The sequence below is a fragment of the Neorhodopirellula pilleata genome (genome assembly GCF_007859915.1).
GTDB classification, from domain to species: Bacteria; Planctomycetota; Planctomycetia; order Pirellulales; family Pirellulaceae; genus Rhodopirellula; species Rhodopirellula pilleata.
Map to the genome: position 1 here is coordinate 206,508 of NZ_SJPM01000008.1, position 57,671 is coordinate 264,178.

Sequence of the window (57,671 nt, forward strand, 5' to 3'; positions counted from 1 at the left end):
CTCTTCACTCTTCACTCTTCACTCTTCACTCTTCACTCTTCACTCTTCACTCTTCACTCTTCACTCTTCACTCTTCACTCTTCACTCTTCACTCTTCACTCTTCACTCTTCACTCTTCACTCTTCACTCTTCACTCTTCACTCTTCACTCTTCACTCTTCACCGCCGCTTCTTCGGCGGCCATCTCGGCGAGGCCTAGTGCGGGGTCGATCATCCAACGGGTCGCTGAGTAGCTGGCTAGCGGCGCGCCGCCGTCTTCGTCGAGGGCTTCGACGCTGACTCGGATCGCGAGCATTCCGTCCATGGGGGCAGGAACGACATCGACTTGGTACTGGAATGCGGTGGTGGAGGCCGAGTCCATTGAGGCGGTCGGCGAAGGCGGAACCGCTGCGGGGGTGATGCCGGCAGCCAAAATCTCGGCGAGGTGACTTTGAGCGATCATGCGAGCCTGCGACAAATGCTCGGCTTCAGTTGCCGCATCCGTCCCCGTCAACGCAACCTGGGCCAAGATCCCCAACGATGTGCCCAATAGCGCCAAAGCCAAGATCATTTCCAACAAGGAGAACGCGTTGCGTTTATAGAATGGCACTCGTAGGCTGGGTCGCAGCGATAGCGGAGACCCGGCGGGGGAGTGGCGGTTCACTTTTCGCTTTTGGCTTTTGGCTTGAAACCTTGACGTCAATGTCAAACTGCCGGGTGTTCGTCGCAAAGCCTCCTCCACCCAGCCTACCAGACGTCGGCTGGGTCGCAGCGATAGCGGAGACCCGGCAACCCTCTGTTTACACTTAACTAACCATCGACATTCGTACTTCATCGGATCGTCACGTCTCCGGTCAGACCGCGGATTTGCACGTACTGGTCCGGTGACACCTCATCGGAGAGCGTGATGATCGCGTTGCTGGTTTGTCCGGTCGGATAGAAATAGACCACAGGCATGGTTGTCAATGCACCACCCGATGCACCTGAGCCTGATGTGGTTAGCAATGCCGCTTCGACGCTCGCCGATCCGCCCGCGGGGCTGGTTACCACCGCCTTCACCGAGACGCCGACCGGCAACTCGATCGCCCATGACTCTTCGCCGCCCACCGTCATGGCGGTCCCCAGCGCACCGACGGTTTGGTCGGCGCCGGATAACAAGGAACTTTGGCCTCCGGAAGAATCCATCGAGTTGATCGAATCCGTCGATGAGAACACCGAGGTGATCTTGAGTTGATTACCAACGGCGGGATCTTCGCTCGCCACATTCTCGAGCTTCATCACTCGGCCGTGACGCATCGCATGAACCCGCAGGCGAATCATTTCGGCACGGACTTGATCGGCCGCTCGAACGATCCGGCGATCGGTCAACAATCCACCGATCGTCGGCATCACCATCGCGGCAGCCCCGGCAAACACCGCCATCGCCAATAGCAATTCAAGCAGGGTGAAAGCCGAGCGGGGCAATAGGCTATTGGCGTCTAGCAATTGGCTCTTGGCTGTTAGCAATTGGCTTTCTCGGATAGATGGTGAATTCGCTGGAAATGGACGCGTCAAAGAGCGGCTGCAAGTTTGTGGAAACCCCTGGTCGCGTTAGCTGCATCGCGGGCTCCAAAAAGCCAACCGCCAACCGCCAACCGCAGCGGGCCCCGCCCGCTATCGACCTGAGACGACGATGTCGTCTTCGGTATTCATCTGCCCGTCCAATCCGCCGCTTTTAATTTCGAACTCATTGCCTTTGGCGCTGAAGTCAAATGGGTTGCCCCATGCGTCGACGGGAACGCTCTCGATAATCGAATCAACCCACTTGGCTTTCTTCGCCGAATCGCTGGGGCCTTCGACCAAATTATCGAGCGACTCGGGCAACGAGTTCATCTTCAGCTTGTAATAGACAACGTTGCTTTTGAGCGAATTGAGCTGGGCTTGGGTCGCGTTGATATTCGCGTCGGACTGCGCACCGGAGATATTCACGACGACGATCCCGCCAATGACCACGAGGATCGAAAGCACGAGCAGCAACTCGAGCAACGTGAAAGCGGAACGAACAGAGGCGGGACGAGGGCGACGGCGGGGGGAGTGGGTAGGCATGGGAGTGAAGAGTAAAGGGTGAAGAGTGGAGTGTGAAGGTTCCCAGCACATCGCAGTGGAGCTGGATAAACCATTGTGAGTAGGAACCCCTCAAACGCAACCAAGTTCCGCGATTGTTGGCGGTTTTGACGCTGCGCCAGCAGGGCCAGTGGTCCCCGCACCGGGACTGAATCGACCGACAGCCGCTACTCGTTCGCCGCGACGCGGTTCCGTACGGTGGACGAGTCATCATAACGCGACCGCGTGATCGCTTAGGGAGGCGAAATCCGGGCTTGAAGACCTCGCTTTCAACGCAGGCCCCAAGCCTCCCATTTAGCCCATCTTTCCGTCATTGTGAATAGTTCCGGAAAATCAAGCGTGGAAAAAATTTTTCCGTCAAAAAATCTCAGGAAAACGTGAGGAACTGAGTTCCCCCCCGATTATCGTGTGTTCCTATATGGAACGATTTTGCGGCCTATAGGTTTCTTACGGTGCCTAGTTCGCCTAAAATCCTTCCACTGATGTACGGTTGACCCGCCCAAGAAGTGAGTTACAGGCATTCATTTCACTTCAAAAGCGGCCACAATCAGGTTCAATTATCCCTACGCTGTGAGCTGAATATGTCCCGTCGCCCTGCCTTTTCGCGTTTCGATTTCTCCCGCAAGGACGCCCGCAAGCGCACCAAGTCAGTTAAGCAATCTTCACGCCGTTTGAACCACGAGACCCTCGAAAAGCGAGAATTATTGGCGGCTGAAGTGTGGCAACCTGCCGGACCTTTCCTGCCATCGGCCAATCCAGAACCGATCACCAACTACGACGTTCATCCTGGTGCTGTCGAACCGCTGGATCTGCTGCAAGAAGATATCGTGCGTTACGCCACGATTGCCGCTCAGGGTGCTCAAGCGGTTACCGAGCTCGCGCCCGCTCCGCTTGCCGCGACCTTCAATCTACACAGCAACCCCGGTGCTGATCACACGATCTACATCGACGTTGATGGAGACACGTCCGTGTCAGCTTGGAACGGCGGTGTTTCGCCGATCGTGGCTCAACCGTATGACCCTGAACGAAACGGTCCCGCGTTCTCAGCAACTGAGTTGCTTCGGATTCAAAACATTTGGCGACGGGTTGCTGCGGACTTTGCACCGTTCAATGTGAATGTGACGACTGAGGATCCGGGTGAGGCCGCGTTGGTCAACACGGGTGGCAGTGATACGAAGTGGGGCGTCCGAGCGATCATCACTGATAACACGATGGGCCTATGCAACAACTCTTGCGGCGGTGTTGCCTTCATCGACAGTTTCCGATGGGGTTATGATGGATTCCCCAACGCGACCGAGACGCCTGTATGGATCTTCAACCAAGGCGAAGTGGCGGCAGCTCAAACCGTCTCACACGAGGTCGGGCATGCGCTGGGCTTGTCACATGATGGTGATACCGGTCCAGACCCAGACTTGACTTATTACAGCGGTCACGGCGTAGGCGAAAACTTCTGGGGCCCGATCATGGGTGCTCCTTTCAGCGCGAACATCGTCCAATGGGACCAAGGCGAGTATCCGGCCACGACCAATTCCGGCCCTGGTCAGAACTTCAATAGCGGCGTCGGCGACCTTGAGAAGATTGTCAGCGGGTATGGGTTTGGTTTCCGAAGTGACAACGAAGGAAACACGATTCCGTTGGCATCGCCAGTGACGTACACCAAGGATCCCGATGCCACCGAATGGCCGGTGTTCGCCTACGGTCTGGTGAACAATCGCACGGACATGGATTTCTTTGAAATCGAAACGGGTCCGGGCGGTTTGATCGAGCTGGACATTTCACCCTACGTCAATCAGCTCTACACCTCCAATGGCTCCGGCGGATTCACCGTCAGTTACGAACAAGCCCAGCTGCGTGATGGTGCTAACCTCAACATCGAGGCCAAACTATATGACTCCAACGGCAACGTGGTCGCGACGTCGAACCCGGCCAACACGCTTGGGGCGACGATCAACACAACGCTTCCCCAAGGGTTGTATTATCTGAGCGTCGACGGCGTCGGCCATTTGACACCCGCCAGCAACGGATATTCCGACTACGCGAGCATCGGCGAGTACATCATCAGTGGCCTGGTGAGTCAGTTCGACCCGACTCGGATTATTTTACCTGATCCGACTCCAGCAGCGGCCGCCGCAGGTCCGTCCCTGATCGGCGTTGGACCGCATGATCGTTTCTTGATGGAAATGGATCTTGACGACGAACCGACCCAATTGACCGAGTCGCCCAAAGAATTGATCGTCTCATTTGACGGACGTTTCACTCTTGATGGCGCTTCGGCACTCGATCCGGAAAACATTTTCGTTCAATACAGCGAGCGAAGTGGTGAGAATCCGTTCGGTTATGAGGTCGGTATTTTTGACGATCCTGACTTCGACAATGCGGCCGGGGATCCGTCGTTAGTCGCGATTGGCAGCCGAGAAATCGCAGCAAACGGAAGTTCGGTTATTTTGCGTTTCGCAGAGACCTTGCGTGACGGCTACTACCGATTGGTGGTTCGCAATACGGTCCAAGGCGACGACTCCACCGATACCTCGTCGAGTTTCATCGCGTTCGAGCCCAATCTGCCGGGCGCGACCGAACAGTCGATCATGTTCGAAGTTGAATTGGGCGCTCGAGTCACCGCAGTGGTGCCGGCCCCAGTCACGGTCTCCGGTACGGGCGGGACGGTCAATGTGACCGAAGCCCGCAATGCGATCGACGTGTATTTCGATTCGGCCGATTTGTTTGTGGAACTCGATCTGACCAATCCAGCTGGGATTTTGAATCCGGCGTTCTATCAACTGATCGCGACCAATGGCACCATCGAGCAGAACGATGACCTGCCCCCGATGATTCCTGGTTTGGTGGAAATCGATCCGTCGTTGCTCGGACTGGACCGCGGCACGATTGACGAGGCTTCTTTGCCGATGTCCCAACGGAAAGTTCGGCTGATTTTCCCAACGGATCTGGCGGATTTAGTGGGCGGAACCGACGTCGACACGCTACGACTTCGTATCGGTGACGACCAGAATCCCCAAACCGTGAATTTGAATGTTTTGTCAATGTCCCCAGGGGACTCGCAGACGCTCAATGGTCGCGCCTCGTTCCAAATCACCGGCCAATCGATCAGTGGTGCGGGCACCGGAATTGACTCGCCCGGTGCCGCCGATGCGCCTGGACACCGCAACGTGGGAATCGAAAGCCATTTAGCGTTCGATCGCGACAACGACACGGGTATTGCGAAGTTCTACTACAGTTTCTCAAAGACGCTGCCTTACGGCGCGTCCAATGGCTCTCCGGTGCCCAACTTGAACACGGTCATGTTCCCGGAAATGGAATTGCGTTTCCGTGAAGCGATCGGCATTCTCGGTAACACATTCGGAATCGATTTCATCGAAACGCCTACGGCTGAAGTCCCCGGGGATCCGACTCGTCAAGCGTTGCGGATCGTTGTCGGTGACATGTTCCCGGTCGGTGGCACCGTTAGCAACGAAGGTGACCGCGATGTGGCCGCTTATGATCCAGCTCAAAATTTGTTGATCTTTGACGGCAGTGAGAACTGGTCGTTGGAGTACGGCAATTCGCTCACCGAGGTGTCCATCTTCGAGGCGGCCCTGGGTGAATTCATGCGGGTCCTTGGCCTAAACGATGCTTCGGATCTCGGCTACTCAAGCCTTCTCGGCTACAGCGACACTGTCACGCCCACGCTTAACCCTCCGCAGCCCGGCATTCCAATCCCTGGTGAAGAGTGGGTCTATCCCGGCGTGGTCGACGTCTTGCACGGCCAGCACTTGTATCAGACCGAAGCCAACGAAGTCGATCAGTATGACTTCCGAGTCGACAACGCAACGGGTGGCAAGTTCCGTGCGGAAGTCGTCGCCCAACGTTTGGCGGGTGCGAGCACGCTGGATGCGAAGCTGGTTCTGTTCGCCCGAGATATTGATGCGGCCGCCGACGCTCCATGGAGCATCTACGCGGTCAATGACGATTACTTCGGTGCCGATCCGTTCATGGACTTGACGCTTCCTCGCGGACAATACCGACTCGCGGTCACGTCCGAAGGCAACCAGTTTGATACCAATTCGATCGTGCCTGGTAGTGGTGGCTCAAGCGATGGCGAATACGATCTGCGGATCGATTACAACCCGATCGCGTCTCCCAACAATGTGCTGACGGACGTCGACGGCACGCTGTTTGATGGCGATCGAGATGGCGAAGCGGGGGGCAACTACAACTTCTGGATTAACGCGGCGGACACGACGCATACACTTTACGTCTACAATCGCGCCCCGGCTGCCGGTGCGGACGGTTCGGTGGCCAGACCGTTCAATCAAATCGATTCGGCGATCAGCTTCGTCGAGAATGCACGTAACATCGCTGCGGCGAACAACCTGCAAGAGCCGAAATTCGTGATCCGAGTTTTGGGACAATCCAACGCAAACGGTCTCGTCGCGCCCCAATCACAGCAACCTTATTTGATCGGTAACGCCGGCAGCGGCGATCTGGCCGACGGCGGTTCGCTAAAGATTCCGGGAAATACCACCTTGATGATCGACGCGGGGGCGGTGATTAAACTCGCGGGGACGAGCATTGAAATCGGATCCGACAACAGCGAAGAGCGACTCGGCGCAGCATTGCAAGTACTGGGTCAACCAGACAATCCGGTGTACTTTACGTCCTACAGCGATCGCACCATTGGCGGAAATAGCAACCCGAATACCACGAGTTTCGCCGCACCGGGTCAATGGGGTGGATTGGTGTTCCGCGCCGACGTCGACCGCCAAGCCGGTCGAAGCGATGCTGAACGCGAAGGCATCTTCGTCAATTACGTCAACCATGCCGACATTCGTTTCGGCGGTGGTGGTGCCAGCCCCATCGATCTTTCAGCTCAACGACCTGAAATTTCGTTCAACACGATTCGCGACAATGCCTCGGCTGCGGTGACCGCCGACCTGGAATCGTTCGAGTACACCACATTCACTGAATCTCGCTATCAGAAATACGGATTCTTCGTTCCGGACTACGACCGCATCGGTCCATCGATCACCGGTAACGAGCTGAGTAACAACTCACGTAACGGGATCTTCATTTCGATTCCGACCGACCTGGGAAGTCCTCTCGAGAAGTTGACCGTTCCGGCGCGTTTCGATGACGCGGACATTGTTCACTTCTTGTCGGAAAGCTTGATTATCCAAGGTGCACCCGGTGGTGCCAAATTCGAGCATGACCCGCTCGGAGCCTTACGTGGTTCCCGTCCGTCGTCCAACGGCCTGACATTCGCAACGACAGTCACACCTGGCCAGCTTGCCGCAGGGGATTACGAGTATGTCTACACGTTTGTCGATGCGTTCGGAAACGAATCCTTGCCGAGCGCCCCGCGAATGTTCACAGTGGCGGCTGCCAATTCGACGGTAGCGCTGGGTGGTTTCGACGGTATCTCTAATAATTCGCCGCGAAGTTTGACTGCCGATTTTGTCGGACGTCGAGTGTACCGCGCAACTCCGACGGGCAATTATCGATTCATCGGAGAGATGGCCGGAACCGCATCAACGTTTGTCGATAACGGACGAACGGGCGTGGACGACAGTCGCATCATTCCGCGCAGCAACCCGATCTTGGTTCCCAATCCAGGGGCCGCGATCGGTGATCAGCTTAACGAGAAATTCGCTGACCTTGCGATCAATCGCCGAATCGATGACCAGTTCTCGCGCCGAACCGGAGATCGTCCGACCTCCCGTCCGACCGCCAACGACGCCTTCACGCTCGGCTCACTGCCCGGAGGAACCTACGAGTACCTCTACACATTCGTCGATGGTCAAGGGAACGAATCGTTACCGAGCGAAGTTTCTTTGAGCGTGAACATCGCGGCGGCTGGAACGATTAGTGTCGCCAACTTTGCCAGCCAACCGGCTGGGTACTCCGCCAAGCGAATCTACCGCCGTGATCCGGGTTCGAACTCCTATGTGTTCGTCGCCGAGCACTCTGCCAACAGCGCGTTCACCGATGACGGTACGATTGTGACGGACCCGAGCGATTCGATTCCGGTCGGCAACCCGTTGTTCGCCGATGGTGCCGCGTACCGTCGTGGCCTTCGCGATGCGGGTCTGGTGATTGATCCGGGTATGGTCATCAAGGCGAATGACGCACGCATCGAGATAACGATGGGTGCTTCGCTGATTGCCGAAGGTCAACCGGGCCAGGACATCATCTTCACGTCGATCAACGACGACCGATTTGGTGCGGGCGGCACGTTCGATACCAACAACAACAGCATCACCAATTCCAACGCGGATCGTGACGGGGAAGCGGGAGATTGGTCAGGTATCTATGCGGCACATTCGTCGCGTCTGTCGATCGATCACGCGTTGATCGCCAACGCCGGCGGAACGTCGTCGCTGGAACTCAACACGGCTGCGTTCAATGCGATCGAAATTCACCAAGCCGAGGCGCGGATCGCCAACACCCATTTTGAACATAACCTCGACGGACAAGACGGATCGATCTCTTCGTCGGGTCCGCGTTTGGGACGTGGCCCCAACGATCGAGCGATCATTTATGTCGTTGGAAGTCAGCCGATTCTTGTCGGGAACACTTTCGATGGTGCCGACGATGGTGACTCATTCCCGTCACGAAATACTTCCACCGGTCTGACCGCGATCAGCATCAATGCCGATGCCCTCAGCAACGATTTTGTCGCCGATACCGGTCGCCAATCCGGCCCGGCCAATATCGTCAGCGGAACGATCGGGAACCAAGGCCCGTTGATCCGTGACAACCGTATGCAAGACGTGGCGATCAACGGCTTGTCGATCCGCGAGCAAACGCTTTCGGGTGAATCGGTTTGGGACGATACCGATATTGTTCACGTCGTGACTGGCGAGATTCGTGTACCAAACTTCCACACCGAAGGCGGGTTGCGTCTGGCCAGTAAGGTCGACGAATCATTGGTCATCAAGCTTGACGGAACGAACGCCGGATTCACCGCCGACGGATTGCCGCTGGACATCAACGATCGCGTCGGCGGACGGATTCATGTCTTGGGCACGCCGGGACATCCCGTCGTCATGACTTCGATCGATGACTGCACCGTGGGTGCCGGATTCGATCTAAGCGGCAACCCGATGCGAGATACGACCAATACGGGCGCTTGTGTCGTTACGGTTTCCAGTGCGGCACCTTTTGCCGACGTGATCGTGCTGATGGATGAGAGCGGGTCGATGTTCAACGCGCAGCAATTCTCGCCCGACTTGATCGACGAGCTTAACCGCGAACTGTTGGCCAACGGGATCGGTGTCAACGGTGGCAATCGCTTCGGTGCGGTTGGTTTCGGTGGCTCGGTAGGAACCGAAGGACGATCGATTCTGGTCGGGGGCGGACTCTTTGGTACGGCTGCTCAATATCGAAACGCCGCAACGAACTTCGTCATCTCCGGAGCCCTCGAAGACGGTTTTGCAGCGATGGATTTCGCACTCAATAACTACACGCCGCGCGCCGCAGCGGCAAAGTTCATGGTCCTGGTGACCGACGAAGGCCGAACGATCGTCAACCCGTCACTGGATCAAGCCAGCTTGATCTCGCGTTTGCAGGGTGCCAACTACGCCGTGCAAGGCATCCTAGGGGTGGACATCACCGACCCGGCCGGTAATGAGGCCATCGCGATCGATGAAACATCCGTTTACACCTACAATGGTTCCGGCGGCTACACCACCTCGACCGGTGGAACGATTATCGAATCGGGCATCGGATTCGGCACCCTGCTGGATTACCTGCCGATCGTTAATGCGACCGATGGCATCACCGCAGCAATCGATGTCATCAACGTCGCTTTCGCCGTGAACGATACCGCTCAGCTGAACGCCGTCAGCCAAGTGATCGCGGATTCGATCTCGGGTCAGGCCACCCGAAGCGTGGTAGCGCCGTTGGCTCCGGGAGCATGGCGTAGTATCCAGCTCAACGAATACTCGCATGACCGTAATGTCGAAACGTTGGTGGAACTGGAGAGCAATACCGATCTGAATTCAACGACGCAGACGGCTCAGTACATGGGTCTGTTGGCGACGGGCGAAAAGACCAGCGACGAAAACTCAAGGCTCGGCTTCACCATCCACGCGGCGATCGCCACGCCTTCGGATGCCGACATGTATCGCTTCGATGCCAAACCGGGAACCGACGTATGGATCGATATCGACCACACGCAATACGGTTTGGACACGGTTATCGAAGTCTTTGAGACGGTCAACAACCAACCTCGATTGATCGCGATCAGCGACGATTCGCGAACCGAGAACGGCGGAACTCTGCCGGATGTCAACGGCCCCGCTGCCGGCAACCCGACCTTGGGTCTGCCACTGCAACTCAGCTCCCAGGCTCGCACCAATTCGGACGGAAGCTACCTCGACGAAGGATCTCAAAATCCGTATGACGCCGGTCTGCGATTGTCGCTCCCAGGAACGGGTACGGCGGACAAGCAATACTTCATTCGCGTTCGCAGCAACTCGTCGACCGACATGGCCAACAAGTCCGCGGGTTTATGGGATGACGACACCCCAGCCGAATACACCGCCGGTCGCACCGCAGGCAAATACGAACTGCAAGTTCGATTGCGGGAAGCAGACGAGTTCGGTGGCTCGACGGTACGATTCGCCGACATCCGTTACGCGACCACCGGTGTGGACATTATCGGCTTGCCCGCCCACTCGCCACTGGCCGGAACGGCAACCGGAACGGACACGATGAGCTTAGGTGACTTGAACCAAAGCGATCGCGCGATGCTGACCGGTGCCGGCAATGTCAACGATTCCATCGATACCGTCAACTTTACCGTGTCACGCCGTGAGGTCATCGTCGCGGACAGTACCGAGAGTCTGACCAGTGAAGTTTCAATCGCGAATGCGACCGTGCCCGATTACGTATCGACCGTCATTGACATCGACTACCCGCAAAACGACATCGACTTAACGGCGTACCTGTATCAGAACAACCAGCTGATCGCGATCGGTACCAACAGCAACATCTTGGACGACCGTGCGTTAACTAACGAAGGTGAAAAGGACCTGGCACGAGGCAGCATTCAAACGACCGATCCATTCATCGGCCCGATTTCGCTGCCGACGCTCCCTCCGGACCAAAGCTATTCCGTTCGGGTTGCTCCGAACAATCAGATCTCCTCGGTACTCGACCAGTACACCAACGAAAACAGCACCAATACGGGCGTCCGATTGGAACCGATCGAGGGGCAACCGCGTTTCGTGGAAGAACGGTTCACCGATAACATTTTCCCGAACCAGATCACCACCGGTTCGCAAACGACCGACAGCTTCGGTAGCCGTGGTACCGATCAATTTGCCACGGAAACGACGACATTGGTGCCGGCGTTCAGTCCCAACAATGCGGTTCACAGGTACACGCTCGGCGATGTGCCGCTGATCGCGATGATTGATGGTCCTAACAGTACTATTGACAGCCAAATTCGTGTCTACAATGCATTCACTGGAAATTGGGATTCAATCATCAACGAGGACGCGAATGGAAACGTGTCTGACCCAGCTAGCCGCTACTCCAATGCGGCGATCCTGACCGCCGACCCCGAAGGAGTCATGCGGATGATCCAGGGCGGACGCTCAAATAACCGTCAGTTCACCGTCGTTGAACCGCATGGGACTGTCCGTACCAGCGGTTCAATCGGCACAAACACTTACGAGTATTTCCGAACCACGGGGACCAACGCCGATGATACCTCTCGTGTCATTCCCGGTGCCGGTAATGGCCTGCAGTTCAGCGCGGCCGACATTTGGTCCGATCCAACCACGAGCGAGACAGATCCGGTGCGATTAATGTACGTCGTAGCCGATCGCTCCAATTTGAGTGGCGTCTCGGTCTTACGCGGTGATGATCCTGATACAACACCAGTCGCCACTGTGACGTATATCGACGGATTTGCCGCCATCCCGCCAGAGCGGGCCCGCAACATGATTTTCTTGGCCAATCCGAACGACGGCAGCCTGATCAGCCGCGGAGTGAACACGAACACGACCAACACGCGGACAACGATTCCGCCTGCATTCGCTGCGGCGGCGCCTGAGAACTACTTTGCTCAAGATGGTGATGGAAATACGTCCGGCGGTTTGCCAGGGTACCTTCCGTGGTCGGGTACTGAAGAGGTTGGCCAGGTTTACGTCGATACCCCAGGAACGGTAACCAGTATCGTGACGCGGGGTGGCTTCCTATACGCCTTCGTCGACACTGGCGACGTATTCCGCTACAGCATTGATACGGGCAACAATCAAGGAGCCAATGCAGCCAACGACATCAATATGGGTACGCTGGCTCCTAACGGCGGCTTCAATCCCAATTTGGGGGCGACTCTCGGTCAGATGCAGGGCCGCGTCGTGATGATGGACGGTGTGACCGAGTTGGTCTTCCAAAACGTCACGCGGGCGCCGATCGGAATGACGCTTGACGGCACCGAAAGCTTGATGATCGGTCAGACAGCGACCGGGCAATTGTTTGCTTTCCAACCCCTGGAGCTACTCAACGGCAACGCGGTTGCCAGGCCAATCTTCCAGTACGGGGGCGAGACACAAACGAACTCGCTTCCGGCGAACGTCAAAGGCATGTTCTTCAGTCCACAGTCCAGCAGCCCGTGGCACGTCAGTTCGTCACAGGGCAATGCTGGCGCACGCGGTGAAAGTGTGTTGCCAAGCGGAACCAATCCTGGAAACGCCCGCAACCAATCGGTCGGCGGAACGACGCTGATGTTCGGTTTTGAAAACCCACAAAATTTGCTCGACGGCAGCGGCACCAATGCGCAAAACGGATTGGTCCCTCGCGATATTGCCGGTATCAACGTCCCCGGTGGCGCCCACGGCACCGTCGAGAGTGCGGCGATCGACCTGTCCCAAGCCACTGCCGCCGATCAGCCGAAGTTGTATTTCAATTACCTGTTGGCCAGCAACGACATTACCGATGCGAATAACAACGCGGACGTCCGTGACGCCCTCCGCGTGTACGTCACCGGCGACGACAACCAGTGGAGTTTGGTCGCAACGAGCAACTTGGGGTCGACCAACCAAGGCGTTAACAATGCAGGCGAAGAGTTTGATGGTCGAAGCAACTACTTCGATCCTGTTTCCAAGATCTCGGTCCAAGAGCTTTTCACGACCGGCGAATTCCGCCAGGCTCGCATTGATTTGTCGCCTTTCGCCGGCAGCGAAAACGTACGGATTCGCTTCGAGTACAGCACCGCAGGAGAGATGCGCAGCGAGTACAGCGAATTGCATGGGGTGCCGGCGCACACCATTCCTGACGGCCATCAATTCACGATCACTCCGGTGGGTGGTGTCCCTGCGACCTTCGAATTTGATCGCGGTCTGATCCTGAAAATGCTCTCGGGTGCGGAACTCGCCGCCTTGCCAGGCTCGGCTTCGTTCTCTTTTCCGACCACTGCGGGCACTTCGACGGTCGAGTTCGTTCAAACCGCCAACACCGGTTTGCCGGGCGCAATTGAAGTGATCTACGACCCGACTTGGACGGCCGAACAAGTCGCCGACGCGGTGTCGACAACCCTCGCGTTGCAACCGAATGTCACCGTGCTTGATGCGATCGACCGCCCGAACTGGGTGCGTTTCAATGACGCTACCGATGCGGCGAATTTTGCGGGCAGTTCGCTGCCGGCAACGATTGTTGAATCACAGGCCAGCGTGACTCCGGGCACGGTAGCGGTGCAGGTCAACATCACCGACAGTGCCACCGTTGTTCGGGACGCGATGCGTACCGTCATTGCGGCGACGATGGGTCAGGCCAACCCGCTGGATGATCCCGCCATTACGGCGGCCAACGAGTCGGCATTCCCGACGCTCGGTACGACAGGGATTCGTCTGTACGATGGAATTTCTCAGACGGCCGATCCAAGCCGCGATGTATTGCGATTGATTAATCGCGGCACGTTGCCGGGCGGTTCGGACTTCGGGCTCTACAACAACTACAACAACGCCACGACGGCGGACGCCCGAAACGGCTTGGGATCTTCGAACAATACCGGCACGTTTGCCCATATCGACGACATCATCATTGGTTTAGCCGAGCGTGGCGAGCGGGTCACCGGTGCAGGAAATAATACCAACTTCATCGACAATCCTGAAGGAAACCCGAACGCCTCAACAGGCAATAGCAATCGACGTGACTCGATCTCGGGAATCGGCGAGTCCGTAGGAATCATCACCGAGGGCGATTATCAGATCGAAATTCGTACTGCGGATCGAATTTACGATTACGGCGATTTCAACACCGAGTTGACCTCCACAATCAGCCAGCCGGCGATTCAGCCAACCTCGTATTCGCACGTCAACGAGCGGCTCGCCAGCGACGCGGTCAACCTTTACGTCGCTCACGGCGGTTCGGGTATCTCCGATGGCGACACCTTCACACTCTCGAACGGTTTCGACCTCGTCACGTTCGAGTTTGATCACATCGGCACGCCCGGCGGCAACTCGGTCTCGGGTGCCAACATTGCGGTACCGTACCTGACCGAATTCACTCCCGAAGAAGTTGCCGCGTCGATCATCAATGCGATTAACTTTGCCGGTAATCAGAACACCACCGGGATTCACGCCACCTCAATCGGCGGCAGCACGACCAATCCTCAAGGACGGGTCATCGCATTGCACGGCACTGCGGCGGCGAACCTTCACGGCGATACGGGCTTGTTCGATTTCAGCGCCGAGGGACACGTGGTCCCTTGGGTCAACGGTGAGACGAATATTGAAACCATCTCTGTTAACTTTGGAACTCAGCGTTTGCTGGACAACAGGTTCACTGCGGTGGATGCACCGACCACCTTGAATGCTGACCTCGCCAGCGGCATTTCAAGTTTTGAAGTGGCCAATGCAACGCTTCTGAATCTGGTTGAAAATGACCCGACTTTGGCTGATTTTGTTTCCAATAACTTAAACTTTTTCAATACCAACCCGACCTTCGTCCGCGTGGGAGACGAGGTCATGCGAGTCTTCCGGGTCACCAACTCCATTACCACACCCGGTAGTCATGTCTTGTCCGTGGCTCGGGCTCAATATGGAACGCCAGCTTCCTCGCATCTCGCAAATGCCGTCGTTGAGCGTGTTGAGAATCCTGTCTTCAGCATCACGAATGACGCCGGCCCGGATGCCCCAAGGACCGTGTTCTTCGAGTTCACATCTGATGGCCTCGTGGGATCAACCAACGGCGTCCGCAACACGCCAATTTTCTTTAGCGCTTCCGCAACGGGATTGACAGACAATTTAATTTCAACAATTAATTCGGTTCGCGATCAACTGGGTTTCCGAGCTTCTCGTGATCTCCACACCCAGCGATTTACGAGCGACCTACGGTTCAACCTTAGCCCATTGACTATGCTCGATGAAATCTATGGGTTGAGCTTGACGTTTGCGGATGTCAATAACAGTTTCATTGCCGACAGTACGATTGAATCACTCGGTCAGAAAAAGATCGTCATCGAAGGTTCCGACCGCAATCGCTTTGTCGATCAAGGTCAGATCATCGTCCAACAGACTTCGATTTATCGAAGTGCTGGCAACGCGATTTCCTCCACCGCGACGACCAGTCTTTCGGGCAATGCCATGCCCGGTCCGGTCCGCAATCTGCTAGAGCGAAATACGCCGGAGCAGGTACCCGGCGTGGTGCTGCGAAATAACGTGCTGGTTCAAAATGGCGACGGCATTTTGATTGACGGTGGTGCCAATGACGCAGGCCACTCGTCGCCTTTCGCCCGTGTGATCAATAACACGATCGTTGGCGGTGATTTTGGGGTTCGGATTGCCAACGGTGCCGCGCCGACGTTGCTCAATAACGTCTTTGTTGACATCAACACCCCGATTGAGTTCGGCAACATCCCAGTCGCGTCCGCGACGCCAGGTGTTTCCGACCGATCTCAAGTGATCGTTCGTGGCACCCTGTTGCAGAACTCCGGCACTACGTTGCCGGCGGGGATTTTCGACAGCACACTAATCGCGACAACGACGGATCAGTTCCGCGATCACGTCAGTAACGCGGCTCCGTATGATTTCAACTACTATCCGCAAGTATTCGCGGCAAGTTTGTTGATCGACAGCGGAATCGAATCGACTCAAGAACGGGCCGACCTCGGCCAAGTCAAGCAGTCCGTCGGCATTGGTTTGTCGCCGGTGAAGGCACCGCTTACCGACTTCGCTGGGCTACGACGAGCGGACAATCAACTGGTCAACCCGAGTATCGGTGGCCAAGCTGGAAACATCTTCTACGATCGCGGCGCGTTCGATAGCGTGGACGTCGCCGGACCGACCGCGACGCTGTTGACTCCGTTGGATAACGACACAATGGGTCTTGATTCCGAGGGTCTACCGACGACGGTATTTTTAGGGAATCAACTCGGCGGTTCCGGATTTGACCCCAACAACGCATTGCTACCGTTCTTTGAGATTCGTGTGGCAGACTTGATGGGCGTCGGAGTCGACTTCCGCTTGTCCTCCGTCAACGAAGACAACGTGGTCGTGACGCAAGACGGTCGACTCTTGCGACCTGGAAGTGACTACATCTTCGGTCATTCGCGTAGTAGCAATAAGATCCGTTTGACGCCCACCGCGGGCTTATGGGATCCCGATGCATCCTACGAAATTCGCTTCCTCAACGCGGGCCACAAGGCGCTCGAACTGGGAAGCGATTTGGATCGTGACGTCAATGGTTCGGACATCGCCGACGGCGATCAGATTCGCATGACCGTGGCGACCGTGCCGTTCCAAGAAGCAACTTACGAGTTTGACGCTGGTTACGTGTTGCAACTCGGCCAACCGCTCGGATACGAACTCACACAAGGATTCGGTTTCGCGGGTGTACGATACGGAGACACGTTCACGATCGCCGCTGCGGGCGTGAACAATAACCTTCCAAAGGTGTTCCAAATTGTTGCACCGGGCAATAACCCGGCCATTGCCGGAGCCATCGCGGTTCCGGTTGCGAACAACGCTTCGATCGAAGAGATTCTCGATGCCCTGGCGTCGGCAATGCTGGATCCGTCCAACTTGGTGTCGGTCACAGGTGGCGGTAACTTGCCATTGGCCGAGGCCTACAATATCAACCCAGTCGTTGTCCGCGCCAAACCGCTTGCAATCGGTGGAACCCAGCGTGCTTACTTGCGATTGAACGCCTACGACGGCCAGGTCGCTGGTTTCACCAGTTCCAATTCGGTCGTCAACGTGATCGGCAGTGTCAACGCGGTCAGCACGGGTCAAACGTTGTCGTATCAATCCGGTACGGGCACGGACGGTCTGAACGCTCGGTTCATCATTGACATGCTCGACGACGTGGCAACCGCTTCGACGTCATTGATCGACCCGGTCTATTTCGATGGTCAGCTCAACAACGAACCCTTCTCGATGAGCGTTGCCGATCCATCGGCGTTTGAAGAAGGTCAGTTCATTCGGGTCGATAACGAAATCTTCTTGGTCACCGGCCCGACCGGCAATCCAAACGAAATCGGCGTTGTCCGTGCCCAACTTGGTACCGCTCCCGAAACTCACTTGGCGAGTTTCAGCGCGGACGAGACGGGCGATTTCACGACGCTTCTGCAGACTCTCTTCGCACCGACTTTTGCGGCACCTTCGGACAGTTTGCGAGTCGCGGGCGACGATCTTTCACCGCTTAACCTCGGTGGAACTTCGTTGGCTTACTTCGCCGCCAACCCCACTTACGTCCGTGTCGGCGACGAGTTGATGCGTGTCCGCGAAGTCGTTCAGGATTTGATCACGCCCACAATTTTCTACTTAAACGTTCAGCGTGGAGCCTTGGGTACCAACGCCGTTACCCATGGTTCGGGACTGCGGGTCGAGCGAATGGACGTTGACTTGGTGCAGGACGTTGTCTTGGTCAATCCTGGACAACGATCCGCCACGACGAGCGCGCTGGGCGTCAATCCCGCCGGCGCGGACTTCGGTTCGGTCAGCATCTATAACGTTCATGCATTGAAGATTAACACCACCGACGATGTGCTCGATTACATCCGCATCGATGACGAGATCATGTTGGTGACCGGAGTCAACCCGGCGGTTGCTAACCCTGTCCCTGGAGATTCCTTAGTCGGAACGATCGACGTAGTTCGCGGTCAATTGGGAACTGCGATTCAGGCGCACACCAACCGCAGTATTATCGAGGTGATCGGAACAAATCGATCTGCCGAAATTGCTCCGATTCAGACGGTGGATTTGGGAAGTCAGTTGCCACCGACGTCGGCTCAATTGATTGGGGCACTCAATCCGGTTTTGGTGGGCACGTCGCAAACGATCGTTGTGGATAACGCCGATACACTGCTGCCCGAAATCACGAACTTCTTGGTTGACAACACCGCCACTCTCGCGGCAATCGAGGTGTACCTCGAAATCGGCGGTGAACGGATGCGTGTCACCAATGCCGCCGTCAATGCCCAAGCGGTCGGTTCGGGCTTCACGACGACGCTGGTTACTCCGATCAACCTGCCGCTGACGGCAGCTCCGGCGAACTCGTTCGTCGTCGATGACGCGAGACTGCTCGACTTGGTGGGTAGCGATCCGCTGTTGTCCGATTTTACCGCCGACAACACGGCTTATTTCAATGCGAATCTGGTTTATGTCCGAGTCGGCACGGAAATCATGCGTGTCCAGTCGGTCACGATTCTTGATGAGTTCGCGGTTCTCGGTGCCCCGACCGCACTCAACGGTGACCTCGACGACGTCGCAATGATGTTCAACGTCGATGACGCGACTCAATTGGATTTGGTCGGTGGTGATGTCACGCTGGCGGACTTCACGCTGGACAACACCGGGTACTTTGCCGCCAACGAAACTTACATCCGTATCGATGGCGAGGTGATGCGAGTCAACGCGGTCGTCAATAACTTGTTAGGCGGCCAAGACGTCTTCGTGACTCGCGCTCAACTCAACACCGTCGCTGCTGCTCACTTGGACACTTCGGTTGTTGAACATGTCGAACTGATCGAGTTCGACGTTCTAGACAATCCTGCTTCGCTGCAAGGCGATCTAGATGCGATCACGACGAGTTTCACTGTTGACGATGCCACCCCGCTCAACCTCGTCGATGGCGATCCGCTTTTCACCGATTTTACAGCGAACAACACGAACTTCTTCGCCGCCAACGAGAAGTATGTTCGAATCAATGATGAAGCGATGCGGGTTATCCGCGTGACGGTCGCGCCCGGTGGCGGACATACGATCGAGGTCGCGCGGGCGGCATTGGGTTCCGCCGCATCGTTGCACTTGGATACCTCCGTGGTCGAGCGAGTGATTGCTCACGTGCCCGACTACGTTGTCAACGTGCGTCGTGGGGCTCTGCAAACCGCACCGACGGCCCACACCGTCGGTTTGACAATTGAGCGTGTTGACGTGAGCGTCGCTTCGGACGCGAATTACACGTTAACGGTTTCGCGAGGTGGATTGAACACCAACCCGACCGCGCACGCCAACGGATTCCCAGTTCGCCGTGTCGACCCGGCCCGATTGTCCTTTGAAGTCGGCACCGGAACGTTTGCGGGAACGGCAGATTTGGCAGTTTCGATCGACGGAACGATTGCGACATTTGAAGTCGACGATGCGACCACGTTATTCCCCACGCTCAACCTAGCCAACGACAACACGGCGTTCTTCCAGTCGCGTGATGTGTTGATCCAAATTGGTAACGAAGTGATGCGTGTCAACGATGCGACCGTCGACGCGACGATTCCTACCGCACCGGTATACACACTTTCGGTATCACGCGGTGCCTTGGGGACGGTTGCCGCCGCTCACAACGCCGCCGCGTTGATCCAACGAGTCGTGGCAAACTACACATCGACAATTCCGCAGGTTGCGACGTCGGACAGTTTCGTTGCATCGGATCGCGTTCTTGACCTCGTCCGCGATCCGTTTGGCGGATTCATTCCGGTCGTTGGCGACTTGATGCAACTCGACCAAGAGATCGTCCGAGTTCTCCACGTGGAAGCCGTCGATGACCTCGCAACGGGACAACCACTTTGGAGAGTGACGCTCGACCGTGGATTGTATGGAACGACGATCGCATCGCATGAATCCCCGATTGCGGAGGATCTGACTGCGGTTCCGCCGATCGTCGGACGTGCCGGTGCGACCGTTAGAATCATCGATTCGGAATTGACACCTATCATCTTGTTCCAATCCGATCCGCTCGATGATGTCATCGAACGCCGCGCCGTCGCTACCGGCCAGGACGTAGTCCGCCAAGGTGTGACAAGCAAGATTGCTCGTGCACTTCGCACCTTCGGTGCGGACACCGCCGACGGCGACTTGCGTCTGCCGCACGCTCAAGGAATCGAGAACGCCCGAGTTTATCTGGGCGGTAGCGCGGGTGACCAACTGTTCCTTAACAGTGGATCGTCCGAGTCCTTGGCAGCACTTATCGAGAGTGCACCAGGAGTCACCTCGAACTTGTCGATCGAGATTCCCGCCAATTTGGACGCGACCAGCATTCAGCTTTACAACGGACGCACTTTTACGATCAACACCGGATCGGGAAGTCAACAGTTCGAATTCGACACCGACCTAAACTTGGGCGGTGCCGGACGATTCGGTGTTGACATCAACGGCTTAACGACATCGGAAGAACTTGCCCAAGCCATCGCGACGGCAATCGTCGGCTCCGGCTTGGCATTGACGCCTACGGTTTCGACGAGCACCTCCGTTCAGGTACAGCTCAATGGCGATGTCAATACGTTGTTCATTACCGAAACGTCCGCGCTGACCACCAGTGGAGTGCGTGGCGGAGCAATCGCGATCCCGTTCATTCCGAGTGCTCGATTCACCAATCACGCCGTCATTACGGAATTGATCGAAGCAATCGTCAACACGCCGGATGTGCCGCTCGAAGCGTTCACGGTGGGCGATTCCCGAATCTATTTCAACAGCACCGTTGAAACATTCGACGTCACCAGCCAGTTGACGTTCGGGGCGACCGGAGTTCGGGCCGATACGTTTGACATTACGGGAATTGTGGACCGCGCGGGCAACAATTTGCAAGTCAACCGAACTCCGAACGTGACCAAGTTCACGATCCTGCTCGGAGATCGAAGTTTTGACTATGGCGACGGTTTGAGTACAGACAACTCGCGAACACCGGAGACGCCCGACGACGGACGGCACGTGCTGTTGGTAGGCATCAACAACTCCGATGACCCGCGACTCGGTCGTGCGGACAGCCCTGCGGGGCGGGTGATCGACGCGGAACTCGGACAAAGCGTAACCGATCCGGCGAACGTCGATGATTTCGTGTTGCCATCAACGACGTTGAGCGCAAATGTCGATGCCACAAACAATATCCTTCAACTGAACGATCCTGCGGCCGGTTTCGCACCGTTTATCGGTTCGTTCTTGGATCTAGGTGGCGAATTGGTACGTATCGTTCGCGTCGGACCGTTGGGAGCGGATCTCCCCAACATCGGCGACCCGGCGCTGCTACTGAACGAGATTCAAGTCGTGCGAGAACAGTTCGACACGACGGCGCAATCACACACCGCCGGCACGGAAATCAATGCGTTGTTACCGACGACCACGCTCGAAGGCGGGTTGACGATCAACGGCAACGAGGTCCGCGTCGCTCCGGGAACCTTGGGATTCTTCGCGAATTTGGAAGGTTCGTTCATTCGCATCGATCAAGAAATCGTTCGCATCTTGCGAATCGATGGTTTGGGAGATTCCGATCCATCGAACGACCGAATGCTCGTCTTGCGTGGTCAACTCGGTTCGACCGCAGTTGAACATACCGCCGGTGAGCCCGTCGCGGTGATCGATGACGAAGACGCATTGGACCTCTCCTCGGTCTTGGCAACATTCAACTACGATCGAACACAAGGTCCCGACGGTCGGCCGGTTTCGATCACCATCTACGCGACCGACTACGGTGTCGTCGACGGTTGGATTGACTGGAACAAGAACGGCAACTTGACCGACGACGATGATCAAGTCTTGCGACAGATCGCCGTGCGACCGGGCAAGAACGTCTTGCCGATTTCGTTCCCCGATGGTTTCCCCGATTCCATCCCCGGATTGAATTCGGGAACCGATACCTCGTTCTACACGCTGAGACTTCGAATCAGCCAAAACGGTGGATTGCAAGCGGATCGTCTTGCGATCGGTGGTGAAATGGAAGATCACCGCATCGATATCGTTGGTGGATTCGCGCCGCTGTTGAGCGACTTGACCGTCGATCCGGCGGTCGTGGTTTCCGCGATGTTGCCCGATACATTGGTGCTAACAACGACCGAAGATATCAATCTCAATCCGACCCCGTTGTACGTCAACACCGGGGCGACACCGATGGACGATCGGGATACCGATTTGGTGACGCTTTATGACATCATCGATCTGCGGACCGGACGATCGTTCCCGATCCCCGCGGGTGGCAATATCGTCATTCCGGAATTGTATGATTCCGCCGGACGTTTGGCTGGACGCTTGACCGTGACGTCGGGCGGCACGGTCAGTTTTGAACCGCGTTCCGATTACGACAACTCGACACCGTTAACCGGCCCAGATGGTATTCCAGGGACCGGCGATGATGTCGTGCCCACGTTGACGTTCGGTTATCGGCTGATCGACAGCACCAATGTCTTGGGTCTGGAAACCGGAACCGTTTCGATCACGGTGACTGCAGACAATGATGCACCAACGATTGCATTGGCGGATGCGAATGACCCGTCACTCAACATTGTGGAAGATCAAGACGCCGACGATGACGGAACGGTGGACACGCAAGTCGTCGAGCTGAACGGGATCACAGCGGGTAGCGGCGAAGTCGCACCGCTTCACATCACGGTGACTCAGTCCAATGTCAACGCGGTCGGTGCCTACCTACCATTGCTAGAGAACTTGGTGGTCCGCGGTCCAAACGGCAATCTCTACGACGGGGTCAGCTCGGACGCGCAGATCCAATTCACCCCGCGAGCCGACCAGTACGGCGATGCGGAAGTGGTCGTTTCGATTTCGGATGATCCAGGTGCCGACGGTGTTCTAGGGACTCCTGACGACGTCGTAGTGACGCGATTGACGTTCACGATCACGGTGGCACCGGTCAATGACGCTCCGGTTGCCAACACCCGTTATTTCGAAGCCGACGAAGTGGTTGAAACTTCGGTTTCAGCCGACGGATTGACGACCACGCCAACCCGCTTGGTCTTCAACTTCGATAAGGCAAGCATCCTTGCCGGCGACGGGTTCCTTCCGCCGGTAGATCCGTTTGCCCCGGTTGCCGAGCTACCGGTTACCGGCGGCGGAAGCGGTGACTTCCCGTTCGACGAAGGCAACCAAGTCGACGGCGAAACCGGCGTCAACCTGCCTGATGCATCCAGCCCGATGGAGATCGTCAAGTTCATCTTCGATACCCCCGTTCAATTCACCGATGGTGTCAACACGAACGTCGGCACGTTGATCGATTTGGATACCTTCGCTCCAGGTACGATGACCATCACAGTGACCACGGCAACAGGTACGGTGGTTCTTAACTTGGACGCGACCGGTAACTTTGCCAACGGTTCATACACCCCGAATCTGAACATCAATGACGGACTGAACGATTCAACCGAAGAGTTCAGCTATGTCGTCCGAGACAATCGCACCTCGGTGCTGTTGAATGTGGATCCGACCGATTTGCTCAATCGAAATGTGGTCGTTGAACCGGAGGCGGCTGATCCTGCCGACCGAACCGATGAATCCGCGCCCGCTCGAATGATCTTCTCGATCAATCCGAAGAATGACTCGCCACAGATTCCTCCGTTCGTGCCGAACCTGAGCATCAACGAAATTGAACGAACCGATGCGGCGGCGACTGCCGGCGTGACATTAGGAGCACTCGAATTATTTGGTGACGCGACCCTCGGATTCAGTGATGGATTCCCGGGAAGCGATGAAACGGGTGTGGTCGACCAAACCTGGCTATCAATCGTCGCTGTGACGATCCCGGGTTCAACCTCCGCGCCGAACGTCCATGAGACGGGCGCCTTGATGTACCGTGCCCCGGTTATCAATCCGGATCTGTCGATCACGTTCTTCCCAACGCCGGACGCATATGGCGTGGTGGAATACGACCTCACGCTGACCGATCCGAATGACCCGGCATCGCCAGCCCAGACCAAGCGTTTGACGTTCACCGTGAATCCGATCAATGATCGTCCGGTGACCTACAACCGAGTCCTAGGAAACGATCCGACGCTTCAACTGTTAGAAGGCGGTATGATCACTTTCGGTCCGGCACAACTCGTCAACGGGTTGCAGACCACTCCGAGAGCGATCGACAATACCGTCAACTCGGCCACTCCGGCGATCGCGGGCATGTTCGATGTTTCGCTCAACAACGTGTTCCGAGAAACGGATCAGGTGCTTGAAGTGGTCAGCTTCAGTATTCCGGGCGCTGTTGATGAAAACAACCTAGCCGCCCCGTTGGTGAGTGCGGCGGTTGCTGATGCATCGGGCAACGTGCGACGAACGACCGTGAACGGTGGCTCGTTCGTGTTCAATTTCAACCTTGCGACCGGCGCATTCGTGTCGGGTACCTACACCGCCGATTCGACCTTCTTCGTGGCGGCCAACGCGCTGTCCAATGAAACGTTGACTTATGTGGTTCGTGATGGCGGGTTGATTCCGTTACCTGGATCGGTTCCCACCGTCAACGTCCTTACTCCGGATCCGCTTCTCAGCGTTCCAGCGACGATCACGATGGTCGTTCAGGCGCAAAACGATCCGCCAGTGATTCCGACATTCAGCCGAATCAATTTGATCGAAGATCAACTTACGGCAGCGAACGGAACGATCACGGTCGACGCGCTTCCGATTTCCGGCCAACGCATCGTTCCCGGTCCGGTCAACGAATCGGATCAAGGCTTCAGCAGCATCACGGTGACACCACTTCCTGGTTTCCCGAACGTGCTCGATGGCAATCCGGTCCTATCGCCCGACGGAACATTGGTCCTGCGTGCTCGCCCGAACGCTTGGGGTGTCGCTGAATATCTGGTAACCGTGGTGGACAACGGACCGTTCGGACCAGGTCACGACAATACGACGACGGCGACCTTGACGATCGACATCGCGGCGGTCAATGACCAACCCATCGCGTTTGATCGATCTCTGACGGTCACCGAAGCGGTTGAACCGGCAGCGCCGGCAGTGATCAACTTCACGGCCGATGACTTGCTCTACGGTACCTTGGCATCGGAAATCGGCGTCGCGCCAGGGAACTTCGCGGCGAACACGTTGCCCGAGTTCCGTGAGCAAGAGCAAGCCCTTCCGCCACGTGCTTCGGCCGATCCGCGTAAGTTCGATGTGATCGAAATTCGTGTTCCGACTTCTATCGGTGCGAGCCAAACGATCACTTCAAGTTCGACGGTAACGACGGCCAACGGAGGCCAGCTCGAGTTCACGTTCGCCGGTGGTGTCTTTGTCAGCGGTCGATACACGCCGAAGGTTGACTACAACCAAACGACGCCGTATTTCAATCCGACGGAGAACTTTAGCTACGTGGTTCGTGATAACGGACCCGCTCCAGTAACCGGTGGCCTGCAGCATCGAAACGTGAGCCAACCAGCGACGGTGCGAATCAGTGTGCTTGCCGCAAACGACTTGCCGGTATTCCCGGCGATGACCAACGTGACCGTCCCTGAAATCGAAACGACGGGACCTCAAGTACGCGTCGCGGACACCTATCCGACCGGTGGCCGTCAAGTGTTCCCTGGTCCGCTTACCGCGATCGACGAGAACAACACACAAACGGTCACGTTTAACTTTGTTCGCACGGATATCAACGGCAACGCCGTACCGACTTCGGACGACCTGATGGACCGATTGCCGATCATGTCGAATGACGGAACGTTGCAAGTGTTCCCGAAACCAGACGCTTATGGCGTTGCGTACTACAGTGTCACCGCCAGCGACGGCGTCTCCATCGCCGGACCGCAACAGTTGACGATTACCGTCGGCAATGTGAATGACCGTCCGTTTGCTCCGGACCGAACGTACTCGTTACAAGAAACGGACGCGACAACGACGGCCGGACTAACGATCACGGCGAACCAGTTGCTCAACGATGCTCCTCCGGCGACCGAAAGTTTGGTGGCCAATCCGAACTTCAATGAATCGGATCAGGAACTGCGAGTGATCGAGATTGGTGTTCCGAGCAGCCCGATTGCACCGATTCGTGCGGACGACTTGACGCGGTTGACTTACTTTGCCGGTAGCGCATCGACGAGCTTCGACACGTTCAACGCGAACGGCCAGAAAATTGGAACGTTGACCGTCAACTTTGCTCGCTCCACTACTACCGTCATTGGTCAGGTTACGTATTCGGTCAGCAATGTGGTCTACACACCGGAACCGGATTACAACTCCACGACCGATGGGTTGATTCCGACCGATATGTTCACCTACCGAGTCGAAGACTTCGGCGGCACCTTGCAACCGGGCGAGAGCTTAACCAGCCCAAGTGCCACGGTGTTCTTGACGGTCGACCCGGTCAATGACGCTCCCGTCATTCCGGTCTTGGTCAACCCACCTCGATACACCTTTGTCGAGGATGGGGCTTTGACGACGACCAACCTCTTTGCCACGTCTGGACCGAACGTATTCATTACACCGGGACCGGCTACGGCTTTGGACGAGTTGGCACGACAAGGCGTGACGATCACCGTCACCCCCGCCGATCTTGGTTTGCACGCCGCGATGTTCTCGAGCTTGCCGACGGTCGATCGCTTCGGTCAGTTGACCGTATTCCCTCGGCCGAACGCGTTCGGAAGTGCGGTTTACAATATCAATGTGACCGACTTTGCCACCACCGGATCGCCGCTGGCGACACCACAAACGGTCAGCTTCCCAATCACGGTCACGTTGACCGGTGTCAATGACGCACCGGTAGGCTTGCCGCAGCAGTTCACGTTGGCGGAATATCAAGAGCGTGACAACCTTACCGGAGCATTGCGACCGCCGGTCGATCCGACCAATGCGGCCAACAGTGGAGATGGCTTCCGTGTCATCACGGCGGCCGAATTGGTTGCCGGTTCGCTCGACGCCGTGTTTACGACGGCCCCGGATGCCCGATTCAACGAATCGGAACAAATGCAACGCGTGTTTGGTATCGGATTACCGGGCGACGTCACCGCGCGGGTCTTCGCGACCGCTTTGACGTACACGTTCGACGGCACACAAGGTCGCGCGATCGCGGCGCCATTGACAACCGCTCGCGGAACGATCGTTGCGGAGTTCATTCAAACGACCTTCGGCGATATGTCGACGGCACAATTGGATCGTTTGGTTTATGTCCCTAATCCGGGCTACAATTCCAACGATGCGACGGTGCCAGCCGATCTGTTTACCTACTTCATCCAAGATTTCGGTGACGTCACCATTCCCGGTGGTGCCGATGACCCGCTTGGAGTTTCGGCTCCTCACACCGGTGTCGGCGGGATCGCCCCGAACAACGGAATTGGCCTGCCCGCGACGGTGAGCCTCACCGTCACCCCGGTCAATGACGTGCCGGTCGTTCCGAATTTCAACACGATCAACGCGACCTACCAATTTGCCGAGGGTGCCTCGACGACATTCTCGACATCCGTCTTCCCGGTCGGCCAAACGATCCTACCAGGCGAACCAGGTAGCGAAGAGTTGATTACCCAAGACGTCACGATCACGTTGACGCCGAGCGGAAATGCCAATGATCCGAATGTGATTTTGTCACAAGCGATCTTTACCAGCGGACCGACGCTAACCCGCGGTGGTCAGCTCAACTTCACGACCGCCAACGACGCGTTCGGCACGGTCGAATTCGACGTCACGATCCAGGATCGCAGCGTCACCGGCCTAGTCGGGTCACTCGATCCGAATACTCGAACGGTGACTCGTAAGATCACCATCGCGATCGCGCCGCAAAATGATACGCCGTTTGCTCCGAACCATGACGGTAATTCGAACGCTCTCTTTGCGTTGAACGAGTACCGCGAACTCACCAATGGCACCGGCGTTGCCAACCCGGTTGGAATCCAAAATGGAGATGGTTCCCGAACGATTACAGCAGCCAGTTTGATCGCCGGCGCTCGAGCAAACATTAACGAGAATCCGAACAATCCGAGTGGATTTGGTGAGGGCGATCTATCGACCCTGCGAATCTCCGCGATCGGATTACCGGGTGCGACGTTGAATGGCGCGGTACGAGCGTCTAGCCAAACCTATGCCGAAACCCCAGTTGGCTCGGGAATTTTCCGAGCGACCGCGAACCTGACCACGCGTAACGGCGGTCTGGTGATCACCTTCGAACGTGATGGTGGGAATACGCCGGGATCCGAACGATTCGTTTCGGCGGTCTACACCCCGCGTCCGAACTACAACTCGTCGCTGCCGTTCGAGGCCGGTGATCAGTTCACGTTCTTTGTCGAGGATTCTGGCGACGATAACATCCCAGGCGGTCCTGGTGCGTTGACGAGTGCTCCTGGCACGGTCACGATGCGGGTCACCTCAACCAACGACGTGCCGACCTTCACGCAGTCGACGGCTCCGGTCATCTTGAATGAACAATCCGGAACGGGCACCAATCCGCCGCCGACGTTCTTCCAGCCGAACTACGTGACCAATATCGTTCCTGGTCCGACGACGGCGTTGGATGAAGCATCGCAAACGGTTGTGTTCCGATTCCAACATTACTTGGACAACACGACGCCACGTGCGACGTCTCCGCTATTCCGGGATCAGCCCACGATTTCGCCTAACGGCTTGCTCGCGGTGTTCCCGAATGCCAATGTCTCTGGTTTCGAACGTGTCGTCTTCCGCGTGATGGATGGCAACCCGACCCAGGACTTCCCGACCCCCGCTCAACTCAATGCGCAGGGAATCGCTTGGCAAGACATTACCGTCAATATCAATGTCAACTCGGTCAACGATCCTCCGATCTTGAACACCGACGCCAACAACCCGAATGCCGGTGAACAGACGGTACCATTGGCCAAGGTTGGAAGCGGTGACAAGGCTTACGAGGTCCTCGCCGACGGCACTTTGATTCTGACACTGAGCGAAGACAACGCGAACTTTGAAAACGTGTTCTTCGATGACACGAATGTTCCGGGTATCGCAGCTTTGCCGTCGTTAGAATCTCGAGCGATCAACGGTGTGGTTCCTTATCGCATCCGAGTCGAAGCCGTTAACGGCCCGCTCAACGGATTGCCACCAGGGCTCTTGGATCTGTATCTACCAGGCCCCGCCGATGAGCAATTGTCCCAAACGATGAGCCTCACCGATGACTTCGGTACGATCAGTGGCACCGACCGTTTAACCGACTTGGGCGGACGATTGGTGAAGGAGGTTTACAATGACGGAAACGGTAACCCGGTGTTGTTCTCGCTGTTGTATTATCCACCGACTGACGTCAATGAAGTGAATGACATCCCGGATACCTTCCGATACGTCGTCCGGGACAACGAGGGTGCGACCATCCAAGGTAACGTTCGCTTGGTTCTCAAACCGGTGAATGATGCCCCGGTCTTCACGCTGACAACCAATCCGATTCAGACCACCGAAGATTCGGTTGCTGGAGTCACGTTCAATCTGCTGCAGTCGCAAGGGGCGGGACGTCCGACCGCGACCGACGAAAACGATCCGGTCAATGGCCAAACGGTGACGTACACGCTCGTGCCCGTTGGCATGACGCCGGCTCAGATCAACGACGCCTTCACCACGCCTCCGACTGTCAACTCTCAAGGGCGTTTGACATTCGTGGCGGCGGAAAACGTAAGTGGTACCTTCACGTTCGAAATCACTTCACGTGATTCGGGCGAACCGACCGCGGTAGGTGGTGCTCAGCCTAACGGACGAGGCGACGTGAGTGTGTCTCATCTGCCAGGGGACGTGATCCCACAGTTCTCGTTCACGATCCTGGCGGTTAACGATGCCCCGGTCTTGAAGGCGGGTGAAAGTGACACGCTTGCCGTTCCAACTCGAGAGGACATCGCGATCAGCTTCACCGCTGCTTCGCTAACCGACGCGTTCCAAGGCGGACCAACGGTTGGTGCAGGCCTCGACACAGAAGTCGGACAAGTCGTTAGCGTCGTCCCAGGCTCGGGACTACCGACCGTCGACGGTGCATTTATCACACTGCCTAGTGGCGGAACCTTGACGCTCAATGGTGCGAACTACGATTACGTTCCTGCGCTCAATTTCGTCGGTACCGAGACGATCGTCTACATGGTAACCGATGATGGTGTCGTCGATTCGCCCAATGTGCCCGCGACGCTGGCCCTGACGACTACGGCGGTCAACGATAAACCTGTCTTGGCCCCTGGGGCAACCTTGAGCATCAGCAATCTCCTCGAGAACGCTGGGGTTCAATCGGTTCCGAACTGGTTGCAACGAGTTCTTGCCGGCCCGAGTAACGAGAGTGGACAAACACTCCCGCCAGCTAACGCGGTCATTACGCCACGAGAGATTTCGACCGGTGTCTTCGATCAAGAGTTCAGTCGATTGTTCGAAGGAATTATCGGTTCGGCAGCGAACGTGACCGTCGGTGCCAATGGCAGCCTCAACTTCACCGTCGCTCCGAACGTCTCGGGAACAGCATTGTTGACTTTGACGGTCATGGACGATGGCCCGAATGATTCCGCCAACGGCGACGTCAATACGGCTTCGTTCGATTTCGAAATTGTGATCGGGGATATCAACGATCCACCGACGTTCAATCCAGTGATCGCGGATCCGTTCACCGTTCTGGAAGATTCCGGTTTCAACTCGGCACAGTATGCCAATACGATCAGTGCTGGGCCGAATGAAATTCAGGATGTTGACTTCATCGTTACCGTGCCTTCGGCCGGCCAAACGCTGTTCACCTCGACGGGTCAACCAGCCATCGACGACAACGGGCAACTGACCTTTACGCTTGCTCCGAATGCCTCCGGTCAAACGACGGTTTCGGTTGTCCTGCAAGATGAGTTCGGTGCCCAGTCGCAGCCCGATACGTTCACGATTGTGGTCACCGGAAACGATGACAATGCAGTTGCGAACGACGACGGTACGAATGGCGAATTCACCACCACCGAGGACGCGATCGCGACCTTCTCGATCGATGACCTACTCGCCAATGATGTCGACGTCGACGGATTCAATACGATTCGCGTCTTTGAAGGCCAAGGTGGCTTCCTAAGCATTAGCCCGAACGATGCGTTGGTGACGTACAATCCGACGACAAGAATCGTGTCTTACAATCCGCTGCAGTCTCCGACTCTTCAAGCCTTGCCGAGCTCCTCGGTCAGCCAAGTGGTGACGTTCCGGTACACGCTTCAAAATGATGACGGATCGGCTGGTGACACCGCCACGGTGTCAATCACGCTGACCGGCGTCAACGACGCGCCAGTTGCTGACAACGATGTCATTTCAGTTCGCATGCAAGACGACGGCAACGGTGGATTCACGGCTCAGCCGCTGACGAACGCCGGCAATTCGATTTACGAGGGCGATTTGGATATCGACACCGGCGACCGTGTTGTCTTTGGCAGCATGTTCAATCCGGCCGACATCACGACGTCGTTCCAAGTCGTCTTGGAACCGCAATTCGGAAGCGTTGCTTTCAACTCGATTACCGGTGACGTCTCCTATACGCCTGGACCTAATTTCCCCGGCGAAGATTCGTTCCGTTACACGATCGCGGATTCAAACGGGCAACCAAGCGCTCCAGCGACCGTGCGAGTGGTCACGCGACCGACGACGGATACTCCAACGGTCAACCAAATCGTCACCGGCACCGCGGTGGGAGGACAAGCGGTCATCAATCTCAACGATGTGTTTGTCGCCCAATCCCCATTGGATCTGACATCCATCCAGATCACCTCGGGACCGACCAACGGCACCGCGGCGATCGTCAATGGTCAGATCGTCTACACGCCGAACCCGGCTGTTGTCGATGATCCATCCACTCCGAACGTAGACGAATCCGCCCCTGCCTACACCGGTCCGGACCAATTGACGTTCGTGGTGAGTGACCAGAACGGAATCTCTAGCGATCCCGTGACGATCAACTTCAATACGACGAACTTCCCGCAAACCAACCCTGCTGAGCCATGCGACGTCAACCAAGACGGCACCGTCACTGCTCTGGATGCGTTGTTGATCATTAACCTGCTCAACAACCGCCAAGGCGCTCAGGCGAATGGAATTCCGATTGCGGACGTCCTCAACGACGACTTCTTCTACGATACGTCCGATGACGGAGTCGTCACCGAGTTGGATGCCTTGCGTGTCATCAACAAGTTGAACTTGCAGGACGCTGGTGCTGGTAATCCAGAGCCGCTCGCTCCTGCTGGCAATCGCTCGTCCGTCACCACGAAGGCAACGCCGACCGTTGAGTTCCAAATCCTCTCAAGCGGATCGAAGTTCGTCGGTGGGTCGGAAAGCTCGTCCGGCGAAATCGATGTACTCGACTTGATTGCCAACGATCAAATCAAGAGCCAATCGGGGTCTGATAACGTTGATGATCGAACCGCGAGTCTCGACGCGGCCATCAGCGATTTGTTCTAGGCACTGATCGCGACGAAGGATTCGCTTCTTCAAGGCGGGCTTCCTAACAAGAAGCCCGCCTTTTTTCATACAATGACTCCCGGTCTCGGGTGTCACGATGTTGTCTCTCGGCGATCGGCCGTTTGCCAAATACCGACCCGTTGCACGATGGACCGCAGCGTTTGGACAAACTCTCTTTTGCATCGAGTCCCTGTCCAATGAAGCGAGTGCCGAGGTGGATCTATCGGGACGCAAACAGCCTGCCATTTTTCACAATGCGAGCGTCGTTGAACTGGAACACTGGCACCGATTGCGGTTTGAGGACGTTAACGCGATTCCTTGACGTGGCTAAGCAATCTTGAGCTTCCGGCTAGGACTAGAGCACTAACGATTACGCTCAAGATGGAATCGATGATCGCAATTAGAGCTTTGTCCAACTTTAGTCTTAGGATTAGCCGTTTTGGCGCTAGCGGGCTGTCGGTTTAGTGGTATCGCGACCCCTTTTCGTTTAACGGCAAGCCGTAGGCGTCAATTGGGGGCATCGCCGACGCCTTCGGCTTGCCGTTAAACGACTAAATCAACAGACCGCTAGCCACGGTTCCGTCGCAAGAACCGGGGCTAGCGGGCTGTTGATTTAGTCCTCATCGAAACCCGAAGCGTGAGCGAGGGATATATACAAAGGACTTAATGGCGATGAATCCCTCGCTCACGCTTCGGGTTACGATTAAATCGACACGCCGCTAGCGCCCAAACGGCTAATGTTGCCAACCCTAAAGTTGAATCTAGACAAAGCACCATGGCTCCTGGTGTTGGGATTCATTCGATTGTTCTCAATTTTGTTTACAAAAAAAAACACCCCCAAGAACGTGGAGTTCTTGGGGGTGTTTCGTCGTCAGCGGAGGACACGGGACTCGAACCCGCAACCCATTGCTGGGCAACTGATTTCGAATCAGCCTGCTAGCCATTCGCTTATCCTCCGTGGCTTTTTCGAATGTTCGTAGATTTGAGGCCGTTCGTCAAGATGGCTTTATTCGCTGAACAGCGTGCTGCGAACTTCTTCATCGAGCGATTTTCGCTGGCTCATGACTTGGCGGAACGTTTCGCCGTCGAGGCTGTAGGTGACCGTGTCGGTGACCGCGTCGACGTGGGCGTTGCGGGTATCCCCGGTTAGCAATGCGGTTTCGCCGAAGAAATCTCCTTCGCTCAATCGCGCGACTTCGGTGAACGAACGGTCGAATGCTGCCTTTTCGGCCCCCATGTGGCCCAGTTCCACGTCGGTCAAGGTTGGCCGTCGAACGGTCACCTCTCCTTCTCGAATAATGTAAAAACGATCACCGACTTGGCCGTAGGTGACGATCCGGTCGCCTGGGGCGTGTTCCTCGCGTTTCATCTTATGTGCGATCGCGGTGAGCGTCGGCACGCCGACGCTGGTGAATAAGTCGCAGCGATGCAGCATTTCGCCGAGTAGGGCCGCCTCACCCAGGTTGGTGTCACGGGCGATTTTACCGAAATCCATCTTCACAATCCGGTCGGCCACATCCAAGATGCGATTGTCGTGGGTCACGATGACAATCGCGGTGCCGTGCTCGCGAGCTTGTCGTTGAAACAATGTCACGACTTGCCGTCCGGATTCTTCGTCGAGCGCCGCCGTAGGTTCGTCCGCCAATAGAATGTCGGGGCGGTGGACCAGTCCGCGGGCGACGGCGACACGTTGTTTTTGACCCCCGGAGAGGTTTTTGGGTTTGTAGTGAATCCGGTCGCCCAAGCCGACCGACTGCAACATTTCCTCGCATCGTCGATTTTGTTGCTCTCGCGAAGCACCTCCAGGTTGCAATTCCAGCGCCATCCGAACGTTTTCGAGTGCGGTCAATGACCCGAACAAATTGTGAGCCTGGAAAATGAAGCCGAGTCTTTTTCGTAACGCGTTGATCTGTGCGGATCGAGCCTGGTGCAGCGGCTCGCCGAGGACGTGAAGGTGACCTTCCTGAACGCGGCGGAGCGTCCCGATGAGAGTTAACAGCGTGGTTTTTCCCGACCCGCTTTGCCCGGTCATGATCACGATCTCGCCCGGCTGAACCTGCAGATGGTTCTCGAAAAGCACCTGTTTCCGCGCGTCCCCACTCCCGTAATAGTGATTGACCCCGCAAACGTCGATTGCGGCGGAGCCGTCGAGCCTTCGGTCGGCCACCACGCTCTTGGATTTAAATCGGCGAAATAACTTGCCCGTCGCCGAATCTTTGGCCGTTCGGGTGAGGGCTCCCGCCCGAGAGAGGGTTTTGCGGCGATTCAAGACGATTCCCGCCGATTTTGAGGAAACGAGAGGATGGAAGTGAAATGTGTTGAGTTATTGTAGGACGGCCCGAATTATGCGGTCTGTCGAAATCCAGTTTTCTTGATTGTCGTCCCTTCATTACTCATCGCTCGCATTCTACTCGCCAGGAACCGCTTGGCTGACCGTACCTACATGTCGTTGCCCATTTTCCTCACGCTGCTTTTGCAACGATCCGCCAGCGATTCGGAATCCGGCGGCGGCGTACGCGGTGGGCTTGGCCGGCTGTCGGCCAGATGTCTTTGGCTTGGGATCGCGGTCAGTGGATTTGGAATGATCCTTGGATGCGACCGAATCCCACTTTTCTCCGATGACTCGACGTATCGATCGGCATCACCAGGGGCGGGGCACGATCCCGTTGATGAATCGTCGCAGCCGTCCGGCGGGTTTGCGGGAAAGATTGTCGCTCAAGGAACATTGCAGCCGCAAACCGGGGTCCTGCGACTGATGGCCCCACCGGGCGACCGGGTTATCCGCATTGCGGTGAACGAAGGAGAGATCGTCGAACCGGGCGATCTCCTCGTTGAACTCGAAAGCGCACGTGCCAAGCAAGTCGAGCTAGACGTTGCCCAAACCAAACTGGACGAAGGCAAGCAAAGGTTAGCGGCCGAAGCATCCGCGGCGCAGGCTAGGTTGCAGGTAGCACGAGCCAAACTGCGCCAATCCGAAGCGGAACTGCAACAAGCACAAACCAAACTACGGATCGCCGAAGGCGAGGGCGGCGAACTGGACTTGCTCCGACGAGCGGCCGACTTAGCACAACGGAAACTCGATCGCCTTCGTGATGCGGCGAACGATCCCTCTACCCGTCGCCTCGTTTCGGACGACCAACTCGAAGAAGAAGGTTTGAAGATCGAGGAATCCCGTGCCGGATACGAATCCGCCAAAGCCGACGCAAAGGATGCGATCGCTGCCGGACGACTAGCCGTCGAAGCGGCCGAGCAAGAAATCATCGCCGCCGAGCGAGCAATCGAAGCGGCCGCGGCGACCGGCAGCATCGGCTCGCTCGAAAAGCAAATCGAGTTATTGAAGTTGAGCCTGGAGATGGCCAAGCTCAAAAGCCCTATTCGTGGCCGTGTGCTTTCGATCGATTCGATGGTCGGTCAAGCAACCACTACAATGCCACTGATGCACCTTGCCGATACGACGGAGATGATTTGCATAGCCGAAATCAATGTCGCGGATCTGAATCGAGTCGAACCTGGACAAACCGCAATCATCACCAGCCCGGGTTTGGTTCAACCACTCACCGGAACGGTTCAGAAGATTCATCCGATGATCGCGGCACCCGGGTTATCCAACCCGTTTCCAATGGCGCCGGTGGACCGATATACCGGAGAAGCGACGATCAAGATCGAACCCGAATCCGTTCCCTTTGCGGCCCAACGAATTGAGATGCAAGTCGAAGTGGTTATCCGGATAGAGCCGACGCAATACGAAATGATTGACAGTCCGGCCTTGCCTTAAGCGGCCTTGCGTTCCTGATTGATCGTCAGGTTCGGCACATTGGCTCGTTTGCGTCGCAGATCTCGCATCGCGATCGCGTTCTCGTGCAATTGATTCTCTAGTTGGCGAACTCGATCCTGCATCGCACTGTTGGCGTCCAAACTCGATTCGAGCTCCGCCGAGACACGTTGCAACTGTTGAGCAAGATCATCCGCGTGGACCTGCATCACATCAATCTGGCTCTGAAGCGAGGAAACCTGAGGTTGATACCGACTGGCGGTATCGAGATCATTCGTCACGGCGTTCAGTTCGCCCTGCAATCGCTGGATCGTTTCGGTTTGTTCGGCCACAGTCGACTTGAGGCGTTCGAAGTCAGGACGGAACGATTGCAGACGCTGGATCTCGGCGCGGTGCCGCCGAATCGCATCGTCTTTCTCACCGATCATTCTTTCTTTCTCACCGATCAAGCTTTCTTTCTCACCGATCAAGCTTTCTTTCTCACCGATCATTCGTTGCAATGATTGGTTCTCGGACCGTTCGGCTTCCAGCGTTTCGGTTAGCTCGCGAGCCTTGGCACGCATGGTTTCGGTGGATTGATTGATGGCCGCGAGAGCGTTTTCATGTTGGAGCTTGAGCTTGCCGGACTCTTCGAGTTGCGCTTGCATCGCGTCCATTTGTGATTCCAGTTGAGCCAAGGCAGACTCGGCAGACACCCGTCCATCGATCGCTTCTTGGATCCGTGACGTCCGCTCGTCGAGCTGCTCCAGCAGTTCTTCGTGTTCGCTTTGCAGCGTTTGAACCTGGATGTCGGATTCTTGCAGCGACTTTTCGAGTTTCGCCATAGCTTCTTGTCGACTCTCGACGGCGGCTTTGTGCTTGGCCACATCGTTGATTGCGTTCTCGAACTGGTCTCGCAAGGAGTTGTACTCGCTTTGTAGCGACAGGTACTTTTCGCCGGTTTCGCTAAACTGGCTTTCGACCTCCATTCGTTCACTGGCGAACTGATCGCGTTGCGCAATCACGTGGTCGCGCTGCTCGATCGCTTCATCACGCAGGATCGTCAAGTCATGGCATCGCAGCTTGAGTTCTTCGATCTCACTGTTCAATTCTTCCTGACGCAACGTGGCGTCGGAATACTCGCGTACCGAGTCATTGAGTTGTTGGGCGAGCTCATCATGCTGCTCTTTCCACCGATCTCGATCACTCTGGATCTGTTGCAACTCAGTTTTGTTTTCCGCGAGTTCGTTTTCGATTTCTGCTTTGTCTCGAAGTTGGTGTTCGAGTTCAAGGATCGTGTTTCGAGATTGCTCGATCTGATCTTGTCGCTCCGAAACTGTTTCGCGAAGATCCGAGATAGTGTCGAGACGCTCAGCAAGTTCCGCTTGCAACAATTCATTGTTCTTTCCGAACTGATCGGCCAACGATTGTCGCTTGGCAATTTCGGAGCTCGCCGATTGGGTAGCTTCGACGAGACGCTTGATTTGATCGCTCGAGCTATGGTTGCGTTCTTCGGCCGACTTCAACTCAGTCCTCAAGTTTTCGATCACACGTTCCATTTCGGCGATCTGAGCAAACGCATCATCACGATGTTGTTCAGCGTCGGTACTCGCCATCTCGAATCGACTGTGCTCGGACTGCATTCTTCCCATTTCGGTTTGCAAAGCACTTGTATGTTCTTTTTCGCTAGCGAGGGCAGCTCGTAGGGCGTCGGCTTCATTGCGAAAGTCATCACGTTCCTGTTGAAACGAGTCGACGCGATGAGCCAATTCGAGGTACTGGTTTTTGCGATCTCGAGCAGCTGCTTTGGCTTTGGCGTACTTTGATTCGGCATCCTTGACCGATTGCAGATCCCGTGAGCGGTCTCGATACCACAGCAGATGTCCGACCAATATGCCTCCCATCACGAAAAGGAAGGCAGACAAAAAAGGGATTCCAATCCAAGTATTCATCACAGACTCCGCTATGCCTCTTCGAAAGGCTACTGGGTCGATAAGTTCAGGTGGAATTACGGAGGCACCGCAATCCAGACCGGGCTTTAGCAATTTACAAGAACACGTGTCCAGCCCAAAAAGTCGTGGCGATCTTCACAACCCGCCTAAACCAGAGATTGGATCAAAACAAACTACGTGGCTGCTAGGAAATGAGGCAGATTGACCAATTCCGTGCCAGGGGTGCTGCCGAATCGGCCTTGTTTGCGGACGTCGGGTGACCAAGCCAAAAATTCACTTAACAATTTCTTTCCGTGCACGGCTCGGCGAACATCACAGCAATGGTGCGAGAAGACCGAAATCTACGCTCGTAAGTGACATCGATCACCACTAGCGTCTGTGTCGTTCCAACGGTCCGGTTCCTGCTAGGGGGCGGAAGCGAGTCGGGCCGTTGGGCCTTCGGGCTCTGGCACATGGTTTGAACATTCTTGACTCTCAGTACCCGACTGAATCGGGTGAGACTGACAAAGTCAAACTCTTCTCTAGCTAATCGTGAGTCCCGAAATGAATCTTCTCGAACGATCCATCAACGATACGATCATCACTCCGATCGTTGTCAGCAGCCATTCGAACCGCGCCGAGGATACGATCCGCAGCGTTCCGGAACGTTGTTACCGCGAGATGCACCGGGCCGAGCCGATTCGCCCAGCGACGCTTTTTCAGTTGCACGCATGGACGCAACCGATCGCCGATGCCGGCCAATCATTGCTGCGGTTGATTCGTCGGCCCGCAAGTGAGCTGATCTTAATCCGTAATCGCGACCAAAAGAACAACTAATCTCATGTCACATTCCACGTCGGCGAACACGATTCGTGTTCGCGTTTTGGCGATCACCAGTTTGATCTGGATCGCCGGATGCGTCGGGTTCTATCGAGTCGTTTTAGCGGACGAAACGTTGCGATTCTTTGAATCGCTCAGCCTGATGCTTTTTGTCGTCTTGTTCGGCTGGATTGCGTTTTCCTTTTCGATGGCCCTCGAAGGGTTCATCGGGCGGATCACACGAACTCGTCGCCAAGCCGAGGATGACTCGGTGCGTCATTGGGACCAAATCGGTTCAAGCAATGCTGTCTTGGTTCCGGTATACAACGAATCGCCCAAGCGTGTTTTCGCGGCCGTCGCGGCGATGCGGGAACAGCTCGTTGCCAAACGCAATGGTGTGGATCGATTCGACTTTTATATCTTGAGCGACACGACTGATCCTGATGTTTGGTTGCAGGAAGAATGGTGTTGGTCGGAACTAGTCCGACAATTTCCAAGAGAATCGGAGCAAGATGATGCGGACTCAGCGGCGATCCACGTCTATTACCGCCATCGAACCCACAACACTGCTCGCAAGGCGGGCAATATCGCGGATTTTTGTGAGAACTGGGGCGGTCATTATGACCACATGATTGTTTTGGATGCCGACAGTCTGATGACCGGTGGGACCATGATCGAAATGGTCCGCCGCATGAAAGGCGATGACCGTTTGGGCATCCTTCAGGTTCCGCCCGTTCCGGTCGGACGGGCCTCGCTGTTCGCACGTTGGCAACAATTTTCCGCCGCCGTTTATGGTCCGATGTTCGCCGAGGGCTTCGACCGATTCGCGGGCGACCAAGGAAACTATTGGGGGCATAACGCGATCATTCGCGTCTCGGCATTCATGCGTCACTGCCAATTGCCGGTGTTGCCGGGCCCCGCACCGCTTGGTGGCGAGATCCTCAGTCATGACTTCGTCGAAGCATCGTTGCTGGTTCGAGCGGGCTGGAAAGTCAAAATCGCAAACGATCTTGGGGGGAGCTATGAAGAATGCCCGACGACGATCTTGGATTTCGTCAAGCGAGACCAACGTTGGTGTCAGGGTAACCTTCAACACTGGCAAGTGATGACGGCCGCGGGCATTCATCCGATATCGAGAATACATTTCCTCAGCGGTATGTTGTCGTACTTGGCGGCGCCGATTTGGATGATCTTTCTTGCCACGTCGGTCGTCGCAGCGGTTGTGAATGAACATTTCGGCCAATGGCCGATCGCCGGTGATGGCACCACCATCATGTTGGGGCTTTTCATTGGTTCGATGGGTCTACTGGTCGTGCCCAAGTTCCTTGCCTTAGTTGTAGCGATCTATGAATCGGACCGACGTCGCAGTCTCGGGGGGGCGATGCGATTGCTGATGAGTGTTCTGGTTGAGACCTTCGCATCGGTGCTGTTTGCGCCGATCATCGCGGTCTATCACACCCGATTTGTCATTTCGGTGTTAACCGGTCACAACGTCCAGTGGAACGCGCAACAACGAGATGAATCGGGCGTCTCGTGGGGCGAAGCGACTGCGCAGATGTGGCCGCTTAGCGTGGCCGGAATCGCCTTGGGCCTCTCGCTCGGAATCGCGCGACCGGAATGGCTCGGTTGGTTCTCACCGTTTGTCCTGGGTTGGGCGTTGTCGATCCCGATCGCGGTCGCGATGGGAAGTCGTCGCCTCGGCGTCGGCATGTTGCACGCCGGGTTGCTGCAAATCGCGTCCGAACGCCAACCCTTATCGATCCTAGCGAGGCACCAACATTGGATCGCCGAGATCGAGGCGTGGCAACGTGACGAAGCCTATGAACACCGGTCCTTGCTCGATCGTTTCTTAAGCGATGAATCCTTCCGCAATCAACACCTCGCCATCCTTCGTTCGGCCGGCAATCAATCGCCGGTGCAAGAGAACGAGCCCGAGTGGCGGACGAGGTGCGGTACTGCCGCTGCCGTCTTAACCGAACCGGCATCGACGCGCCGACGATTGCTAAGCGACGACGAATGGATCGAGTCCGTTGAGTTGAAAACCCGACGAGCGAGCGAGTGACCCAACGCGATGTTTCACTACTGAGCGGCGTCAACCAATCGACGTTTCGCGGCGGCCGCCTTGTGATCGGACGCAAGCTCGGGTTCATCCAGCTTTTCATAACACACCGCCAACGTTTCGTGCGCCTTGCCGGCTAACTCGTCGACCGGCAACGCCCGTTCTAAATCGGGAATCGCGTCAAGGTAACGTTCCATCTGAAACAGAATCTGGCCGCGGGTTTCATAGAAATAGGGACTCGGTTGAGACACCGCCGCGATCGCTTGCTCACTCAAGCTCAGCGCGTGCTCCAAGTCGCCGCCCTCACGCTGGGCAATCGATACGGCGAGGTTGTTCATGATCGCAGCGCTGTTGGGCAGATGCTCCGCCGCCAATGTCAGATGGCGGGTCGCCTTATCCGGATCATTGTCGAGCAGAGCTGCCGTTCCCCGGACGAAGTGCGAGATGCCTGGCGAGGTTCCTGCCACCAATGCGTCGCGAAGTGCTTGGATCTTGTCATCGTCATGGTTGATCGTCTTGAGCACTTGATCGGCGACGAGCGTCAACACCCTCGGGTTGTTCGGTGCGTATTCCAACGCGACCTGCAACATTTTTAGGACTTTCAGACGCTCCATCGGTGTTTCGTTTTTTTGTTGTTCGATCAGCGTCACCCAGGCCGCGATCGTGTCGCCCATCGCTTGTTGAAGCACTCGACGATGTTCGTCGGTCTTCATTCGTGGGATCGCTTGGTTCAGATTCCGAATCGCGTCAGCGTGCCGTTCCAAGAAGATCTGGTTTTGGACAACGGCCAATGCCAACGCGGGGTTGGCGGGCTCTTCGCGGAACATTTCATCGACCCGTTCGAGGGTTTGATTCGCCAAGCGAACGGCAAGTTCCTCATTACCGATCCGGCGTGCCAAAGCTGCCGCTTGTAAACCTCGCATCGGTTGGCTAGCCGACAATTCGCGCAGATAGGGAATGGCCGCGTCGAACCGATCACTCGCGATCAAGTAGTCCACATAAAGTTGCTTGATCGCCAAATCGCTCGGACGCTCCTCCGACAGCAATTTCAGTAATCGTCCGAACTCGGTTTGCCCGGTGGGATCCAAGTCGGTCCATTTTCTTCCTAGGTACAGCTCCTTGACCAACCACATCGCCGCCTCGTCGCTCTGCCTCAGCTCCGCGAGTTGTCGCATCAAACCGATGGCCTCGTCTTTCTGGTCCTGTTGATACCGCGCGACGGCAAGCTTGTAGACCATTTCGCCCGAATCGTCTCCTTCCGCGATTCGTCGTCGGATTAGCAGTTCGGCGGTTTCAAAATCTTCGGTCTCAAACGCATCATTGAGTTGTTCCGTCAACAAGTTTCGGCGCCATGATCCCCCGTCGCTGTAAGCCAAGAACGTCAATACCAGAAGACCGCTAGTTAAGATGATCGCAGGTAGCCCCGCTGAAACACATCGCCATGGGATCGAAACGCCCCAGAAGTAGACGAACTCGCCGGACCACTTGAACCATTTAATGGGATTCAAATAATGAATCACTTCGGCACCTCTTCGGCAAGCTTCCGTCGTAGCAAAACGAAGTCGTCGGTGATTCGATTATTTACCGAAGTGTCGAGTGGCTCGGTCGTCGTTAACCATAATTGGACCATCATGATCGGTTCATTATTTTCTAGATCGGATCGCATCGTGTCGGCGAACCGAGATCCGATGCGTCCCGGTCGTTCAGGTGGCCGGACAACCTTTCCACTGGCCGTTACCGATGCATACCACAAATGGCCATGGGCATCTTTCGAGGTTCGGAACAAAGCGTAAGCAATCGGAACATCATTCCCATCTTCATCGGATGATGCCGAAGATTTCAGATGGCGATTCAAGAGCAACCAATCTTGATTTTCGTAGCAAAAGCACAGCTCATGAAATCCGGCGTAGGTTTGACTGATTACAAACTGGCCCATGATTCCCTCGGGCCCGGTGTAGGCCCAAGCATCCGAGTTTTGGCCTAGGATCGGATTCTCGTTGTCACGTGAAGTTGAACGATTCGAGAGTCGAAACTTATCGGCGAACGATTCCACCAATCCCTGCGGTGGATCGAACAGAATGCCATCAACAAACATCCCGGCACCACCTTCAGCCGCACCCATCGGGTCGACCGAAACCGCACGCACTGTCGTAACGCCAACTAGCGAAATACTGGCCAGGACCACTGCAATGCGAACGCTCCGGCGTTGGCGGGCATTCATCGATTGCGTCCATCGGGAAAATCGCGAGTTCTTGACGGCGACTGGCGTTTCGACATTGAGGAAGTATTGCTCCGCAGGGTCGACCATCGACCCATCGTCGACGCTCCAGTTCCAGAGCCGAATCACGGGATTGTGTTTGGCTGCCGTGGCCGCTTGGTTGGTCGGATGCAGGACGGCAACAATCAATTGATCAAATGAAACCAAGAGCAGCGACGATAAACCAAGCGTCGCGTAGCCGAGCAGATCATGAGCCCAGCCTTCGGCCCAATCCCAGCCGAACCATGTTTCAACGCAAGCCACCGTCGTAACACGCACTACGTTCCCGGCGATCGCCAAAATCAATGCAATGACGAGATAGAATGGAGTCAACCACAACCGCCGACCAAAGATTGCAATCAGCAACGTGCTCAAGAAAGCAAGAGTGAAAACGGATTGAATTCCGCTGCAAGCTTCGGCGACAAACAGTTCACGGGCGGGCATTTCGATTACGTTCCGCGCTACCGAGTGGGGAACGCGAAGCACGTCGAGCATGAGACTCGACAGCACCGTCGTCATCCGCTGAAGTTCGATGACGAGCAACTGGTCGTATCCGAGCGGCAAACGCACCAGTAATGCCAGCGGAAGTGCCAGGGCGATGAGCGATTCATACCGCCGCCCCTGCATCACGCTGAGACATCCCGTTGAAAAGAAAAAGAACGCGATCGCGACCATCCAGGGCGAACGCAAAAACAAACCACCGGCCATCGTCACGCCGCCCAACGCCAAAGCGGCGATGCTGACGAACGTCGTCGGCGGGCGAAACGTTCGATCGCTACGCGTCCAAGCGAGCCAAACCACCGCCGTGATCGCGAACGGAAAGTATTGGTAATGCGGCAGTCGCCACATTCGCGAGAAATAGATCACCAACATGGGTAGACATGCCAGCAGCAACCCGCCCCAAAACCAAGTCCAAACGGACTCCTTCCAATTGACTGGCGTTGAGGGTTCGGAATTCATATTCGAAGGTCGCGTCTGGACCGACGCCGCTTGCGGACGATTCATAGAGATTCGATGCCAGTGCGGATGGAATTTGGTTTGAGACAGAGTACCACGTTCTCGACGAAATGCCAAAGTCGATGTCGCCGGCCTCAATAGGGCTGCCGGCGGATACGGTCCTACCACTTAGCATCGCGTGAACAATAAGTGTCATAGGCTTAGAGCCTTTTTATACCCCACAAGTCCTCATGGTTTGCTCCCCTGTCAGCTCGTCTGGCAGGAAGCCGAGGTTGGCAAGCTAGACACGAGCCGCAATTTTCCCAACCTTCCGATTTTCACTCGTGCTCGCCGCTTGAAGCGGCGAGCACGAGTGAAAATCGGAAGGTTGGGAGGGCGTCGTTGTCTAGCTTGCGAACCTTATTCACCCACGAGACGAGCTCGTGGGGGTCAAAAAAGATGTGGGGTATAGAAAGGCTGGAAACCTATGCCACTTCTATAATACGGCAGTTAATGTTCACGCGATGCTTAGCCGGCTGCCAAGTGACCATTGCCGCCCAATGACTCCGACGACTCAGTTCAACGAGGCATCGTATCCGGGAGATTCAGGTGCCGTATCGGCCAAACGCGTGACTTCACTGACAATCGCACGTGCGGCTTGCAACTCGACGCCCGAGAAGAACTTGATGTTTCCGGTGTACTTCGATTCAACCCGGTTTTTCTTGGCTAGTTCGTCCCAGGACAATCCGTCCATTAAGTTCCAGGCGACCGCTTGGGCGGTGTTTTGGGCGACTTGGCCGTTGCCGAGGGCTTCGCACAAAATCGCCACCTTGGGATCCGTGGTGACTTTTTCCAATGGCACGATCGCATACTTCATCCGCGGGTTTGGATCGGGTTTGCCGTGTTCGAGGCAAACGGTATTCAGGGCAACCTTTTGAACTTTTCCGGGTCGAACGGTGAACATGCCGCCGCCGCCACCCATGCCGCCCATGCCACCACCCATGCCGCCGCCGCCCATGCCGCCACCCATACCACCGCCGCCGCCGCCCATGGCTTGGCCACCGCCACCACCACCCATGCCACCGCCGCCCATTCCGCCCATTCCTCCGCCCATGCCGCCCATCATGCCTTGGGCAAGGATCGGCACTCCGGCGAACGCAGCGGGCAATTGGATTTGGATCGGTTTGTCCGTCAAATTCTTGACGAGCAAGTTCGCTTTCGCCGCATTTTGTGGAATGAACTGAGCTTCGACTTGGCCGCCGTCCATGGCCGCGAACAGTCCGGCCATGGCAACATCTTCACCTCCGGCTCGCGCTGTAGTGGCTGCCATCAGCGTGCAGGTGGTGCCAAAGAGAACGCAGAACAGGCCGAAACCTCGAGACGAGAAGTGGGAGCGTTTCACAGCAATGATCCAAAGAAAAGGGTGGGAGAGGCGACATCCACCACTCAGTCTAGTTCAAATGGTCGTAAACTACAAATTGTTTGTGGTTCTGTTCAGCCGGGCGATGAGTCCTTTTTTCGGCCGCTAATCGGGACTGCCAATGGACCGCCGAAGGCATCGTAAATCACGAGGAAATTTAGCAATCCAGCGATCATGGTGAACCAAGTGCCCATCTCGTAGCCGCTTCCGTAGATGGCGTACCACGCGGCCACCTCGTCCGCTTCGCTTTCGATCACCGGTCGGTTCGGTGGCGCCATGAACCCGTTCCACAGCGGTTGATAGCCGTCGATGGTCCGGCCGCTCGGATCCGTCGCCAATCGCATCCGATTGCCCTGGATTAAGGCAGGCATCGCGGCGGCTCCGACTCCGGCTTGCAACAGGTAATGCCAGCGGCGATCACCGGGAGCCCAAGACGCGTAAACGACGTGTCCACCACCGAGGGAAAAACCCAACAACCAGATCGACAAAACGCTGATGACGAACAACGTTCCTTTCGTCCGCCGGCCTTGGTAATAATGCCCCGCGCCGGGAATCAGCCAAGCCAACAAGGCCGCCAGGTACCGGTTTCGCAAGTTAATCTCGATGCCGTCGACCTCAATCCGTGTGTCCCCATTAAGGACTTCGGGGGAAAGTTCGATCGTCGACGGCTTCGACTTGGGCGACTGTTTCGAGTTGGGCGGGGTGGAGGCCATACGTTTTGGATTCGGAGAGGGCAGCAGGTTGATGGTCCGATTACAGCGGATCGGACGACCATGCCGAGACGAATGAGAGGGATTAATTTAACGGAGGTGCGTCAAGGAGTGCGGTCATTGTGCGAAAATTTCGTTCCGGGCGATAGCCAAGCCATCCGGAGTGCCGCATTCGGTTAAACTGAGCCTCATGAAAGATTCATCCGTTTCTCCCGTGTTCCTGTTCGATCCCGCCCGGCAGAGGCGGCTGATCGATGGTTTGATCAGCCGTGTGGCGGCATCGCGTAGTGAACACGAACGGTTAATGCTCGAACAAACCGCTCAGCACGAGGACATCCAGCGAACGCTCGCGGACCAATTGGCGGCCGTCAAACAAAACTGCCTACAAGACCGCCAAAGTACGCTGCGACAATGGGACTTGGCACAAGAAAACGCCATCGAGGCTTACGAATCGGCGACGATCAAGACCCGCGACGGATTGCGACGGATCAACGCGAAGTATCGCAAACTGCGTGTCGAACAAGAAGAAGTCATCACGGGCAAGGTCGAACAACGAAAGATCGCGATCGAAAGCCAATACAAGGCTCGCAAGGATCAACCCAAGCAACAGCGTACGGCCGAATACGCCCAACTCGACGAAGCAGTCGCGGGCAGCAACACGGACTTGGATTGGGCCCGCCAGTTAACAATGCGACGCCTCAATCAGCTATTGGACATTTCCTATCCCAAAGACGTCTTCGCGGAGTTCCAAGAGGAATCACCCAAGGATGTCCGCGACGCCGTTGAACTGATCACCCGTCTGAATCGAAAGCTCAAAGCGGCGACCGCTGAAATGCAAACGGGGTTTGCGTCGAAGGTCGTCGACTCATTCTACCTGCCCGCCTTTGTCGCGTTCTTCATCGCCACGTGGTCGATCACCGTCTTGATGATCAAACCCGAGAACATGATCTTGTGGTTGATTGGTTCCGTTCCCGCCGCCGGTTTCGTCGGGTTCAGTATCTACGCGATCTTATTGTTTCCGCTCCGGCGGATGACTCGCAAACTACACCCGTTGACCGAGCGGATTCGCCACGCGGCCGAAACCTCGGCAGCGATCGGCAAGAAGTTGTCGGCGAAGATCTGCAAGGAGAGCGAGCACGAGTTGATCACCCGCCGCAAGACGCATCTCGCCGAAGCCGAACGTTGGAAGAACGAACAGATCACCGAGTTGCAACGGAAACTACAAACCGCTCAAGCGACCGAGCAAGCCAAACTCGAGCAACAACTCGCTCGCATCGACGAGCAATTCCGCGTCGGGTTCGCGGACTTGCAATCGACCATGCGACAGCGAGCCGACGAAGTCGCAACCAACATCAGCCAAACGTTGACGCAAACCGACAGCGAGGCCGGACGGACGTTGCAACAAACCTTGCAACAACACCAACACACACTCGAGTCCTTATCCCGTCGTCTCAACGTGGGTCTGCGACGCGGCATGAACCGGATCGCGGCAGCCAACGACTTGGTTCACTGTCGGTTCCCACCTTGGCAAGAGATTTTGTCGTCGCCGCCCACACCCCATGAGTCGATCGACTTCGTGCCGATCGGACAGATTCGTCTGGGTATGCGACTGAAGAAAAAGTTCGATGAGGCGCTCGGATATCATCATCAAGACGATGCACCGGAGGAAGCCGATATCCTGTCGAAGATCGATGTGCCCGACACCATGCCATTGGCGATCCATCGTCGACGACATTCCGGTGTGGTGATCGAAGCCCCGTCGTCAAAACTCGATGAGGCCGTCGACATCGCTCATCAAATTCTGTGGCGAGTGCTCAGTTCGGCGATGCCCGGTCGTGCCAAGGTGACCTTGATCGATGCCAACAGTCGGGGGCAACACTTCGCACCCTTCATGGCTCTTGCCGATCATGATCCGCTGCTGATTCATCATCGCGTCTGGACGACGAGCGATAAGATCTCGCAACGACTCTCGGAACTAACCCATCACGTCGAGAACGTACTTCAAGCGAGTTTGCGTGATCGATTCGAACGCATCGAAGATTACAACGAAGTGGCCGGTTCCTTGGCCGAACCCTACCACGCCATCGCGGCCGTCGGACTGCCCGAAGGGTTGTCGCGGGAATCATACATGCATTTGCAGTCGTTGATTCAGAGCGGCCTGAGGTGTGGCGTGTTCGTGATCTTGGTACTCGAACAAGGACGCGTTTGGCCGCCGGAACTACCGAAAATCGAATCGGAAAAACTGATTCGGATCGTCTACGACTCGACGTCATCGAGTTCCGAGAAGGTCGGTGAGAGTGAAAACGAACAGATCGGCAATTCCCATTGGGTTTGCCAATCCAGTGGACTGGGGGATTGGGAGTTTTGGCCCGCCCCGCCACCGCCGCAAGCGATCCGAGATCCGTTGGTCCGTCGCATCGGCAAGGCATCGCTCGAAGCGGCCCGAGTGGTCGTGGAATTGGAGAGCCTGTTGCCCGGCGAACGAGTTCCCGCGAGCGAAGATACCGGCTCGACCGACACCGGCATCGCGATCACCATCGGCAGCCAAGGAGCCGGGCGAACCCGATCGTTGTTGCTCGGCGAAGGCGTCCGGCAACACGTGCTGATCGCGGGCAAGACCGGCTCGGGAAAGTCAACGCTCTTGCACAGTATCATCACCGCCGGCGCAGCCCAGTACACTCCCGATCAACTGCAGTTCTATTTGTTGGACTTCAAGAAGGGCGTTGAGTTCAAAGTTTACGCGGACACCGGATTGCCACATGCTCGCGTGATCGGGATCGAGAGCGAGCGTGAGTTCGGACGCAGCGTCTTGCAGCGTCTCGATCAGGAACTGACGACACGAGGTGAAGCGTTTCGTGATGCGAGCGTCCAAGAGCTCGGCGAGTTTCGATCGCGTCGACCGGACACCGTGATGCCACGAATCGTGTTGGTCGTCGACGAATTCCAAGAGTTGTTCACGCGGGACGATACCTTGGCGGCCGATTGCACGGGGCTGCTCGATCGTCTGGTGCGTCAAGGTCGTTCGTTCGGGATTCATGTTATCCTAAGCAGCCAATCCTTGGCGGGCACGAACAGCCTTCCCCGGGCGACGCTCGGACAAATGGCGGTTCGGATCGCGATGCAATGTAGCGAATCGGACGCGGCCTTGATTCTTGCCGATGACAACACGGCTGCGCGTTTGTTATCGCGTCCCGGCGAAGCGATCTACAACGACGCGAGCGGATTGCTCGAAGGCAATCATCCATTTCAGGTCGCCTGGTTGGGGCCGAACGAACACGAAACCATCCTACGCACGATCGTCGAGCGTGATCAAACGTTCGTCGATTCGCTCGACCCGGCGATCGTTTTCGAAGGCAATCGTCCGAGCCGGTTCACGCCGACGCTTGCGAGAGCGGCTCTCGCGTCGGCGGGCACTGCCGACAAGGTAGCCGGATTGCTTGGCGAGTCGGTCGAACTGGGCCCGCCGACGGCACTTCGTTTTCAATCCGATACCGGCCGGAACGCTCTCTTGGTCGCGCCACCCAAGATGCGTGTCGGGATCGTCGGGACGTTTGTCGCTTCCGCGATCGCGCACACGCCGGATTTGCGAATCACGTTGTGCGACGGATCGCGTGCCGACGACGGGGAGTCGATCGCCGATTGGCTGCGGGCTTGTTCGTTACCCGCCGAGATCGTGCGGGCTCGCGACTGCGAAGCCGCCATCGTGGGGATGGCCGCTTTGGTTGCCGCCCGCGTCGCAGCTGAATCGGGAACCACCATCGTCCCGCCACCTCCCAAAACTGCCGCTCCGTTCGCTGGCACGTTTTCACTCGACGATACCAGCGATCGTGGTTTACCGAGCAGCAACGATGCGTCCGTTGACCGTGAACCGACGACCGAACCGATCGATGATGATGGAAAACCGATCTTGGTTGTTATCGATGCGTTGGACCGCTTGCGTGATTTACGTCAAAGCGATGCGATGGATTTTTCCCTCGAAGCGGCATCCAAACTCAGCGGCAGTAAAGCGTTGCAGGCCGTGCTGCGAGATGGTCCGACGGTCGGTGTTTTTGTTATGATCACGCTGCCATCAGCCGAGGTCCTCTCGCGATGGTTACCTCGACAAAGCCAACACGATCTGGAGTTGCGATTGATCGGTCCGATCAACGCGTCGGACTCGTCCTTGTTGATCGATTCCCCGGCCGCCTCCGAACTATCCCCCGCTACGATGATCCTTTATGACGACGCCGACGGACGAACGACGAAATTTCGCATGTGCGACGCGCCCGCTCGAGAAGATGTCGAATCCTTGCTGTGCCGCAGTGAAGCTTCCGCCGAGTGAAATCGTCATTCGAGAACGAAATACATCCATGCGAACCATCACCGTGCCTCTGTTGTGTTCGCTGTGGTTATTGATGGGATCGACCGGTTCTCTTCGTGCCGAAAATAGCTCGCGAGCGGAAGCCGTGCGAGTCGCATCCATGAACGTTTCGCTCTACGGAGAGTCGGCCGGCCAGGTCCAGGCACGCTTGGCAAGCGGGTCGGATGCTCAAGCGATTCGTTTGGCACAAATCATTCGCACGATCCGACCGGAGATCTTGTTGCTATGCGAGATCGATCATGAACCCGACGCGGCGACGCTGAATTGCTTTGCCGACCTGTACTTGAATGCAAACAAGCTGGGAATCGGTGGCGACCAATCCTCGGCGATTGATTATCCGCATCGTTGGTCGATTCCGACCAATACGGGGTTGATCGCCGACGTGGACATCGACAGCGATGGCCGTCAAATGTTACCGACCGACGCGTGGGGATTTGGCGTCTATCCGGGGCAATACGCGATGGCGGTTTTGTCTCGTTATCCGATCGACCGCGACGCCGTGCGAACTTTTCAAACGTTCCGATGGGCGGATTTGCCGGATGCGTTACAACCGATTGCACCGGAAACGGCAGCGCCGTTCTATCCGCCGAACGTATGGAACAAATTACGATTATCAAGCAAGAATCATGCCGATGTTCCGATCAAGATACCGATCGGCGAAGGCTTCAACCAAACGACCAAAACAATTCATCTGCTCGCCAGCCACCCGACGCCGCCGGTGTTTGACGGGAAAGAAGACCGCAACGGAAAACGGAACCACGATGAAATTCGATTTTGGCACGATTATTTATCAAAGCCCAGTGCGGAATACTTGATCGACGACTCGGGTGCACATGGTGGTTTATCCGACGATGCGTCCTTTGTGATTGCCGGTGATCTGAATTCCGATCCAGAACGTGGAGACAGTTTGCAATCGGCAATCGTCGGCTTGATCGAACACCCCCGCATACGCGATGCCCGTCCGACGAGTGCCGGTCACGGCATTTCAACGGCATTGTTCGGCCGCCGCGAAGTTCGAGTCGACTACGTTTTGCCATCTCGCGATTTGACGGTGATCGACCAAGGTGTCGTTTGGCCGGATGAAGGCGAACCGCTCGCCAAAGCGATCGGTGCGAGCGACCATCGGATGGTTTGGCTGGAACTGCAACTGCGCTGAGGAACCAAATCATGCCGATTCACGACTGGAGCTTGGTGGACTCGGGCATTTTTCATGACTTCCATCAGTCATGGATCGTCGAAATCGGCCGAGCACTCAACGGCGGTTTGCTGCCGAAAGATTACTACGCCTTGATCGAGCAACACGCCGGAGGACCGGTACCGGATGTACTGACGTTGGAGCGTCGAGCCAGTCCGAATGACGACGGCCCAGCGAACCGAATTCGGTCGAGTGTTCCGGATTATCAAACTGGGGCAAGTCCGCTCACCACAGCGGAAGTCCCGCCTACGGTCGCGCACACGCACTCGATTGACGAGAATCTGTTGTACGTCCGCAAGTCGAGTACTTTGGTGCTGCGACATGTTAGCGGTGATGATGTGGTCGGTTTCATCGAGATCGTTTCGCCGGGGAATAAACACAGCCAAAGTTCGATACGCCAGCTTATTGATAAAATCGGAGACGCGGTCGCCCGAGGTTGTCACGTCTTGGTGGTGGATTTGCACGGTCCGACTCCGCGTGACCAACGCGGACTGCACGCTCAGTATTGGATGGATTGGTATGCCGATCCCACGGCACCTGGTGTCACAAAGGAATGTCCGCTTGGCCTTGCCACTTACTGCGCTTGCGACCCACCGATTGCTTATTTCGAGCCCACGGCGGTTGGCAAGACGTTGATTGATATGCCAGCGTTTTTGACCGCTCAAGCGTACGTGAACGTGCCGTTGGAACCTACGTATCGAAAAGCGTGGGACGGTTTCCCGGATCGTTGGAAAGCCGTGTTGGCGGGCGATCAGTCACAATGAGTCTTTAGGGAGGTAGTCGCTGGACTCGTTGCCGAATGCTGGTATCTTTCTGCGATGAACCATTTTGCCCGCTCGACCGAACCCGAACTTCTCTCCCCCGCCGGGAATTGGGATTGTGCGCTTGCTGCGGTGGAAAATGGAGCCGATGCGATCTATTTCGGGATCGATCGGGGATTCAATGCACGGCATCGGGCGGCCAATTTTGGCACCGGGGATCTGCCCGAGCTGACCGCGATGCTCCGCAGCCGGGGTGTTCGCGGTTACGTGACGCTCAACACGCTCGTGTTCCCCGACGAGCTCGCCACGCTCGTGCCGCTCGTTGAAAAGATCGCCGACACGGGGGTCGATGCGGTCTTGGTCCAAGACTTTGGCGTCGCCCGAATCGTCCGAGCGATCTGTCCCGAATTGGAAATTCACGCATCCACTCAGATGAGCTTGACCAGTGCCGAAACGATCGCCGTCGCGGCCGAATTGGGGCTGTCACGGGTCGTCGTCGCTCGGGAATTGTCGATCGCCGAGATCACCAAAATTCGAGCAGCCACAACGATGCCGCTCGAGGCCTTCATTCACGGGGCGTTGTGTGTGGCCTATTCAGGGCAATGCTTGACGAGCGAATCGTTAGGCGGGCGAAGTGCTAACCGAGGCCAATGTGCCCAAGCGTGCCGACTGCCGTACGAACTCGTTTGCGACGGCGAAGACCGCGATTTGGGTGACGTGCGTTATCTTCTGTCGCCTCAAGACTTGGCCGGATATGCGGCGATTCCGGATATGATCGCCGCCGGGATCGACTCGCTGAAAATCGAAGGCCGGCTCAAGACGCCCGAATACGTCGCCAACATCACCGGTCATTACCGGCGGGCGATCGATCAAGCGGTCCGCGAAGGCGTGGTCACCAAGACGCGAGAAGAACGCGATGAGATGGAACTGTCGTTCTCACGCGGATTCACGCCTGGTTGGCTCGAAGGCAACGACCACAAACGACTCGTCCCCGGCATTCGCGCGGCGAAACAAGGCATCGTTTTGGGCGAGATCGATGATTGGCGGGAGGATGAGATTCGCGTTCGAATCCGCGCCGACGTGGCTCTCGGCGATGGCCTCGCGATCGCGTCCAAACCCGCCGCGTCGCGGTCCGAACATGATGCCTACGCGGGCAGCGGGTTCGCCGACAACCATCAGGGCGGGCGGATCTATTCGCTGCGTCCGGCGGGCGGAGGCCGGCAGAAAGCGGCCGAGAAATGGAAAACCGCGTCCGCCGGAACGGACGTTTGGATCGGCTTTGGTCGCGGTGAATTGGATCACACCCGGTTGGAAATCGACGCCACGGTTTTCAAGAACGACGATCCGAAACTAAACAAAAAGCTGGCCCAATCCTACGGCGGCAAACCACGTCGAACCCGACCGATCGATTTTGAAGTCACCGCCATCGTCGGCGAACCGTTGCGGGTGACGGGCCGTTTGGACGACGGAACCGAAGCATCCGCTTGCACGACCGAGACGCTCGATGTCGCTCGTCGCCACGCCGTCACCGAGGAAGTCCTCGCCGACAAGCTCGGACGGTTGGGCGGTTCGGTCTTTCATTTCGGCCGGTTGCGGGCGACGATCCAAGGCGACCCGATCGTGCCTTTGGGAATGCTCAACACCGCCCGTCGTGAAATCGTCGACTCGTTGACCGAACAATTCAAGCAACCACCACGACGAACCATCGACGCATCGGCGGGGTTTCGACTGATCGAAGCCATTGCGTCAACCTCGGCCGAAGATTCACCAGCCGCTGCGCCGAGAATGCCAGCCGCTGCGCCCAGAATGACAGTGCTGTGCCGCACGATGGAGCAGTTGCGAGCGGCGATCGATGCGGAAGCGGAAGTTGTGATTGCCGATTTTCACGACGTGCGTGAGCATCGTGAGGCCGTCACGCTCGCCCGGTCGGTGGGCGTGCGGATTCTGCTGGCGTCGATCCGGATGCAAAAACCGGGCGAGATGGGATTGATCAAACAGATCATCAAGTACGGGCCTGACGGCATCTTGGCTCGCAACCTAGCCGCCATCGACGCGGGGTTGAAATCGAATCTCGAAGTTGTTGCCGACTTTTCGCTTAACGTCGCCAACCATCGTTCGGCCCAGTGGCTGATCGATCGAGGCGTGGCTCGCGTGACGACTTCTTACGACCTGAACGCCGATCAACTCGACGGCTTGATCGCCGCCACCCCGCCGCATTGGTTGGAGTTGGTCATGCACCAACACATGCCGATGTTTCATATGGAGCACTGCGTGTTCTGCAGCGTTTTGTCGCCGGGCACGAACAAGACCAATTGCGGCCGTCCGTGCGACCGGCATGTCGTTCAGCTTCGCGACCGGGTGGGCAAGTTGCACACGTTGCAAGCCGACATCGCCTGCCGCAATACGCTATTCAACGAGACGCCACAATCGGCCGCCGACCTGGTCGGATCGCTGATCGGTCGGGGCGTGGCATGGTTTCGGGTCGAGCTGTTGGAAGAGAACGCCGTTAAAACCACGGAAGTTTTGAGTTTGTATCGTCAACTGTTATGCGGTCAGATAACCGGCGGCGAAGTGTGGCGTCGATTGTCGGCGGAAAATCGCATCGGCGTTACCCGCGGCACACTCGAAGCCAAACGAAACCCGCTCGCGATTTTGTAGTGTGGTTTTGTTCTTCGTCAATCTTTCTCGAAACCGTCTTTAGAATGCCTCGCTCTGCTGCACTGCTGCCTTCGGATCGACGTTACCGCCAAGGCGGTTGGTTGTTCCTGGGCACGTTGCTGATTTTTTTCATCAGTAGTTTGTTGCTGTACGCGATTTACGCGTTCACCCGTCAAAACGACGTGCAATCGAGCGTCCCGTTGCCGATCAGTTTCTTGACCAGCACGGCGTGTTTGGTCGGGATCAGTTTTTTGGTACACGCCGCCACGCGGGCGATTCGGCGCAGCAAATTAGCGATGACGGCGGGGTTATTGGCCGCAAGCGCGATCGCGGCAGTGATCTTCATGGCCGTCCAGTACACCTCCATGCGAGATCTGCTGACGGGGCCGGCGATGCAGGGCGGGACGGGGAAGGGTGTCGCGGGAATGGTGGTCGTTTTGGCTTTCTTGCACGCATTGCATGTCGCAGGCGGGGTGATCGCGTTAGGGATCGTTTCGGTCCGAACGGCTCTGGGCAAGTACGACCGCGAACGACATTGGCCCGTTGATTTTGCGGCACATTATTGGCACTTCCTCGATGGAGTTTGGTTGTGCATGTTGGCCACCTTTGCGATCACCACGGGTGGCTTCTAGCTGATCCAAGGTGCCGCCAAACCGGCCGCTCCGGTCAATAGCAATAACCCGTAGGTCACATAACGTAGACCTCGTGTCCCGATCGCGGTGCCCAATTTGAGGCCGAGATACGTCATCAGCAACAACCAGGGGATCGCGACCAGCGTGGCGATCGAAACCGGCACGATTCGGCCTCCGAAAAACCACAACAGGACGCCCAGCGCCGGGATGATGCTGATCAAGTACATCGAGAACAAGAACACACGACTTTGCCGCGTGTCCCAGTCATGGGCTTGCACCCACAACACCATGGGCGGTCCGCCGATACCGACGAGGCCTTGGAAATAACCGGACAATGGAAACGCCAACCATCCCCAACCGGGGTGGAGATGTTTGCGGGGTTTGGGATTAACGCCCAACATGACCGACGTCGCGACCAAGACCATCAGTCCGACCATTTGCCGCAAATGAACGATCGAAAACGATTCCAGATATGACAACGAAGCGACCCCGATCGGCAAAAACGTCAGGCGAGTCAAACCCGGCCAAAGCAACCGGCGGGGCTCGGACGCGTCGCGGAACGACCAAACCCCCCAGAGGTTTTGCGGGATCGTGGCAATGATCAATGACGCTTGAGCTTCGGGAATCGAAAACCCGGCCCACAGCATGGACGGGATGACCAACAACCCCGCCGCGAATCCGGCCGCCGATTGCACAAAAATCCCGATGGATAAAAGGGCCACCAACCAAACGAACGGCAGAGAAAAGATTTCAGTCAAACGAGCGGTCAGGCGGGTGGAAGGACGCGAAATACGGGGCGGGATTCCGTTATCATAGCTTCCCCGGTGTTGTTCAAGGCGTGCAGTCGATTTGCCTTGCAGGCTTTTGATCGAGTCCGCATCACAACCCGATGCGTCAGTTTTGAGGTTGCGTTTTTGCCTGTGGCGTTGGTTTTTCGTAACCCGCTGCGTAAGCGAGGGATGAGTCAATATCAACTATTCCTCGCTTACGCAGCGGGTTTCGAAAAAAGCGCAACTTCAAAAAGCGTTAGCGAGGGACACTTAAAAGAGAATTAATGGCGTTCGATCGCTCGCTGACGCTTCGGGTTACGATTAAATCAACACGCCGGTAAGCGAGGGATGAGTCACTATCAATGATCCCTCGCTTACGCGTCGGGTTACGATTAAACCAATAACCCGCTTGCGGCAAATGAAAACGGGAACTTTCCGAGGAGTCTTCCAGAGATGGGGGCCGGGCGGTTATCCTGATGCGATGGACGGATTCAATTGCATATTCATGACCGGCCTATCCGCTTGCGGTCTCTGGGATTCGATCGTGCTGGGTGGGCCGCCCTTTTTAGCCCAATCCAGGCTCACAGCGGTCAACTGGTTGTGGGTTCTCGGAGGGATCGTGGCCGTTTGGATCCTCATCAGCGCGATGGCCCGACGCCAAACTCGATTGACCGGCGTATTGCGGGCCCACGTCGAGCGTCACAAGGAAGCCCACAAGCCGCCTGAAATCGAAGAAAAACCGAACGAATAATTCTTTATGACCAAAACCGTTTACATCAAAACCGTCGGCTGTCAGAT

The 57,671-nt window shown here is 56.5% G+C and carries 21 protein-coding genes and 1 tRNA gene (1 of these 22 only partly in view); 11 read left to right on the forward strand and 11 right to left on the reverse strand.

Annotated features, from left to right (window positions below; translation table 11 throughout):
* Positions 1-144: 144 nt before the first annotated feature.
* The 3 genes from Pla100_RS30940 to Pla100_RS18715 all read right to left on the reverse strand — a co-directional run bounded on the left by Pla100_RS30940 (position 145) and on the right by Pla100_RS18715 (position 2,063).
* Complete coding sequence (locus Pla100_RS30940; protein WP_231603212.1) at positions 145-642, reverse strand: prepilin-type N-terminal cleavage/methylation domain-containing protein; 498 nt, start codon at positions 640-642, stop codon at positions 145-147.
* A 167-nt stretch (positions 643-809) separates the two neighbouring features.
* Positions 810-1,484 (reverse strand): prepilin-type N-terminal cleavage/methylation domain-containing protein, encoded by a 675-nt coding sequence (locus Pla100_RS18710; protein WP_231603213.1) that lies wholly within the window; start codon positions 1,482-1,484, stop codon positions 810-812.
* Between the two features lie 147 nt (positions 1,485-1,631).
* The gene (locus tag Pla100_RS18715; protein ID WP_197168064.1) at positions 1,632-2,063 is read right to left on the reverse strand and encodes a type II secretion system protein GspG; all 432 of its coding nucleotides are present in this window, start codon (positions 2,061-2,063) and stop codon (positions 1,632-1,634) included.
* Between the two features lie 689 nt (positions 2,064-2,752).
* Between Pla100_RS18715 and Pla100_RS18720 the strand changes: the two genes are divergently transcribed.
* Entirely contained in the window at positions 2,753-32,614 is a 29,862-nt protein-coding gene (locus Pla100_RS18720; protein ID WP_146579209.1) for a tandem-95 repeat protein, read from the forward strand.
* 875 nt (positions 32,615-33,489) lie between these two features.
* Here the strand turns inward: Pla100_RS18720 and Pla100_RS18725 are convergent.
* Together Pla100_RS18725 and Pla100_RS18730 are read right to left on the reverse strand one after the other, a co-directional pair.
* Positions 33,490-33,571, reverse strand: a tRNA-Ser gene (locus tag Pla100_RS18725).
* Positions 33,572-33,620: 49 nt separating this feature from the next.
* Entirely contained in the window at positions 33,621-34,883 is a 1,263-nt protein-coding gene (locus Pla100_RS18730) for an ATP-binding cassette domain-containing protein (protein WP_231603214.1), read from the reverse strand.
* A 156-nt stretch (positions 34,884-35,039) separates the two neighbouring features.
* Between Pla100_RS18730 and Pla100_RS18735 the strand changes: the two genes are divergently transcribed.
* Positions 35,040-36,389 (forward strand): HlyD family efflux transporter periplasmic adaptor subunit, encoded by a 1,350-nt coding sequence (locus Pla100_RS18735; protein WP_231603215.1) that lies wholly within the window; start codon positions 35,040-35,042, stop codon positions 36,387-36,389.
* Here the strand turns inward: Pla100_RS18735 and Pla100_RS18740 are convergent.
* Complete coding sequence (locus Pla100_RS18740; protein ID WP_146579210.1) at positions 36,386-38,317, reverse strand: coiled-coil domain-containing protein; 1,932 nt, start codon at positions 38,315-38,317, stop codon at positions 36,386-36,388. The two genes, Pla100_RS18735 and Pla100_RS18740, sit on opposite strands and share 4 nt — an antisense overlap.
* Positions 38,318-38,860: 543 nt before the next feature.
* On the opposite strand from Pla100_RS18740, the gene Pla100_RS18745 reads away from it, so the two are divergent.
* Positions 38,861-39,133, forward strand: coding sequence for a hypothetical protein (locus Pla100_RS18745; protein ID WP_146579211.1), 273 nt, complete (start codon positions 38,861-38,863; stop codon positions 39,131-39,133).
* A gap of 4 nt (positions 39,134-39,137) precedes the next feature.
* The gene (mdoH, locus tag Pla100_RS18750; protein ID WP_146579212.1) at positions 39,138-41,177 is read left to right on the forward strand and encodes a glucans biosynthesis glucosyltransferase MdoH; all 2,040 of its coding nucleotides are present in this window, start codon (positions 39,138-39,140) and stop codon (positions 41,175-41,177) included.
* Positions 41,178-41,194: 17 nt separating this feature from the next.
* Here mdoH and Pla100_RS18755 read toward each other — a convergent pair whose 3' ends face one another.
* The 4 genes from Pla100_RS18755 to Pla100_RS18770 form a co-directional block, all read right to left on the reverse strand.
* On the reverse strand, positions 41,195-42,682 hold the full coding sequence (locus Pla100_RS18755; protein WP_231603216.1) for a tetratricopeptide repeat protein: 1,488 nt from the start codon (positions 42,680-42,682) through the stop codon (positions 41,195-41,197).
* A gap of 8 nt (positions 42,683-42,690) precedes the next feature.
* Positions 42,691-44,436, reverse strand: a complete 1,746-nt coding sequence (gene xrtU / locus Pla100_RS18760; protein WP_146579214.1) for an exosortase U — start codon at positions 44,434-44,436, stop codon at positions 42,691-42,693.
* A gap of 505 nt (positions 44,437-44,941) precedes the next feature.
* The gene (locus Pla100_RS31715) at positions 44,942-45,769 is read right to left on the reverse strand and encodes a hypothetical protein (RefSeq protein WP_231603217.1); all 828 of its coding nucleotides are present in this window, start codon (positions 45,767-45,769) and stop codon (positions 44,942-44,944) included.
* A gap of 92 nt (positions 45,770-45,861) precedes the next feature.
* Positions 45,862-46,500 (reverse strand): DUF6677 family protein, encoded by a 639-nt coding sequence (locus tag Pla100_RS18770; RefSeq protein WP_231603218.1) that lies wholly within the window; start codon positions 46,498-46,500, stop codon positions 45,862-45,864.
* A 187-nt stretch (positions 46,501-46,687) separates the two neighbouring features.
* Between Pla100_RS18770 and Pla100_RS18775 the strand changes: the two genes are divergently transcribed.
* From Pla100_RS18775 to Pla100_RS18795, 5 genes are read left to right on the forward strand one after another with little or no spacing between them, the layout of a single operon-like run.
* Positions 46,688-50,818 (forward strand): FtsK/SpoIIIE domain-containing protein, encoded by a 4,131-nt coding sequence (locus Pla100_RS18775; protein WP_146579215.1) that lies wholly within the window; start codon positions 46,688-46,690, stop codon positions 50,816-50,818.
* A 28-nt stretch (positions 50,819-50,846) separates the two neighbouring features.
* Positions 50,847-52,013 carry an endonuclease/exonuclease/phosphatase family protein gene (locus Pla100_RS18780; protein ID WP_146579216.1) on the forward strand — a complete coding sequence of 389 codons (1,167 nt, stop codon included), beginning with the start codon at positions 50,847-50,849 and terminating at the stop codon, positions 52,011-52,013.
* A gap of 11 nt (positions 52,014-52,024) precedes the next feature.
* Positions 52,025-52,816, forward strand: coding sequence for a DUF4058 family protein (locus tag Pla100_RS18785; RefSeq protein WP_146579217.1), 792 nt, complete (start codon positions 52,025-52,027; stop codon positions 52,814-52,816).
* A gap of 54 nt (positions 52,817-52,870) precedes the next feature.
* Positions 52,871-55,471, forward strand: coding sequence for a U32 family peptidase (locus Pla100_RS18790; protein WP_146579218.1), 2,601 nt, complete (start codon positions 52,871-52,873; stop codon positions 55,469-55,471).
* 44 nt (positions 55,472-55,515) lie between these two features.
* Positions 55,516-56,103, forward strand: coding sequence for a cytochrome c oxidase subunit 3 (locus tag Pla100_RS18795; RefSeq protein WP_146579219.1), 588 nt, complete (start codon positions 55,516-55,518; stop codon positions 56,101-56,103).
* Here Pla100_RS18795 and Pla100_RS18800 read toward each other — a convergent pair.
* On the reverse strand, positions 56,100-56,825 hold the full coding sequence (locus tag Pla100_RS18800) for a TSUP family transporter (RefSeq protein WP_231603219.1): 726 nt from the start codon (positions 56,823-56,825) through the stop codon (positions 56,100-56,102). The genes Pla100_RS18795 and Pla100_RS18800 overlap by 4 nt on opposite strands.
* A gap of 553 nt (positions 56,826-57,378) precedes the next feature.
* On the opposite strand from Pla100_RS18800, the gene Pla100_RS18805 reads away from it, so the two are divergent.
* Positions 57,379-57,624 (forward strand): hypothetical protein, encoded by a 246-nt coding sequence (locus Pla100_RS18805; RefSeq protein ID WP_231603220.1) that lies wholly within the window; start codon positions 57,379-57,381, stop codon positions 57,622-57,624.
* Positions 57,625-57,630: 6 nt separating this feature from the next.
* Positions 57,631-57,671, forward strand: partial view of a tRNA (N6-isopentenyl adenosine(37)-C2)-methylthiotransferase MiaB gene (miaB, locus tag Pla100_RS18810; RefSeq protein WP_146579221.1) — the 5' end (the start) only. It continues 1,369 nt past the right edge of the window; only the first 41 of its 1,410 coding nucleotides appear in the window; its start codon is at positions 57,631-57,633; its stop codon lies beyond the right edge, outside the window.

What these genes read in the sequence shown, in the direction of transcription:
- Pla100_RS18715 (WP_197168064.1), bottom strand. Translation starts at nt 2,063, where the DNA reads ATGCCTACCCACTCCCCCCGCCGTCGCCCTCGTCCCGCCTCTGTTCGT.
- Pla100_RS18740 (WP_146579210.1), bottom strand. Translation starts at nt 38,317, where the DNA reads ATGAATACTTGGATTGGAATCCCTTTTTTGTCTGCCTTCCTTTTCGTG.
- Pla100_RS18745 (WP_146579211.1), top strand. Translation starts at nt 38,861, where the DNA reads ATGAATCTTCTCGAACGATCCATCAACGATACGATCATCACTCCGATC.
- mdoH (WP_146579212.1), top strand. Translation starts at nt 39,138, where the DNA reads ATGTCACATTCCACGTCGGCGAACACGATTCGTGTTCGCGTTTTGGCG.
- xrtU (WP_146579214.1), bottom strand. Translation starts at nt 44,436, where the DNA reads ATGAATCGTCCGCAAGCGGCGTCGGTCCAGACGCGACCTTCGAATATG.
- Pla100_RS18770 (WP_231603218.1), bottom strand. Translation starts at nt 46,500, where the DNA reads ATGGCCTCCACCCCGCCCAACTCGAAACAGTCGCCCAAGTCGAAGCCG.
- Pla100_RS18775 (WP_146579215.1), top strand. Translation starts at nt 46,688, where the DNA reads ATGAAAGATTCATCCGTTTCTCCCGTGTTCCTGTTCGATCCCGCCCGG.
- Pla100_RS18780 (WP_146579216.1), top strand. Translation starts at nt 50,847, where the DNA reads ATGCGAACCATCACCGTGCCTCTGTTGTGTTCGCTGTGGTTATTGATG.
- Pla100_RS18785 (WP_146579217.1), top strand. Translation starts at nt 52,025, where the DNA reads ATGCCGATTCACGACTGGAGCTTGGTGGACTCGGGCATTTTTCATGAC.
- Pla100_RS18790 (WP_146579218.1), top strand. Translation starts at nt 52,871, where the DNA reads ATGAACCATTTTGCCCGCTCGACCGAACCCGAACTTCTCTCCCCCGCC.
- Pla100_RS18795 (WP_146579219.1), top strand. Translation starts at nt 55,516, where the DNA reads ATGCCTCGCTCTGCTGCACTGCTGCCTTCGGATCGACGTTACCGCCAA.
- Pla100_RS18805 (WP_231603220.1), top strand. Translation starts at nt 57,379, where the DNA reads ATGACCGGCCTATCCGCTTGCGGTCTCTGGGATTCGATCGTGCTGGGT.